The following is a 54,233-nucleotide window of genomic DNA, read 5'->3' on the forward strand; positions in this document are numbered from 1 at the left end:
AAATCATCATATAAATTAAAAGAAAATCTACTGTCACCATTCTTATCAAATACCATAACACCCGGATCAAAAAAAGAGAATTTTTCTCCATAAGACTCTCCTTCAACAAGAACATCACCATCTAAAAACTCAATAGAAAAATCAATATCCAAATAAGGAGAATAATCCACCACTATCTTATTAGGCATTTTTACTGGCACCCTTCAATAGCTTCCCTAAGCTTTGATATCAATTCATTTAACTCTCGCTCCTGCTCAGATGTAAAAGCAACCGAAAAATTATCTCTCGTAACCTCCAACTCCAACAACCTTGATTTAGCCAGCACGATGCTAACTTCATTGATATTATCAACAGCCTCTCTACCATCTTGAGCAAGTTTTCCTAGCTCGACCTCTACAAACCCTAGCTTTGCTTTCCCTGACTCCCCTTTAATCAGTCTATCGGCAATTTTCGAAATCGTTCCCCTCAAAAAAAACACTGAAAAAAGCGCGACAGCAGGCCATGAAAAAAACATTTTCAAAAAGCTTTCAGCGACTTCCAAAAAACTAGCAACAGTCATTTAAACATCCCATTCAAGAGAAACTCACTAGAAAAAATTCAACATAACGCCTAAGCTAGATACCTTAAAGGTATAAAGATAAAAATATATCTCATTCATCAGAACCACGGCATAAATTCCAGTAGAAAATTATAATCCATTCCCCAAAAAAAAATGCACCATTAATCCTTATGTATCGTATAACGTTATTTTAACGAATAATGCATAATGCCATAAGAAGCGAATGTTTTAACACGCGCAACGTAAAAAATCAGCTCGACTAACGCTACTGGCTAAAACGATCTACGAGTGTGACCGAAAAATCGCATGGATAGACACTCTACCGTCAGGGGACGGCATCTTTTCCATGCGACTCCCATCATGCTGCGCTTTCTGCTCCGCTCTATCGACCGCAGTCTCACCGACTTAAGCCTAGTTAATCTTAGCCGAACTACGTTCGGCAATAAAAAAAGCCTGCCGATAACGGCAGGCTTGTGTATGACGTGGGAGGTGCGGCAAGACTAGGTCTCATCCGCTTCCCCAGACGATCATTCCCACTCAATAGTCGCAGGCGGCTTGCTTGATACGTCGTAGGTCACCCGTGATACACCGGCCAGCTCGTTGATGATGCGGTTGGAGACCTTCTCCAGCAGCTCATAGGGCAGGTGCGCCCAACGGGCGGTCATGAAGTCGATGGTCTCGACGGCGCGCAGGGCGATGACCCACTCGTAACGACGACCATCGCCGACCACACCCACCGACTTGACCGGCAGGAAGACGGCAAAGGCCTGGCTGGTCTTCTCGTACCAGCCGGCAGCGCGCAGCTCCTCGATGAAGATGGCATCGGCTTCGCGCAGGATGTCGGCGTATTCCTTCTTCACTTCGCCAAGGATACGCACCCCCAGACCCGGCCCCGGGAAGGGATGGCGATAGACCATGTCATAGGGCAGGCCCAGCTCGAGGCCGAGTTTACGCACCTCGTCCTTGAACAGCTCGCGCAGCGGCTCAACCAGCTTGAGCTTCATGTCCTCGGGCAGGCCGCCGACATTGTGGTGGGACTTGATCACGTGCGCCTTGCCGGTCTTGGAGGCGGCAGACTCGATCACATCGGGATAGATGGTGCCCTGAGCCAGGAACTCGACGCCATCGATCTTCGAGGATTCTTCATCGAACACATCGATGAAGGTGTTGCCGATGATCTTGCGCTTCTGCTCCGGGTCGTTCTCGCCCTTGAGCTTGTCGAGGAACAGCTGCTCGGAATCGGAACGGATGACGCGCACACCCATGTGCTGGGCGAAGGTTTCCATGACCTGGTCACCTTCGTTCTTGCGCAACAGGCCGTTGTCGACGAAGACACAGGTCAACTGATCGCCGATGGCCTTGTGCAGCAGTGCCGCGACTACCGAGGAATCGACACCACCGGACAGGCCCAGCAGCACATGGCGATCACCAACCTGAGCACGCACCCGCGCGATCTGGTCCTCGATGATCTGCGCCGGCGTCCAGTTGCACTCGCTCTGGCAGATATCCACCACGAAGTGCTCGAGGATGCGTTGGCCCTGCAGGGTGTGAGTCACCTCAGGATGGAACTGCACGCCGTAGAAGCGCTTCTCCTCCCAGCTCATGGCAGCAATCGGGCAGCTCGGCGTGGAGGCGGTAACGGTGAAGGTCGCCGGTGCCTCGGCTACCTTGTCGCCATGGCTCATCCACACGTCCAGCAGACCACGACCGGTCTCGGTATCGACGTGATCCTTGATGTCCTTGAACAGTGCCGTCTCGGCATCGAGACGGATCTGGGCGTAGCCGAACTCACGCTTGTTGGAACCGGCTACCTTGCCACCAAGCTGCTCGGCCATGGTCTGCATGCCGTAGCAGATACCGAGGATCGGCAGGCCCATCTCGAACACACAGGCGGGTGCGCGCGGTGAGTCCAGTTCGGTCACCGACTCCGGACCACCGGCGAGGATGATACCGTTGGGCTGATACTCGCGGATTTCCTCTTCGCTGATATCGAAGGCGCGAACCTCGGAGTAAACGCCGATCTCGCGAACACGACGGGCAATCAGCTGGGTGTACTGGGATCCGAAGTCGAGGATCAGGATCTTGTGGGCGTGAATGTCGCTCATGAAGGCTTACCTGCGGAAAAGAGACCGAAAGAGGAAAGTGACCGAAAGCGAAAAGCTGGAAGCGGTAATACCGCTTCCAGCTCATTGATGTCGTGCCGTTGGCTCAACGCTTACCCGACACGGTAGTTGGGCGCTTCCTTGGTGATCTGGACATCGTGAACATGAGACTCGTTGAAGCCGGCACCGGTGATCTTGACGAACTCCGGCCTGGTACGCATCTCGTCGACGGTGGTGCAACCGGTGTAGCCCATGGAGGCCCGCAGACCGCCCATCAACTGGTGAACGATGGCGCTCATCATGCCCTTGTAGGGTACCCGGCCTTCGATGCCCTCCGGCACCAGCTTCTCGACACCGTCATCCTTGTCCTGGAAGTAGCGGTCGCTGGAGCCCTGGGTCTGCGCCATGGCGCCCATCGAGCCCATGCCACGGTAGGCCTTGTAGGTACGACCCTGGAACAGCTCCACTTCACCCGGAGCCTCCTCGGTACCCGCCAGCAGGCCACCGACCATGATGCAGCTGGCACCCGCGGCCACCGCCTTGGCGATGTCACCGGAGAAGCGCACGCCACCATCGGCGATCAGCGGAATATCGAACTCCTTGAGCGCCTCGGCAACGTTGGATACGGCACTGATCTGCGGTACACCCACGCCGGCCACGATACGAGTGGTACAGATCGAGCCGGGGCCGATACCGACCTTGACCGCATCCGCGCCAGCCTCAGCCAGCGCTCTGGCGGCAGCGGCCGTGGCAATGTTGCCACCGATAACCTGAATCTTCGGGAAGTGCTCCTTGACCCAGCGCACACGCTCGATCACGCCTCTGGAGTGACCATGCGCGGTATCCACGACGATCGCATCAACACCGGCTTCAGCCAGAGCCGCCACACGATCCGGGGTTTCCGGTCCAGTACCCACTGCAGCCCCTACCAGCAGGCGACCATCGGCATCCTTGGCAGCGCTGGGGAAGGTACGTGCCTTCTCGATATCCTGGAAGGTGACCAGACCACGCAGGTGGAAGTCGTCGTTGACGATCAGCATCTTCTCGACACGATGCTCCTGCATCTTGCCCTTGATGACATCCAGGGGCGTGCCTTCCGCCACCGTCACCAGACGCTCACGCGGGGTCATGATGTCAGCCACGCTATCGCCGTGGTTGGGCTGGAAGCGCATGTCACGTTCGGTCACCAGGCCGACCAGTAGCTCTCCCTCGACCACAGGAAAACCAGAGAAACCGTTTTCCTTCGCCATGGCCAGCAGGTCTGCCAGCTTGGCCTTGGGCCCAACGGTGACCGGGTCCTTGACGATGACACTCTCGTGCTTCTTGACCTTGCGGACTTCCGTGGCCTGCTGAGCGATGCTCATGCTCTTGTGGATGATACCGATGCCACCTTCCTGCGCCATGGCAATCGCCAGACGAGCTTCGGTAACAGTATCCATGGCAGCGGAAGCGAGGGGAATGTTGAGGAAGAGATCTCGGGTCAGGCGGGTCCGGAGGCTGACATCCTTGGGCAGGACTTCGGAGTAGCCGGGAACCAGCAATACGTCGTCAAACGTAAGCGCTTCTTGGGCCATACGTAGCATAATCGGCAACACCCACTGAGCTGGTGAGGGAGGGAAGAAGTTAATCGCCCATTATAACGTTTTTTGCCGTTTTCTGGCAATGTGCCGTAGCGATCACGACCTCCCCTGCCATGGCGGGGCTCCACGACGACGCTGACTCAGGGCGATGCTGAGGGGCTATCTTCCACGGAGCCGAAAGTCTCTCGCCACTGACGCATGAATGCCTCACGTCGAGCCGGATCGACAAAGGCCAACAGGCTGGCATCCAGCGGAATCGGGTAGAGATGCTCTCCCACCTGCTCACGCAGGCGCCGAGCGGTCCAGGGGCCGGCCATATCGGTCAGGGGGCTGAACAATGGCGTCTGCCCGGCCAGTACGTGCTGCCCTTCCGGTCCCAGCAGGAAATTGACGAAGGTCTCGGCGGCCTCGGGGTGCTCGGCGTCACGGTGCACGAACACCATGCGCATCATCACCAGCGAATAGTCCATGGGCACCTGAACGATGATATCCGGATGGTGCTGGGCGTAGGCCATGGCATAGGAGCCAATCAGGTTGTAGCCCAGCCAATAACGCCCCTCGTTGATGCCCTCCAGCATGGTCTGGGTATCGCGCTCCAATCCCGCATTCAGTTGCCCCATGGCATCGACCAGTTCCCAGAATCTCGTCGAATAGCGGGCATCCTGTTGCGACAGGGTATAGCCGATGGCACTGACCTGAGGAGAGTAGGTGGTCACACGGCGATCCAGCAGTTCGGCGTGGGAGGTCAGCAGTTGCTGCAGATCGGCATGGGTCTGCGGCGGCAGCATATGACGCGCCAGGTCCAGTCGGTAGACCATCACGATCGGTTCGAAGGTAAAACCGAATACCTCGTTGCGCCACTTGGCCCAGTCCGGCCATGCCCTGGCCTGGGGAGAGTCCAGACGCCTTGCCCAACCATCATTGACGCGAGCCATCTGCAATGGCATCGCTGAGCTGATGACCACATCCGGTGCTGGCGGGCCATTGCTGACGCTGTCATTGACCGCCAGGGTTGTGTCTTCCCGGAAGTCGACATCAATTCGTGGATGCGCAGCCTGAAAGGCCTCCAGCAGCGGTGATACGACACTCAGGTCCAGCGCCGCAGAGATCACCAATGGCGTCCTGGCACGGGGCTCGTCGGGAAACACGGTGCCCCAGGCCGCAGGGCTCATCAGCAACAGCCAGCATACCGGGAAGATCAGGGCTCGCATCGTCATACCTCCGTTCTCGCCGAACTGTCCCCCGGCAACCCACGCTTCTCTGGCAGCCCAGCCCCCGACAACCGTACCTCAGGCAACCAGAGCGCCACCTGCAGGCCATGGGGTTGCAGATTGGTGACGCGCACACGCCCACCCAGACGCTGTGCAATAGTCTCGACAATGGCCAGCCCCAGCCCTGAACCTTCGGTATCCTGGCGGCCGGCGCGCTCGAAGGGGCGGCAAAGTCGCTCCAGCGCCTCGGACGCGACGCCAGGGCCATCATCCAGCACGGCAAGACAGACGTCCTTTCCTTCACGATTGACCATCAGCGAGATGCGACTCCCCGCCGGCGTGTAGTGCAGAGCATTGTCGATCAGATTGCCCAGCAGCTCGCGCAATGCCCAGTCCTGCGCGGTCACCATCACCGGCGCCGGTGGTAACGGCTCGAGGCCAAGGTCGTGATGGCGAGCCTGTTCGCGACCGGCCCAATCCAGCGCCACTTCCCGCACCAGCCCGGTCAGCTCGAGTGACGTCTGGGTCACATCTCCCTGGATATGGCGCAGGCGCGCCAGTGACAGCAACTGACTCGCCAGACGACTGGTTCGTGCAGCGCTGTCGTGAACCGCTCCCAATGCCTCTCGCCAATGGTCTGGGTCGTCACTGCGCAATGCCAGCTCGGTGGTAGTCTGCAGACCCGCCAGCGGTGTCTTGAGCTGATGACTGGCATCGGCGGTGAACCGCAGCAGGTCCTCCCGCCCCTGCCGCTGGCGTGCAAAAAGATGATCAAGCGTCTCCGCCAGCTCGCGGATTTCCCGAGGGACGTGGGCTTCCAGCGGCCCCATGTCTTCCGCATCCCGCATACGCAACTGGTGACGTAGACGCCGCAGCGGCGCCAGCACATAGCGGATGGTCAACGCCATCAATAGCCCCGCCAGCACGACCATGATCAGGAAGCGCGATACCGCCTGCCGGAACAGCGCCCAGGTCAACTGCTCACGACCACTCAGGGTATGACCGACCCAGACCTGCACCGGCTGTTGATCCACCCAGCCCGCCGAGGACACCTCACGGCCGTAGAGGCGCAAGCTGCCATGGAGCGTCGGCTGATCAACCACCAGCGGCGCGGAGTCCGGCGCCTGCCCCAGAGATGTCTGCAGGGCGTCGGGCACGGGCCACAACGGCCAATTGCTCGACAGTTGCCGGCCATCGGCATCCAGCACTGCATAGAAGACCCGTTCCTCGCTGGATGTCGCCAGAATCTGCAACGCCGCCGGGGGAATGATCACCTCGGGGACACCGTCCCGCCATTGCACCGCCTCACTGACGGTCAGGGCTGCTGCCGCCAGTTGCGCATCGAAGGCCCGCTCGGCGGCCTGACGGCTGCTCTGCCAGGCCTCCAGCATCAACAGCGCCCCCAGTCCCAGCACACTGATCAACAGCCACATGGCCATGCGCCACTTGATCGACCGCGTGACCGTTATCACTGGCTATCGTCCTGGCTCACGAGTCGTCCTCCTCGAGGCGATAGCCGAGCCCACGGAAGGTGCGGATATGCAGGCCGGACTGCTTGAGCCGCTTGCGCAGTCGGCTGACATAGACTTCAAGGGCGTTGGTGCCCACCTCGCCGAAGCCGAACAGGCGGTTCTCGAGGATCTCCCGCGGCGCGATGTTACCCGCGTGAAGCAGCAGGCTTTCCAACAGCAGGCGCTCCCGGTGGGGAAGGTCCAGAGGGGCATCATCGAGCCAACTGGTGCCGGTGGCCGGGTCAAAGCGCAGCGGCCCCAGGCTCAGACAGTTGTCGGTACGTTGCTGACTGCGCCTCAACAGCGCCCGAACGCGCGCCTCCAACTCCGCCAGTTGAAAGGGCTTGGCCAGATAATCATCGGCACCGAGATCGAGCCCTCGCACCCGGTCATCCAGACCGTCCCGTGCGGTGAGTATCAGCACCGGGGTACTGTCGCCCCGTCGCCGTATTTCCTCGAGCAGCGATAGTCCATCACCATCAGGCAGCCCCAGGTCCAGCACCACCAGGTCAAAGGGCGCTCCCTGAAGGGCGGCTCGCGCGTCACGGCAACTGGCAAAGACCTCAACGCTATTGCCGAGCCGGGTCAGTGCCTGACCCAGCGAGCGCGAGATCAGTTCATCATCCTCCACCAGCAGCAATCTCATTAGACCAAAGTCTCCCCCTGTGACCTGCAGGATGACAGGTTGATGAAAGGTCCACTGTTTAGCATCAACCCTGCCACAAATGGTCCCCTACGACTCGCGATAGCGACAATCTCAAAACGACAACCTCAAAACGACAACAACAATCTCCAAGCGCGAACAACAATCTTCAAGGAGCCTGCCATGAATTCCAACACTTCACTATCACTGCTGCTGGGCAGCGTATTGCTGGGGGGCGCGCTGCTGTCATCCAGTGTCCAGGCGGCCGACAACGACGAATGTATTGCCCCGGCCAAACCTGGCGGCGGTTATGACCTGACCTGTCGTCTCGCTGCCAACGGGCTGCTGGAAGCAGGTCTGATCGAGGACCCGATGCTGGTGACCTACATGCCGGGTGGTATCGGCGCGGTGGCCTATAACCATGTCAATGGCGTGCGTACCGATGATCCCAACCTGATCGTTGCCGCCAGCACCGGCGCGGCGGTCAACCTGGCACTGGGCAAGTTCGGTCAGTATGACGCCGATGAGGTCCGCTGGCTCGGTGCCATCGGCGTCGACTACGGTGCCATCGTGGTCAGAGCCGATGCCCCCTGGCAAACCCTTGACGAACTGATGGCAGCGCTCAAGGAAGATCCATCTTCGGTCGCCTTCGGTGCCGGCGGTACCGTGGGCAGTCAGGACTGGATGAAGGCCGCGCTGACCGCTCGTGCCGCCGACATCGATCCTCGCGCACTGCGTTATGTGGCGTTCGAGGGCGGCGGTGAATCTCTGGCGGCGCTGTTGGGCAACCATATTCAGGTGTTCACCGGTGACCTGTCCGAACTGCGCTCCCAGCTTGAAAGCGGTGATATTCGTGTCCTCGCGGCACTCTCCGAGGAGCGTGTCGGTGGCCCCTACGCCGATATCCCCACTGCCGCCGAGCAGGGTTATGACGTGCAGTGGCCGATCTGGCGCGGCTACTACATGGGCCCGGAAGTCAGCGATGAAGCCTACGCCCAGTGGAGCGAGCGCCTGCAGCAGCTTGCTGAAGCCGACTCCTTCGCCACCCTGCGCGAGGCTCAGGGGCTGTTCCCGATGGCCATGTTCGGTGATGAGTTCGATGCCTACGTGAAGCAGCAGGTCGCCGGGTTCAAGGAACTTGCACAGGAAGTGGGCCTGACACAATGAGTCTGTTCAACAGCCGGACCGCGGATCGCGGTCTGGCCATTGCACTGATCGGTCTGGCGGCATTCATTGCCAGCCAGGCCCTGTCTCTCGAAGTTCCGTTCAGCTATGACCCGGTAGGCCCCAAGGCCTTCCCCATCGGGCTGGCCATCATTCTCGCCCTGCTCTCGCTGGTATTGCTGATACGCCCGGGTGAGAACGGCGAGTGGCCCAGTGCCGGTGTTGCGTTGAAGTTGCTCGCCGTACTGGGGCTCCTGCTGATCTATGCGCTGCTGTTTCAGCGTCTCGGCTACCTGATGAGTTCCGGCCTGGTCATCGCTGGCCTGGCACGGCTGTTCTCGGCCAGCTGGCTCAAGGCGGTGGCAACAGGTGTGCTGATGGCAATCGGCAGCTACTGGCTGTTCACTCTGGGGCTGGGCATCACCCTGCCTGGTGGTAGCTGGTTAGGCTGACCCACCGAATGCCAATCAGTTGAGGAATCACTGAATGACAAACCGGGCAAGGACATGACATGTTCGATTTTCTGATTGATGGTTTCGGCGTGGCCTTCACGCCGCTCAACCTTGGGCTCGCCTTCCTCGGCGCCCTGCTCGGCACCCTGTTCGGTGCCCTGCCAGGCATCGGGCCGATCAATGGTATCGCCATCCTGATGCCGCTGGCCTACACCCTGGGTCTGCCCGCCGAATCCGCCCTGATCATGCTGGCCGGTATCTATACCGGCGCCGAATATGGCGGGCGCATGTCGAGCATTCTGCTCAATGTGCCCGGCGATGCCGGCGCGGTGATGACGACACTCGACGGGCACCCGCTGGCCAAAAAAGGCCTGGCCGGGCCCGCACTGGGTCTATCTGCAGTCAGTTCCTTCGTCGGCGCCACCATTGCCATCCTGGGGCTCACCCTGTTCGCTCCGCTTCTGGCCCGTGCCGCCGTACTGTTCGGACCTGCCGAGTTCTTCGCACTGATGGTCTTCGCCTTCTCGTCGATGTCGGTGATGATGGGCAAGGACCCGATCAAGACCGCTATCGGGGCGGTGTTGGGGGTGCTGATTGCTACCGTGGGGGTCGATTCCGGCACCGGTGTCATGCGTTTCACCTTCGATATGCCCGAGCTCTACGACGGCATCGACTTCGTGGTGATGATCATCGGCCTGTTCGCGATCAGCGAAATTCTGCTGATGCTCGAGCACGCCAACCGCAAGGACAGCGAGGCCGAGCTGCCACCACTGGGTCGAGTATTCGTCAGCATGAAGGAAGTGATGTTGTGCAAGTGGACCATGCTGCGTTCCGGCCTGATGGGCTTCATCATTGGTGTGCTACCGGGGACCGGCGCTTCGGTGGCCGGTGCCGTGTCCTATACCACCGAGAAACGTCTGTGTGACAAGGAGGGCACCTTCGGCAAGGGTGACTGGCGCGGCCTCGCCGCCCCCGAGGCAGCCAACAATGCCTCCGCTGCCGGATCCTTCGTCCCCATGCTGACCCTCGGCATTCCCGGTTCCGGCACCACCGCGGTACTGCTCGGCGCTCTGATGCTCTACAACATCACCCCCGGACCGATGATGTTCAGCGAGAACCCGGAAGTTGCCGGCGGTCTGATCGCCTCACTGTACATCGGCAATATCGTGCTGTTGGCCCTGAATCTACCGTTGGCCGGCTTGTTCGCCCGCGTGCTGACGATCCCGCGCTGGGTGCTGGTGCCCGGCATTGCGATATTGTCCTTCGTCGGCGTCTACCAGTTGCACTCCGATTTGACGGCCATCTATCTGATGCTGATTATCGGTATCTTCGGTTACCTGCTGCGCAAGCTCGGCTTTTCCCTCGCACCGGTGATTCTCGGCTATGTACTGGGTGGCCTGATGGAGGAAAATCTGCGCCGCGCCCTGGCGATCAGTGGCGGCGATACCGGCATCCTCTGGCAGTCCGGTATCTCGCTGGGCCTGTGGATCGCCGCTGCCGCCCTGCTGATTCTGCCGTGGCTATTCGGACGCCTCAGCGCAGTGCGCACCAGCCGCTCGGCCTGAACCTCCGACCTGAGCGGCATTTATTAACCCGGCATGCTTTCATGTTGGGTTAATGGCGGCACAGGAAAGTGCCGCCGTCGGCCATCAGGCCGACGCGAGACCGCATCACACCAGCAGATCCGAGCATCTGCGCCAGTGTGGTGCGGACGAAAATCAAATCGATCAGGATGAGCTATTTGATTGCCATGTTAATAATAGCGCACCAGGGGAGCATGGCTCCCTGCTGTCCCGGGCGGGTTCCGCCCGGGACTTTGTCATTCATTATTCAGGAATCATGATGAACCTGCCCTCGCCAGCTGCAGCTCAAGGACTACTGCGTTACCTCCCCACCCTGGCGCTTGGCACCATCGGCGGCAGCATCGCCTGGCTTTGCCACCTGCCACTGCCCTGGCTGCTCGGCGCCATGATCGCCACCACCCTGACCAGCCTGGCAGGCATCCGGTTGGGCTCACCGGGGCGTGCGCGCCAGGCGGTACTGGTGATCATCGGGGTCATGCTCGGTTCGGCCTTTACTCCCGAGCTGTCCGGTGATCTGACAAGCTGGGTACTGAGTCTGGCAATCATGCTGGCCGCTACCGCCGCGATGATGGTGGTGGCGGTCTGGTTTTCCTGGCGGGTGGCGGGACAATCGCTGGATACCGCCCTCTATTCCGGTGCGCCAGGCGGCCTCTCGGTACTGCTGCTGATGGCTCATGAGTCCGGTGCCGACCTGCGCGCTGTGGGCATCAGCCATGCAGTACGAATCCTGGTATTGCTGCTGGCCATCCCACCGATTCTCGGCGCGATCGGCCATATCGACCTGGGCTCCGGCAGCAGCATGGCAACACAGTGGCTGGTGATGCCCGCTGCCGAGGATATTGCCTGGCTGATCGCCGCGGCAGTACTCGGCGTCTGGCTTGGACGCCTACTGCGGCTTCCCAACCGCTTGCTGTTCGGCCCGGCACTGGTCTCGTCAGTCCTGCATTTCACTGGCATCACCCACGCCGCCCTGCCCCCGTTGCTGGTGGCACTGGCTCAGGTGATCATCGGTACCTCGGTGGGTGTGCGCTTTGTCGGCGTCGCTCTGGGAGATATGGCTCGCCAGTTGGGGCTTGCCGTGGTTCAGGCGTTGATGCTGACGGCTCTGGCAGTGTTGGCGGCCTGGCTGGGCCATCTGCTGACCGGCTACTCCATGGCGGCGGCGCTACTGGCCTACATGCCCGGTGGCGCGCCGGAATTGAGCCTGGTCGCCCTGTCCCTCGACATCGAACCCGCCTTTGTCACTTCCCACCATCTCCTACGGATCACCGTACTGATACTGGCAATGCCGATACTGTTGGGGCTGATAAGGCGGTACCTGACACGCACCAGGAGCTGATACCATGCCCTGATGCCTCGCCTCACCACAACGACCGTGCCCCACACAGGGCGGATCGTGCCAGGCTGCGTGCTGAAAAGCGCGTTGGAAACCCCTCTGGAAAACGCCCTGAAAAACGCCCTGAAAAACAGCTACAGGAGTCGCCTGCATGAGCGAACAGGTCCTCTCGGTCAGTGACCTCAATCGCCAGGCTCGCAAGGCACTGGAGTCGGAACTCGCGGAATGCTGGGTCGAAGGCGAGCTGTCCGGGGTATCACGTCCATCCTCGGGGCATGTCTATTTCACCCTCAAGGACGATCGTGCTCAGGTACGTGCAGTGCTGTTTCGTCAGCAGGCTCGTTTCGTCTCTACCCCGATGCGCGATGGCGACCTGGTTCGGGTGCGAGGCCGAGTGTCATTGTTCGAGCCCCGTGGCGACTATCAGTTGATCGCCGAAGCCGTTCAGGCTGCAGGTATCGGTGCTCTGCTGGCTGCCCTCGAGGCACTCAAGGCCCGCCTTGCCGAGCAGGGCATGTTCGTCAACCAGCGGCCGCTGGCCTTTCCACCCCGCCATCTGCTGGTACTGACATCGGCGACCGGTGCGGCAATTCGTGATGTGCTGGCGGTACTCGGCAAGCGCTGGCCACTGGCACAGGTCACGCTGATCCCCGTGCCGGTACAGGGCACCGAGGCCGCCCCCTCGATCATCGCTGCACTCGGCTTGCTCAATCGCCAGGCATCGCTGGACCCGGAGCGCGACGTGGTACTGATCACCCGCGGCGGCGGTAGTCTCGAGGACCTTTGGGCCTTCAATGACGAGCATCTGGTGCGTGCCATTCATCATTCACGCCTGCCGGTGATGGCCGCCATCGGCCATGAGGTGGATACCAGTCTTGCCGATCTGGCCGCCGATGCCAGTGCTCCGACACCCTCCGCCGCTGCCGAGCGTCTGGTGCCATCCGCCCCTGAGTTGAGCCAACGTCTTGAACAACTTTTCCAGCGTCTGGCACGCATCCAGCATCACCAGCTTGGCCAGCAGGCCCAACGCCTCGACCACCTTCGCCTGCGCCTGCGTCATCCTGGGGAGGGGCTGCGCCGTCAGCGGGAAGCACTTGGCCAGTTGCGGCAACGCCTGGCACGGGCACTGCAGGCCTCGTTCGGCATCCATCAACGCCATCAGCAGGACCTCGCTCGCCGCCTGTCCCTTCGCAATCCGGCCAATCACCTGACCCAGGCGCGTCAGGATCACCGGCGCCTGAACCAGCGCCTGCTTGCTGCCCAGCGCAATAACCTGCAGTACCACCGAGACCAGTTCGGTTCACGCATGCGCGAGCTGCAGGCCGTCAGTCCGCTGTCGGTGCTGGGTCGCGGCTATGCCATTCTCAGCAATGAAAACGGCCGAGTGATCCGCAACGCGGACCAGACTCGGCCGGGAGACACCCTCACCGCACGTCTGGGTGAAGGCGAGTTGACGTTGACGGTCAGTGAGGCAAGGCACCTGCCTGAGTCCCCGGCTTGAAGGCAGAGGGCTCCAGTTCATGGCGTGACAGCAACTTGTAGAAGTCAGTGCGGTTGCGCCCGGCAATTCGTGCCGCCTGAGTGACGTTGCCCTCGGTAATCTTCAGTACCTTGACCAGATAACTGCGCTCGAAACCGGCACGGGCATCATTGAAGGTCGGCAGCGCGCTCTCCTCCGCCACCAGCGCCTGAGCGACCAGGGCTTCGGGAATCATCGGTGCGCTGGACAGCGCCACACACTGCTCGACGACGTTGACCAACTGGCGCACGTTGCCCGGCCAGGCGCTGGTCGCCAGCAGGTTCATGGCTTCGGGCGAGAAGCCCTTGACGAACGGCTTGTGACGCGAGGCCGCCTGGGCAACGAGGTGCTTGACCAGCAACGGCACGTCCTCGGCGCGATCCTTGAGTGGCGGCAGCTTGAGGTTGACCACATTGAGGCGGTAGTACAGATCCTCACGGAACTCGCCTTCATGCATGGCCAGATCAAGATCTCGATGGGTCGCCGACAATACGCGAACGTCCACCGGTACCGATGATGTCGAGCCCAGCGGTCGGACCTGACGTTCCTGCAGCACACGCAACAGCTTGACCTGCAGCGCCAACGGCATGTCGCCGATCTCGTCGAGGAACAGGGTACCGCCATCGGCCGCCTGGAACAGGCCACCATGCTCGCTGATGGCTCCCGTGAAGGCTCCGCGAGCATGACCAAACAATTCGCTTTCCAGCAGTTGCTCCGGCAGTGCACCGCAGTTGATCGCCACAAAGGGCTTGTCGGCACGCGAACTGGCCTTGTGAATGGCGTTGGCCAGCAGCTCCTTGCCGGAGCCGGAGGGGCCGGTGATCAATACGCTGACATCAGAGCCGGCCACCATGCGTGCCTGCTCGAGGATGCGCTCCATCTCGGGGCTGCGAGTAATGATCTCTTCCCGCCAGCTGTCATCACCTTCACCACTGCCGGACAGGTGTGCCAGTGCATCATCGATGGCGCTGAAAAGCTCATCACGATCCACCGGCTTGGTCAGGAAGCTGAATACCCCTTGACGGGTAGCGCTCACCGCATCGGGAATCGACCCGTGAGCCGTCAGAATGATGACCGGAAGGCCCGGCATGCGCCGCTGAATTTCCTGAAACAGCGCCATGCCGTCCATTTCATCCATACGCAGATCCGACAACACCAGGTCGGGACGGTTTTCTTCCAGACGCTTGACGGCGTCACGTCCGGTTTCCGCAGTGGTCACACGATAACCACGGCTTTCCAGACGCATGCCCAGCAACTTGAGTAGGCTGGCATCGTCATCGACCAGCAGGATGTGGGCCGAAGTTCTGGCGCTCGGGGTCGTTGCGACTTGCTTCATCTCGGATTCTCCACAGGCTCTACTCCACCTGTTGACGCAGGTTGATACTCTGTTCGATCGCGGTCATGGCTTCGAGCTTGTCGGCAAGAGCCTGATTTTCTTCCGTCAAGCGAGCCACTTCGCTCCGCTCCTGGCCAACGCGCTGCAGGGATTTTCGACGTCCTTCCAGTTCATTCAGCCAATAACGGAACAAGGGTTGCAGTTCACTGGGTGCAGCTTGCAGATCGGCCTTGTAGAGCTCCGATGCCTGATCCCATTGGGATTCGCTGCCCCAACTCATGACCACGGCGCGACTCAAGCGCTGCTCGGGAGCGTGTCCCTCCAGGCGAGGCAGCATATTGTCGCGCCACTCACGATCACCACGTTGCGAGGCCAACCCGAAGGCGACCCATTCGGTGAGCATGCATGGGGATTCAGCAAAGTTCGGTACCTCTGCATCACAGGAGGCCAGGTCGGTATCGTCAACGACCTTGACCGGGTGCGAGGCTCGCTCCATAGGGAGCAGCTCACAGCCTGCCAGTGTTCCCATGAAGGTCACCAACACCACTGACTGCAGCAGACGTGCACTCGATCGCTTGCTGAATTGCATCACCTCAACCCCTTGTCTCATATCGTCAAATCCCTTGCGTTGCTGCCTGTCTCCGCAGACATCTGCTTTTGCTCTTCCTGAACCATGGCCACGGGCAGTGTCAGTCTGAAGCACACTGCCCAATGCGGGTCTTCCACCAGATCCAGGCGGCCGTTCTGCAAACGTGCACAGTCGGCGGCGACAGACAATCCTATGCCGGAGCCCTTGAGTGCTCCCTTGCGTCGCGCCTGTCCCTGATAGAAGGCTTCAAATAGATGAGGACGATCCTGTTCGGCAATCGGCTCACCGCTATTGGCCACTTCCACTTCCAACCGGTCGTGGTGAGCGCGTGCGCGGATCAGCAGCTCACCACCATCCTCGCCGTAGGCCACGGCATTGGATATCAGATTGTCGAGTACTCTGGTCGTTGCCTGGTGATCGGCACACCAATTCAACGGCCCCGAGAATACTTCCACTCGCATGTCCTTGGACTGAAGGCCCAGGCGATGTTTCGCCAGCACCTCACGAACCACCGTTGCCATATCGAGACGCGCGATTGCCGCAGAGCGCGAATGCTGAAGCAGATTGTAATCCAGCAACTGTTCGATCAGCCGCTGCAATTCGGCGCCACTGGCGTCGATCAGCTCCAGGACTTCGCGCTGACGCGCAGTCATCTCGCCAGCGACTCCATCGGACAGCAGTGCCGACCCTTCACGCACACTGGCCAATGGTGTCTTCAACTCATGCGACATATGGCGCAGGAACTGCTGCTTCTGGGCCTCCAGCTCATCCAGTCGAGCGGTCAGCCAATCGAGGCGCTCGCCCAGAGCCACCAGTTCGGCCGGTCCCTGAACACGCCGTGCGGTGTTCGTGTCCTGGTATCCACTGCCGATGCCGAGAATCCGTCGCTCCAGCTGGCGTACCGGGCGAATGATCAGCCTCGTGAACAGCAGCATCAGCAACAGACTCGCCGACACCAGTGCTCCAGATTGCCACCATAGTCGCTTCTGCACGTCGTGAGCCCGGGCACGTATCGCATCGAGCCGCTGGTCGATGCGTACGTTGGTCTCCTGGCGCATCCCCTCGACATGGTCCGAGAAGGCAGTGAACTGAACCAGGGCCTCACTGTATTCTTCTGCTGACAGCTCCGGCAGTTGGGCCAGCTCATCCAACTGGCCTTCAAGCGCGTCGACGTCCGGGCTGTCAGCCAGCAATCGTCGCTGCTGCTCCAGCAGCTCACCGAACTCCTCCAACCGCTCGGTAAAGATTTCCAGCAGGCTATCCTGCTGTACCACTTCGTACTGCCTGGCACCACGCTCCATTTCCACCGCCAGAGCTCCCAACGTGCGAGCACGGCGAGTTTCCTCAACCGCCTGGCGGGCACTGACCTCTGCCAGCCGTGAAAGCTCGGCGAGAGCCTGACCTGCCTGGTACATCAGCACTCCCAGAGGCAGCGTGACGACCAGGAATGCGAGCAGAACCAGTTGCAGTAGTGAGCGGGGTCGCCAACGGCGCGTTGCGGCAGAAGTCATGGCCAACGATCTATGAAGGGAAGTGAATGAAACGTTCATCTTTCCATCCAGAGGATACCAGAATCCGCCTGCATCCCCTTCGATTTCCCTTTTCACGATGCGAGAAAACCGGTTCAAAAAAAGGGCCGGCAGAGCCGGCCCGAATACGCAGGGAACTGAAGGGGTTGAAAAACGGATCAATTGACCGCCTGGTCAGTCCATTGAACCATCTTCCAGTGGCCCGAAGGCCCGAAGCCGTATCGACACCTGCATTACCAGGAACTGGGTCATCGATACCTGGATGGCGAACCATCCTGCCTCGTTCATTGCGTCGCCGCTCTGCCGCAAGCGTCAACGTGCAAGCTATGTGTACCCCAGCGTTCATCGAGCTGGGGGGTGGCATCCGTGCCAGAGCATCCATGCTTCTATCGATACCTGTCCGTGCCACGACAGCCGGTACCGTCTCATCGCAACCTTGTGTCGCACATCGCGCGGAGCAGACGCTGGGTCAACTCGAGAACACGCAGGGCAGTGAGGTTCCGAGCTGGCCCGGAAGATGACATGAAACTGAACCAGTCACCTTCCCTGCTCGCTATAGACAATGCCATCTTCGTGCCATAATCCCTAGATGTTCTTTACTTTCATATAGTTAAAAACAACAACCTTGGTGACTTTCGAAAATTCCTCATGAAATGGCCAATAACTCGTCAAAAACCGTCTCCAATAAGGGACACAAAATCCATGGAAAATATCTATTCCCATAAAAACAACAACATACATAGTCTCCATATGGAGACATCAACCCAGAAATGAGTGACAGAAAATCGCGACACTCGCCTTTCGAATCAGGCATCCTGGCCACAGGAGGGATAGCTGGCCACCAGATATTAACCCGGCATACTTTTACGTTGGGTTAATGGCGGCACAGGGACCTGCCGCCGTCGGCCATCAGGCCGACGCGAGACCGAACCACACCAGCAGATCCACGCATCTGAGCCAGTGTGGTGTGGACGACAATCAAATCGATCAGGATGAGCTATTTGATTGCCATGTTAATAGCGGTAGCCAGCTCGGAAGAGAACTGTTCGGAAGAGAACAACTAGAGGGAGCTTTCTACAGCAACCTGCACACTCGATCTACAGCAACCTGCACAACTACAGCTGCACAACTACAGCGACTTGCACACTACCTTCGATTTACGAGCCTGGTTATAGGCATCGCGACGCAACGGCGGCAAGGCCTCCAGGGAGGCCTGTTCGAAACCATGCTCGAGGAACCAGTGGGCCGTATGTGTCGTCAGGGCAAACAGACTGGACAGTCCTTCACGCTTCGCCAGCCGTTCGATCTCCGCCAGCAGTCGTTCGCCACGCGCGCCACCTCGATATTCCGGGTGAACGGCAACACAGGCCAGCTCTCCCACTTTGGTATCGGCAAAGCGATGCAGGGCAGCACAGCCGATGATCATGCCATCGCGGTCAATAACCACATAATCGTCCACCTCATGTTCCAGGCGCTCCCTTGAGCGAGGCACCAGCATGCCGCGTCGCTCCAGTGGTTCAAGCAGCTCCAGCAGCCCTCCGATGTCGCCGATCTCAGCGGCGCGCAACTGCTCATAACGATGCTGGGTGATCATGGTGCCCACGCCATCGCGGGTAAACAGTTCGCCCAACAACGCATCCGGGTCCCGCCAGGACAACAGGTGGGTACGTGCCACGCCATGCAGGGCTGCCTTGCAGGCCGTATCCAGATGGCGAGCCAGCTCCGGTACGAGGGCTTCGTCGGCCAGCAGCGGCGCCGCTTCGGATGGACTCAACTGGCGCAACAACTGCCCCTGGCCGTCACGCAGACCGTCCGCGTCCCCCAGCAGGATGAGTTTATCGGCTTTCAGGGCGATGGCCGCCTGTTGAGCGACTTCTGCCGCGTCAAGATCAAAGACCTCGCCGGTACTGGAGAATCCCAGCGGTGGCAACAACACCAGCACTCGCTGCTCGAGCTGAGCACGAATACCCGCCGCCCGAACACGGCGAACCTCACCGGAACGATGAAAATCCACGCCGTCCCGGACTCCCAGCGGCTTGGCCATGACCAGGTTGCCTGAAACCGTCGTCAACTCGATGCCATGCAGAGGCGTATTGGGCAGCCCCAGCGACAGCCGTGCCTCGAGCCACAGGCGTTGCTCCGCCGCGACGCGCTCGACGCGCGCCATGATGGCTTCGTCCGCCACCCAACGCCCCTGATGGCGCACCGGCTGAATTCCCTCGGCTTCGAGCACGCGATGGACACGGGAACGAATGCCGAACACCACTACCAGATGCACACCAAGGGTATGCAGCAGGGCCAGATCCTGAATCAACGACTCCCCTCGCTCGCCCTCCATGGCCTCACCTTCGATCAGCACAACAAAGGTACGCCCACGGTGGGCGTTGATGTATGGCGACGAATGACGGAACCAGTCAACAAAGGAAAAGGGCGTGTTCAAGACAGCGCAGCTCCACAAGGCAATAACAGAGGTAATCGAATCACTATATCAGAGGGTCATGACAGCCCGCATCGCCACCATGCGCCAGAGCATGGCCAGACGCTCAACCACCCGCTACCAGGTCCATCACAACGCATAGCGGACAATCAAAACACCGATGGCGCCCATAGGCGCCATCGGTGAAGAAAATCAATGGAGAAGCTTCAGCCAAAGATTCCCTTGAACATGAAGAAGAAGGCAATCGCCAGGCCAGCCCCCGCCGGCAGAGTGATGAACCAGGACATCACAATAGTGCCGATGACGCGCAGGTTGATGGCGGCAATACCACGGGCCAGGCCTACGCCCAGTACCGCTCCGACCAGCGTGTGCGTGGTCGAGATCGGCAGTCCGGTGCCAGAAGCCAGCACCACAGTGGTCGCGGCGGCGAGAGTGGCCGCAAAACCACGGCTCGGCGTCAGTTCAGTAATTCCGGTACCTACGGTGGCAATCACCTTGTGACCATAGGTCACCAGGCCAACCACGATGCCGCCACCACCCAACACCAGTACCCACCAGGGAATCGACGAGGCCGTCTCGATGCTGCCCTGATGCTCCACTACGCTGATCACCGCAGCCAGCGGACCAACCGCATTGGCCACATCATTGGAGCCATGGGCAAAGGCCATGGCGCAGGCAGTGAAGATCATCAAGACGCCGAATACCCGTTCAACTCCTTCAAAACCAAAGGAATCAAGCTTCTTCTGGCTACGACTGATGCGCCTCTCACGCTGGATACTGATCCCCATCAGCACAAGACCCATCACCAGCGCCGCCAGCAGGCTCTCCAGGAAGGACAGATGCAGGCCGACATGCTTGAGTCCCTTGACCAGGGTCACCATGGAGACGATGAAGCCGACCAGGAACACATACATCGGAACATAACGTTTAGCGGCAGCAAACGGATCGTCCGCCTCGAACACCATACTCTGGATCGAGCGGAACAACATGAAGGCAATGGATCCTGCGAGCAGCGGTGACACCACCCAACTGGCCACGATCTGACCGACCTTCGGCCAGCCGACTGCGTCCATGCCCAGCCCCACCACGGCAAAGCCGACAATGGCCCCAACAATGGAGTGGGTGGTGGATACCGGCCAGCCCTTCATGGAGGCAATCAGCAACCAGCTTCCAGCGGCCAGCAGCGAGGCCAGCATGCCGTAAACAAGAAGTTGGGGATCATGCACCAGCAACGCAGGATCGATGATGCCCTTGCGAATGGTTTCAGTGACCTGGCCACCGGCCAACCAGGCACCGAGGAATTCGAAGATCACCGCGATAATGATCGCCTGACGGATGGTGATGGCACGTGAGCCTACCGAGGTGCCCATGGCATTGGCCACGTCGTTGGCACCGACGCCCCAGGCCATGAAAAAGCCGAATGCGCAGGCCATCAGGACGAAGATATCGCCGTACTGAGTAATGATCGACATGGGATACAACCCTTGAAACGTTCGAAACAGGATCCAGATGTACACAGACCGCCCGCAGGCGGTCTCCAGGAGTCAGAGCTCAGTTCGCTGTCATGATCTGTAGACGGCTACCGACCCGCTCGGCGCGGTCGGACACCTCACCAATCCACAGAATGATCTGATACATGAACATCACATCGACCGGCGGCAGACTGGATTCGAGCTCGAACAACTGTCGACGAATGGCAATCTGCTGTTCGTCCGTACGGTTCTCGAGATCGTGGAGGTCACGGATCAACTTCTGCATCAGCTCAGTCACATTGCGACCGAAACCAGACTCGAGCAGGTCTCCCAGCTCTTCCAGCGCCTGACGCGCCTTGGCAACACTCGCGACCGACGTCTCGATGTAGTCACGCATCGGCTCCGCCAGGGGCTCCGGAACGCGCATCTGTCGACCCAGCATGATGCCGGTGATATCACGGGTCTTGTTGGCGATCTTGTCCTGCACCGAGATCAGCTCCAGAAGATCGGAGCGCGATACCGGCAGGAACAGAGTGTTGGGTAGGTTGAGACGCAACTCGGTTTTCAGCGAGTCTGCCTCATGTTCAAGGGTCATGATGGTTTCACGATGCCGACCCGCCGCATCCCAGTCGCCCTTGAGAGACGCCTCGAAAAACGGCAGCAGCTCGGCAGAGCATGCATGAACCTTCTTGATGTGGGCCAGCAACGGCTGAAACGGCGAGCGGCCAAACATCACGGAAAACGGATTTGCTGTCACCATGGGTAGTCACGGACACTGAATAAATGGCGGCGTCAGTATAGTGATACGTCAGTGTCACGTCATGGAAAAAATAATGTCATATTGCTGCTGTTCCCTCTCGTTCGACTGATATACGGAGAAATACCTGATGAGCCAGGAAGTGGAAATGAAGCTGGCCCTTGGTCAGCAGGGCCCCGAAGCACTGCGTCGGCACCCGCTTCTGGCCGAGCACCCTTCCTCCCGTGATCAACTGACCAATACCTATTTCGATACCGAGGCAGGTGACCTCAAGCGGGCACGGATGGCCCTGCGCCTCAGACGCACTGGAAAGGGTTGGGTTCAAACACTCAAGACCAGTGGCCAGGGGAGTGGCGGCGTCTCGCAACGCGGTGAATGGGAGTGGCCGGTCACTGAACCAACGCTGGACCTGGCAGGACTGGCCAAGTTGCCCCCCATCAGTGATTTTCCGGACGGTCTGCTCGAACGCCTCGAGCCACGCTTCACTACTGACTTCCACCGCCAGACCTGGTGGTTGTCGCTGGACGGCAACCACATCGAGCTGGCCCTCGATGAAGGAGAGATCCGCGCGGCTGGGCACAGCGTGACCATTCGCGAGCTGGAACTCGAGCTCAAGGACGGCGACCTCACTTGCCTGCCGGAGCTGGCTGAGCGCTTCGTCGACCAGGTCGCACTGCGCCCTTCAGACACCAGCAAGGCGGCACGTGGTGCGGCTCTTCTGCTTGGCAACTGGCCCCGACTCCAGCCCGCCTTGCCTGCTGAGCTATTGCACAGCATCAATACCGCACTGGACGCCTTCAGCGACACTGGCGCCACGATATGGCTCAGCGACGCCATCACAGCACTCGAACGCCTCGGTCGCGAAACACCGACACTGAGCGAGAGCACCACGGCGCTGGCGGCTCAGCTATCCACACGTCGATCCGCCATGGAGCTGTGCCAGATCGACAGGGACGCCTGGCTGACACCGGAGATCGGCGGCATGCTGCTGGATCTGGCCCGTCAACTGCCGGACCATATCGACATAGGCTGAACCGTCCACCGGAGCAAGGATATGACCGTGATCAACGGTTACAAGCCGGCCGCAGAAGGGCTGCGCACACGTATTTTCCAGATCATCTTCGAGTCCGACACCTTGACGGCCAAGGTTTTCGATATCGCGCTGATTACCGCGATCATGGGCAGTGTGTTGGTGGTGATGCTGGATAGCGTGGTTTCACTGCACCAACATTACGGTGACTGGTTCCGTACCATCGAGTGGGGCTTCACGATTCTGTTCACCGTCGAACTGGCACTGAGACTCTACTGTCTCGAGCGTCCCTGGCAGTACCTGAAGAGCTTCTACGGCCTTGTCGACCTGATCTCGATCCTGCCTAGTTGGCTGGCCCTGCTTGTACCCGGTGCCCAGTCGTTGATCGTAGTGCGCATGCTGCGCGCGCTTCGCATCTTCCGCGTATTGCGACTGATGGAGTTCATCGGCGAGGGGCGCTTGTTGCTCGACGCGCTCAGACGCAGTGGACGGCAGATATTCCTGTTCCTGTTCACCGTGTTCATGCTGGTGACCATCTTCGCTTCACTGATCTATCTGATTGAACCCCCCGAAGCCGGCTTCACCAGTATTCCAGTGGCAATCTACTGGGCCGTGGTCACCTTGACCACCGTCGGCTACGGCGACATTTCTCCGGTGACACCGTTGGGCCAGGCCATCAGCGTGGTCGTCATGCTGATCGGTTATTCGATCATTGCCGTACCTACCGGGGTCTTCTCGGCAGAAGTCATTCGCTCGATTCGCTCCGATCGATACTCCGAGGAAGCCTGCCCCGGTTGCGGTCACGACCGTCATGAGCAGCGCGCACGATACTGTCTACTGTGTGGCAGCTGGCTGGACGAGACCACCCCGGACCCTCATGCCCCCGACGAGGAAATTGAAGAGCCATCAGCGGGGGGTGATGAAGAGCCATCAGCGGGTGAAGACAAACAGCCATCAGCGGGTGAAGACAAACAGCCATCAGCGGGTGAAGACAAACAGCCATCAGCGGATGGGCCAGAGAAACCCGAGTCCTCGGACAGCGATGACGACGAAGAGACTCCCCCGCCCCGCAGCGGCCCCGGCGTCTAGTGTGGCGTCCCACAAGTCAACTTGTGGGACGCCAAACCAGTATCCAGCTCAGTCCTCGAAGCCGCTCAGGTCACCACGGCCACGGCGGACAATGGTCGGCGGTAGCTCGCGAAGGTCTACCACACTGGTGGCCTCCAGATGGCAGGCGCCGCCGTCGATCACCGCATCCAGGTGGGCGCCAAAACGGTCGCGAATCTCCTCGGGATCGGTCATCGGTAGATCCTCTCCTACCGGGATCAGGGTCACGCTCATCATCGGCTCACCCAGCGTATCGATCAGAGCACGAGTGATGGCGTGATCGGGTACGCGCACGCCGATCGAGCGACGTTTGGGGTGCAGCAACAGCCGCGGAACTTCCGTGGTGGCCTGCAGGATGAACGTATAGGCCCCTGGAGTATGGGCCTTGAGCAGACGAAACACCGCGTTGTCGACCTTGGCGTAGGTGCCGATCTCCGAAAGATCCGAGCACATCAGAGTGAAGTTGTGCTTGTCGTCCAGCGAACGCAACCACTTGATCTTCTCTATGGCCTTCTTGTCCCCGAGGTGGCAGCCGAGCGCATAGCCGGAATCGGTTGGGTAGGCAATCACACCGCCCTTGCCGACAATCTCGACAGCACGATCGATCAAGCGCTTCTGGGGGTTGTCCGGGTGAATCTGGAAGTATTGCGTCATGACGCCTCCTGACCACAGGCTGGTGATTGTCTCCAGGCAGCCAGCCGGGGATGTTGCCATACCGGTGCTACCGAAGTCCGGGGAACCGGGCTCATGGCGCCCGGCGCCAGATGCCCACCGGGAAAGTGAAAATCGCTGCCCAGAGAAGCGTACAGCCCGCGCTCATCCAACTGACGGGCCAGGTCTCGAGTGACATCGCCATTCTGGAAGCCGCTGACCAGTTCCGCCGCCTGGCCACCAGCCGCCTGGAAGTCCTCCAGCAGCAGACCCCGCTTGCGGCGCGTCAGCTTGTAGCGCAATGGGTGGGCCAGCACTGCCACACCATCGGAATCCAGTACCCACTGCACTACTTCCGACAGCCAGGGCCAGTGAGACTTGACGTCTCCGGGCTTGCCACTGCCGAGATACTTGCGAAAGGCCGCGCCAAGGTCCGGTACCAGACCATCCTCGACCATGAGGTGGGCAAAGTCTGGCCGCCCCAGGGGGCGCTCACCTGCCCGCGCCCTGGCTCGAGCCAGGGCATCGCTGAGGCCCACTCGTTCCAGACGTCGGGCAATCGTCTGCGCACGCAGCTCGCGCGCCTCGGCCTGGGAAACCAGCCCCGCTTCGAGGCGAGCTCCAATGCCATTGGGCAGCAGCGCCACTACATGAATATTGATGCCATGCCACTGGGACGACAGCTCCGTTGCCGGCAGCACCGTAATGCCGTAACGTTGCGCCGCTTCCTGCGCCTCGGCAACGCCGGCCAGGGTATCGTGATCGGTCAGTGCCATGTGGCTGAGACCGCGTTCGGCGCACAGCGCCAGCAGTGCCTCGGGGGAAAGGGCACCGTCGGACGCCGTCGAGTGCATGTGAAGGTCCACAGCGAGCGTTTCGCCATCGAATTGATCAGGCAATGGGGGCATGAGAATGGTTTCGGGATGTCCTTTGCATGACGCCAGGCGACGTCTTTGTCAGAATAATGAGTACATGGTGCGCGCGGTGCTGCACGCCGGTCAATGGCGATGTCCCGACAGTGCCTACTGCGGAGATGCCGACCGCGGCAGTATTTCCCGTGCCGCGATAGACCCGACAGCAAGACATTGTCGGGTTGGCAACCTGTCACATGTTCCGTCCCACCGTCTTCCGGCCATGAAGGGCTGGAGGTAACCGAGGAAAATTCGATGCTCTACGCGATCATCAGCGAAGATGTACAAGATAGCCTGGAACGGCGTATGGCCGCCCGCCCGGATCACCTGGCCAGGCTCGAGAACCTGCGCGATGAAGGCCGACTGGTGCTGGCCGGCCCGCATCCGGCCGTGGACAGCGAGAACCCCGGTGATGCCGGTTTCAGCGGCAGCCTGATCGTCGCCGAATTCGATGATCTGGCCAGCGCCCAGGCCTGGGCCGATGCCGACCCCTATATCATTGCCGGCGTCTATGCATCCGTGACCGTCAAGCCGTTCAAGAAGGCACTGCCCTGACGCGCCAGCGTCCCCAAGTAACCGCCGTGGAAGATAACCACAGGATATTTCATCCACAGGCGGTTACTCACAGGAGCTGTGGAAAAGTCTGTTGAAACGCCGCGGACGTCTTTCTGCAAGCCGCTTGTCACGGCGCTGAAAGGCAACTGATCAAATCCTGACCAATCACCGGTGAAGCCGTAGTGCCCATAGCTCCCGATGGTCTGCCTGCCCTGGCAGCTGCCGAAACCGCCCTGCTCGACTGGCGCAGCGATGATAGCGGTGCCACCAGCCCGCACTCCACCGCCTTTGATGATGTCTACTTCTCGCGCCACGACGGCCGCGCCGAAACGCAGCATGTGTTCATCGACGCCAATCGACTGCCGCAGCGTTTCGCCGCCTGGCACGAGTCGCGCCCCTTCGTGATTGGCGAGACCGGTTTCGGTACCGGTCTCAATATGCTTTGCGCGTGGCAGAGCTTCGAGCAACATGCGCCAGCAGACGCTCGCCTGCATCTGATTTCGACCGAGTGTTTTCCGATGCAGCACGATGACCTGCAACGAGCGCTATCGGTCTGGCCCGACCTCGCTGACAAGGCAGCGACGCTGGTGGCCCAATGGCCGGCAGCAGTCACTGGCATTCACCGGCTGGTGTTGTCCTCCAGAGTGATTCTCGACCTGCACATCGGCGACAGCTGCGAGCGACTGGCGCTGCTCGATGGTCGGGTCGACGCCTGGTTTCTCGACGGGTTCGCCCCGTCGAAGAATCCACGGATGTGGCAGCCGGAATTGTTCACACTGATGGCCGCACGCTCGCGACCAGGTGCCACCTTTGCCACCTTTACCTGCGCCGGCATCGTCAAGCGCGGTCTCAAGGCTGCAGGCTTCCGCTGGCGAAAGGTTCCGGGGTTCGGTCGCAAGCGGGAGATGCTGGCCGGCGAGATCGATGCACCACCAGAGGACATCCGTCGCCAGGCCTCTCCCTGGTTTACATCGCCCGGGCCACAGCCGTGCACTCGCGTAGCCATCATCGGTGCCGGAATCGCCGGTACCAGCATGGCCGAGGCCCTGGCACGACGGGGCATGGAAGTTCTTCTGTTCGATCGCGAAGGCCCCGGCAGCGGAGCCTCCGGCAACGAGCAGGGAGCGCTTTACGTCAAGCTGGCAGCCGACACCAATCTGCAGAGTCGCTGTTACCTGGCCGGGTTACTCTACAGCCAACGCTGGCTCGGACGCCTCGATCCAGAGCAACAGTTATGGCGCCAGACAGGCGTACTGCAACTGGCCACCACGGACCGTGAAAGACGGCGCCAGCAGCGCTTCATGGCCCACCACCCCTTGCCTCGGGAAGTGGTGCGTCAGGTCGATGCCGAACAGGCGTCACAACTGGCGGGTCTGCCGCTGCCCCACGGTGGTCTCGACTACGGTCTGGCCGGCTGGGCTCGCCCTCGCCAGCTCTGTGAGCGGCTGGCCGAGAGCAGCGGAGTCCGTGTTGTTCGACAGAACGTTGATGCCCTGACCCTCGTACCGGAGGGAGGTTGGTTGCTGAACCTCGACAATGGCGAGCAGGTCAGCGTCGATCAGGTGGTCATTGCCTCAGCCATGGGAGCGCGTGATCTTGTGCAGAGCGCTAGCCTGCCGCTGCAGCCGGTTCGAGGCCAGGTCAGCCGCCTGGCGCTGACCAACGATATGCCTGCTCCGGCGAGAGTGGTCTGCGCAGGCGGCTATGTTGCGCCTCCGCTGGATGGCTGGCTGACCTTCGGTGCCACCTTTGTACCGAACAACAGCAGTAACGAGACGCTCAGCGAGGACCACAGTGCCAATCTCGCCGAACTCGACCAGACACTTCCCGGCTACACGGCACTGCTCGCTGCCTCTGGTCAGTCACTGGCCATTGATCAGTTGACTCAGCACCATCAACTCGACGGCCGTGCCGGCGTGCGTGCCGCCAGCCCGGACAAGTCACCCTATGCAGGACCGGTGCCCGATTCAGCCGCCTGGCATCAGGACTATGCCGTTCTGGTCAAGGATGCCACCCGAGTCCCGAAAATACCGGGCAAGCACTACCCCGGGCTGTGGATCAGTGCCGCCCATGGCTCGCGAGGCCTGGCCAGCGCCCCGCTCTGCGCAGAGCTACTGGCATCGCGCATCTGCGATGAACCCCTGCCACTGGAAGCCCCGCTGGTGGATCACCTGCACCCGGGCCGGCGCACCATTCGCGACCTGATCCAGGGGAAGCAGCTTCAGAGGAAAACAGTACCGGAACATCAATAAGCCCTGAGGCCCCGATCCGTGAGACCAGAGCAGTGGCAGGGCTGGATATGAGCTAGATACGCTTGACGCTGCTGGTCATCACCTTTGACATCAGCGTCATACCGGCCTTGACCGGCCCGGGGAAGCGCGCACCACCGGCCTCCAGCGCCTGCTGGGCGTGGTGGGCCTCGTCGATGGCCATCTGCCGCAACACCGCACGCGAGCGCTGATCCCCAGGCGGCAGGGTTTCCAGATGTTCGTCCAGATGATTCCCCACCTGTTCCTCAGTGGCAGCAACAAAGCCGAGGCTGATTCGATCCCCGATAGCACCGGCCAGTGCTCCCATGCCGAAGGATGCTGTATAGAACAGTGGATTGAGCAGACTGGTGCGGGCATCGAGCTCGGTAAGGCGTGTTTCACACCAGGCCAGATGGTCGATCTCTTCCTGGGCAGCCTCTTCCATCTGGCCACGCACTTCCGGCAGCCTGGCGGTAAGCCCCTGGCCCTGATACAGCGCCTGGGCGCAGACCTCACCGGTGTGATTGATACGCATGAGGCCCGCCGCGTGTTCTCGCTCCTCGGTGCTCATTTCACCATCCTCGATATCCGATGTCGCCGGACTCGGGCGTGAGGCAGCCGCAGCCCCGGGCACCAGAGTGCGCAGAACATTATCGAATTGATGAATTACCTGGTCGACTCGGCTGAGAGTGCGGGACATGCTGAGCTCCTTTTCGCTGACGGCTTCATTCTAGCCCGAGTGCCTACAGGCCAGGAAGCGCCAACCGCCCGAGGAGCAGGCATCATATAACGCAAAAGCGCCGCCTGAGGGCTACAGGCGGCGCCGATATGCACGCATGCGTCGAGCGCTTGAGAGTCGCGGAGTCATTTGTCCGCAGTGCGCCAGCTAGCCAGCCGGCCAAGTGAAGCGACGACCGCCCATCACGTGCATATGGATATGATAGACCGTCTGACCGCCATCTTCATTGCAATTCATCACCACTCGAAAGCCATCTTCGGCAAAGCCCTGTTCGCTGGCCAGCCTGGCGGCCGTCAGCGGCAGTCGACCCACCAGCGCCTGATCCTCCTCGGTGATGTCATTCAGCGTGGGGATATGCTTCTTCGGGATGACCAGCATGTGGGTTGGCGCCTTCGGATCGATGTCATTGAAGGCCAGTACCTGGTCGTCTTCATAGACGATATCGGCGGGGATCTCACGATTGATGATCTTGCAGAACAGACAATCCATGGCAAACTCCTGGTTTCGAGTAGAGTGCTCCCGAACAGCATGGTCCCGGGCAGAGATGGTCCTGGCGGACAGGAAAAACGGGTATGCACGAGATTACCTGCCATCCGCCCGGCTGTCAGTCATTGAGGGGCAGGCCCCGGCAATATTGCCTTTCCTGAGGCCCGTTCTGATACCTTTCCGGAAACGTCCCTATCACTCCACTCAGCAGAGAGACGCCATGTACCACAGCGACTACATCATCATCCTCTGTGTGATCATCGTGTTCGCGTTGCTGTCACGTCGCATCTCCGCCTCTCTGCTGAGCCTGCCGATGGTGTTCATGGGAGCAGGCATGGCACTGGATGCGCTCTCCCACGACCTGGTGCCGATGGATATCGAGCATGAACTGACACGGACCATTGCTGAAATCACGCTGATCATCGTGTTGTTTGCCGATGCCTCCGTGATCAAGCTGTCCAGCCTCAAGCGCAACTTTGCCATCCCGGCACGAATGCTGCTGATCGGTATGCCACTGACGATTCTGACCGGCACCCTACTGGCCCGATGGGCATCGCCGGAGCTGGCGTGGAGCACGGCGCTACTGGTCGCGGCGATCCTCACTCCAACCGATGCCGCCCTGGGGCAGGCGGTGGTCTCGAGCCCCAGCGTACCTCAGCGGATACGTGAAGGGATCAATGTGGAAAGTGGCCTCAACGACGGTCTTGCCGTACCGATCATCCTCGCCGCCGCCCTGATGTCCGTGGCCGCTACGGGTACCAGCGTGGCGCACGCACCCGACAATCTGTGGCTGTTTGCTGCCCTGCAACTGACGCTGGGGCCCCTGGTGGGTATCGCCATGGGCTGGGGTTTCGCACGCCTGCTGGACCTGGCTATCGAACGCGCCACTATCACCGTGGTCCATCAGGGTATCCTGTTTCTGGCCGTGGCCTTTCTGATCTACCTTGCTGCCGAGGCTGCCGGCGGTAACGGCTTCATTGCCGTGTTTCTCGGCGGCTTGACCTTCGGCAACCAGCTACGCCACGACGCGACCTTCATCGAAGAGTTCATGGAGAGCGAAGGCCAGTTGCTGACCATGGCCACGTTCCTGATCTTCGGTGCCGTGATGGTGCCATTGGCACTGGAGTTTGCCTCCTGGAAGACGCTGGTGCTGGCGCTGCTTTACCTTACCGTGATTCGCATGCTGCCGATCTGGCTATCGCTCAGCGGACTGGGGCTTTCGGCCTGGGAGAAGATATTCCTTGGCTGGTTCGGGCCCCGGGGTCTGGCCAGCATCCTGTTCGCACTGCTGATCTATTCCGACTACCCGATTCCCGGCAGCGACGACATCCTCGCCAGCGTCGTGCTCACCGTGATGATCTCGGTGGTACTGCACGGTATCAGCGCCCAGCCAATGGCAAGGTGGTTTGGGAGAAGGAAGAAGCCGTAAGCCGTAAGCCGTAAGCCGTAAGCCGTAAGCCGTAAGCCGTAAGCCGTAAGCCGTAAGCCACGAGTGTCGAGCTGCGAGTCACGAGCTGTCCAGTGCCGCTCCATGGTACACAGACAAACCCAGCTTCGAGACGCGAGCTTCGAGCCACTTGCAGCTTAAAACTTATAGCTTATAGCTTACAGCTCGAGCTGCTCGTAGCTCGCGACCCACATGGATGTGGGAAGTGTGCATGTTCGTCGGGAACGAACATGTGCCAGCTCGTAGCCAAGGGAAGCTAACGAAACCTGCGCTGCGCCAGCAGGTGCCTGACCAGCGGGCCCAGGATCAACTCCATGGCCAGAGATAGCCGGGCTCCCGGCACCACCAGAGTGTGCGGGCGGCTCATGAAGGCGTCGTGGATCATTGCCAGCAGGTAGGGAAAGTCCACGGTCGCCGGATCACGGAAGCGAATCACCACGAACGATTCAGCATCCGTCGGGATGTCCTGGACTTCGAAGGGGTTGGAGGTATCGACGGTGGGCACGCGCTGGAAGTTGATATGGGTGCGAGAGAACTGCGGCTGGATATAGCGCACATAGTCATCCATGCGCCCGAGGATGGTATCGATCACCGCTTCCTGGGTATAGCCACGCGCATGCATGTCACGATCGATCTTCTGGATCCACTCGAGGTTCATTGTCGGTGCCACACCAACCAGCAGGTCCACATGCCTGGCGATGTCGACTTCGCTGGTGACCAGGCCGCCATGCAATCCCTCGTAGAAGAGTAGATCCGTCCCGGTGGGCAATGGCTGCCACTCGGTGAAGGTGCCGACCTGATAGCCAGCCTCGATCATCTTCTTGTCTTCAGCATGGATATAGTGGCGGAAGGTGCCCGTGCCGCTTTCGCCATACTCCTGAAAGAGATCACTGAGCCGGTCGAGCAGGTTCGCCTCGACGGCGAAGTGGGACAGCTCATCCTTGCGCTCGGGCTCTTCACGGAAGATCCGCGCCAACTCCTCGCGGGTATAGCGATGGAAAGCATCACCGTCGACAAAGGCTGCATGCACGTCCTCCCGCGCGAACATGCGCTCGAAGGTGCGCTTGACCGTGGTGGTGCCCGCGCCGGACGAGCCGGTCACGGAGATGATCGGATATTCACGCGACATCGACGTCCCCCTGTAGTGCAGCACGCACGACTTCCGGTACTGCTACCGACCGGCCTGCCTCAGGGTCGACCAGCATCAGATTGACCCTTGCAGTCGCTACCGGCTGGCCATCCTGTGCACGACGAATGCGGTGAAAGACAGCGATGACCCGCCGTCCGGGAACAGGAATTGCAGTTTCCACCACCAACTGATCGGGCCAGCGCGCTTCCGCCTGGTATTGCACGGCAAGATCCGCAGCGACACAGGGATAACCTCCCATATCACCTTCGCTCATGCCACAGTGGGCCAGAGCTGTGGCACGCGCTTCGTGCATCAGTGAAATGACCGCATCATGCCCGAGGTGGCGGCCGTAGTTCATATCGGTGATACGCACCGAAAGTGGCTGCCGGTGGACAATGGCGTCTTCAGGAAACTCGAGTCTTACGCGCTCCATGCTCGCTCCTTGTTCGTTATTGTCAGGCGAGTTGTCTTGAGCCGCAGCACAGTGACAACTGCCAGCCAACCTGCATGCCCTGCCTCAGGTTGGTGTTGTCTGTGTCGATGGGGCGCCGAAAGGAAAGTGGCAAGGCGGAGCCTGCAAGATGGCAAGCCCCGCTGCCGAAATCGGGTATCAGGATTGGCGCGCCATGGCGCGATGGGCGATATCATTGCGCCAGAAGGCGCCATCGAAGGTAACCGCCTCCACACCCTTGTAGGCGCGCTGGCGAGCCTGTGACAGATCATCGCCCAGCGCCGTGACACACAGCACACGTCCACCGGCAGTCACCAGTTCATCCCCCTGCTGCTGGGTGCCGGCATGGAATACCTTGCAACCCAACGCATCGGCTGCCTCGATGCCGTTGATGGCATCGCCCTTCGGGTAACTGCCGGGATAGCCCTGAGCCGCCATGACCACACCGATGGCCGGGTTCGGGTTCCACTCACAATCATGCCCGGCCAGGCTTCCCTGAGCAGCGGCCAGACACAGCTCGGCCAGATCGCTTTCAAGGCGCATCATGATCGGCTGAGTCTCCGGATCTCCGAAGCGACAGTTGTATTCGATAACCCGTGGTTGCCCATCGGCGGTGATCATCAGGCCCGCATACAGGAAGCCGGTATAGGCATTGCCTTCGGACGCCATGCCCCGCACGGTGGGCATGATGACCTGATCCATGATGCGCTGGTGGACAGCATCAGTCACCACCGGTGCCGGCGAGTACGCGCCCATGCCGCCGGTATTGGGTCCGCTATCGCCTTCTCCCACACGCTTGTGGTCCTGACTGGTCGCCATCGGCAGCACTGTCTCGCCGTCCACCATGACGATGAAACTGGCCTCCTCTCCCTCAAGAAACTCCTCGATGACCACACGGGCACCGGCATCGCCGAAGGCGTTGGCCTCGAGCATATCGCGGATTGCCACCTCGGCCTCGGCCTCGGTCATGGCCACGATAACGCCCTTGCCGGCAGCGAGGCCATCGGCCTTGATCACGATCGGCGCGCCCTTCTCGGCCAGCCAGGCTAGAGCAGGCTCGACAGCAGTAAAGGTGCAGTATTCCGCTGTGGGAATGGCGTGGCGGGCCAGGAAATCCTTGGTAAAGGCCTTGGAGCCTTCCAGTTGAGCCGCGGCCTGGCTGGGACCGAAGATATTCAGTCCGGCATCACGGAAACGATCAACGACACCTTCGACCAGCGGCGCTTCCGGCCCGACGATGGTCAGCTCGATGCTGTTGCTGCGGGCGAACTCAACCAGCGCATCCAACTCGGACACCGCAATGTCGACATTGGTCAAGGCAGGTTCGAGTGCCGTACCGGCATTGCCGGGAGCAACAAATACCTCGGTGACACGGGGCGACTGGGCAACCTTCCAGGCCAGGGCGTGTTCGCGGCCACCGCCGCCGATGATCAGGACCTTCATCCGCTCAACTACCTTTCGAGTGACAATTGAGGCGGCATTATGGCAGAAAATGCCACCCTACGCCGCTGCTGCACAGGCTTCACGACGACTTGTCATCGTCTTCCTTCCCCGGCCCACCATGCATGATGGTGTTCTGCCAGAAGCGCATGTTCTCCTCAGCCAGTTCACGCATCAGTTCCATGGGTGAATGACGCATGGCCTGTTGCCATTGATCCTGCATCTGCTTCTGTTGCTCGAGCATCAATCGCGTGCCCTGCTCGAGATAGCGAGCCAATGGCAGGGGCTGCGACATGGCATAGACGCGGATCAACTGTTCCAGCAGGTCATTGGAGAAGACTTCGGCTTCTCCATCAGCCTGTTCCTGCTCGATGATGATCGACAGCAGAATGGTGCGCGTCAGATCCTCACCACTCTTGGCATCCTCGACGCGAAACGGCTCTTCCTCGAGAATCAGGCTACGCAGATCCTCGAGCGTCACATACCGGCTCTGTTCGGTATCATAGAGCCGACGATTGGCATACTTGCGAATTACGCGCACGGTGCTGCTCCTTGAAGTATGAGGAGAGTCGGAAACTTCCATTGATATCCATTTTGCACCGCAAAAGGCGCCTTGCAAGACAATCCCGCATACGAGGCCACATGAATCTGATAATGCTCGCCCCCGAAGACGTCGCAGAGGCCGGTATGGCACGGGTGACGGATCCACGTCGCCTGCTCCACCTTCGCCAGGTTCACCGCGCCTGCGTCGGTGATGCCATGACACTGGGCATCGAGAACGGCTCTCTGGGCCGAGGCAAACTACTATCGCTGAGCGAGCATGAGGCCTGCTTCGATATCTCGTCCCTCGATCAGCCCCCTCCGGCCCCGTTGCCAGTCCATCTGGTGCTGGCACTTCCGCGTCCACGAATGCTGGCCAGAAGCATAGAGCATGCCACGTCTCTTGGGGTCAAGCGGCTGACGTTGCTGCACAGCAAGCGCGTGGAAAAGAGCTATTGGCAGTCACCGGAACTCGATCCGGCGAAGATTCATCAGCATCTGGTGCTTGGCCTGGAACAGGCCCGGGATACCGTCATGCCGGTCGTCGATACCGCCCGTGGTTTCCGTCCATTCGTCGAAGACCAGCTCCCGGAGCTGCTCCGCGAGCGTCGTGGCTTGTTGGCCCACCCAGGGATGCCCAGTGAATGTCCGCGGGGCATTGCCGACGAGAGTGTGCTGCTCATCGGCCCGGAAGGCGGCTTCATCGACTGGGAGGTCGAGCGTATGCTCGAGGCAGGATGTGAAGGTATTCATCTCGGGCCACGCATCCTGCGCGTGGAGACCGCGGTTACCGCGCTACTGTCGCGGCTTTTCTATTAACATGGCAATCAAATAGCTCATCCTGATCGATTTGATTGTCGTCCGCACCACACTGGCGCAGATGCACGGATCTGCTGGTGTGGTGCGGCCTCGCGTCGGCCTGATGGCCGACGGCGGCACGTCCCTGTGCCGCCATTAACCCAACATGAAAGCATGCCGGGTTATGAACATGGCAATCAAATAGCTCATCCTGATCGATTTGATTGTCGTCCGCACCACACTGGCGCAGATGCACGGGTCTGCTGGTGTGGTGCGGCCTCGCGTCGGCCTGATGGCCGACGGCGGCACGTCCCTGTGCCGCCATTAACCCAACATGAAAGCATGCCGGGTTAATAATAGGGGACACCACACCAGGGTATTAGAGGGGAAGTTGGCCCGACAACAGATTATCGGGCCACGGGACCATCTTCAGCTATCGGAATCGCTGTCCGAATCGTCGTCATTCTCGTCATCGGTACGGTTGGTATCATATTCACCTTCACTTTCATGCTCGATGACCGGGGAATCCTCGGTACAGTTCGGCTCGGTCATGAAGGTCTCATTGACATCCAGCAGTCCCAGTTCGCCGATGGTACGACGCCCCAGCAACAGCGGATAGATCATGTCTTCGCGATTGCGCAGCCCGAACTGCTCCTCGTGGATGGTATCGCCCAGACAGACCTTGAGCAGAACCACCAGCCGCTCGTCCCGACCACCGGCACCGCGCACCGACATATCACGGTACAGGGGGCGCTCCAGTTCCTTGCGAAAGTCCTCCCCTGTAGCCTCGTCGGTCAGCTCCAGGGAAAAACGCACCCAGGGTTCGCCATCCTTGTCGAAGCGCTCGATATCGCGCGCATCCAACGACGATGTCAGCGCTCCACTGTCCAGCTTGGCCTTGACCTCGACGTCCCAGGGCGCGAGTGTCGCTTTCTCTACCCAGCCGAATACCTCGGGACTGTCATGGTCATCATCGGCCATGGCAATGCCGCTCAACGGCAACAGGGCAAGTGCCAGCGTCCAGGCACGGACAAGGGATTTTCTGCTCGAGATCATTGGAGGTCCTCATCTGCAAGATGCCGCCCGACAGCGGTGGGCGGCATCTGGTTCCTGCGTTTACCGTTCGGTTTCGAGAGGCATCAGCGCTGGAGCTGGCTGAGCACGTTCAGTGTGGCGTAGCCATCAGGCACCAGCCCCTGATCGCGCTGCCAGGCCCTGAGGCCTGCGCGGGTATTGGGACCGGTAATGCCGTCCGGGGTTCCCACGTCATAGCCCAGCGCATTCAACTGTGCCTGCATCTCACGCACCTGGCTGCGTGATAGTGGCCTGTCATCACGCGGCCAACTGGATTGAATACCTGCACGCCCGGCGATGCGGTCGCTCAGCTTGGCCACAGCCAGGGCATAGCTGGTGGCATTATTGTAGCGCAGGATGGCACGGAAGTTCGGTCCAACCAGGAAGGCCGGTCCGCGCGCGCCAGCCGGAGTGATCACCGAGGCCTCGTCGAAGTTCGGCAGGTCCGCGCCGCCCAGTCCCACTACCCCCTGATCAGCCCATTGTGCCGAACTGTGGCGAGTGGTGATCTCCGTCTGGCTATAGTCGAACCCGTTCGCTAGCTGGACTTCCACGCCCCAGGGCTCGCCGCTGCGCCACCCTGCTCGGGCGAGATAGTTGGCGGTGGACGCCATGACATCGGGAATACTGGCCCAGATATCGCGCCGACCGTCGCCGTCACCGTCGCGGGCATACTCCACGAAGCTGGACGGCATGAACTGGGTATGGCCCATGGCTCCCGCCCAGGAGCCCTTCATCCGCTCAGGAGCAATGTCGCCGGCTTCGATAATGGTCATCGCGGCCATCAGCTCCGAGCGTGCAAATTCATGTCGACGGCCCTCGTAACCCAGGGTGGCCAGTGACTCGAGGGTCGAGAAGTCGCCGAAGTTCTGGCCATAGTTGCTCTCGATCCCCCAGATGGCCACCAGTACTTCGCTCGGCACTCCGTACTCCCGGGATGCGGCATCCACGGCACCACGATTGTCGGACAGCTGACTGCGTCCCTGACTGACTCGGGTATCCGACACTGCGGTATCCAGATACTCCCAGATGGGACGCACGAACTCCGGCTGAGAGCCATCCAGCTCGATGACCCGAGGACGGAAGCGCAAGCCATTCAGTGTCTTGTCCAGCGTGGACTCGCTGATGCCCTCGGCAAGCGCCTGGCGACGGAAGCCATCAAGCCACTCCTCGAAGCTGGCGGCCTGGGGTTCGGCGGATGCAGCGCCCCCGCTGGAAGTGTCCCCGTTGGTCTCTTCGGCACTGACACTGGAGGTCTGGCCGTTGGCTTCGGAGGACGCGGCGGTCGTAGTCTGACAGCCGAGCAGCGGCAGCAGCAGGACGGTGGGGAGCAGAAAACGCATCAACATGACGAAAGCATTCCTTGGCTGTCGGGATGCCGGCAATGATGACTCAGCTGGCAGCTCCATACCAGAGGTGCACGCAGAGCCGGTATATTTATGCCCGATAAAGCAATCCATAAGGAGGACGTCAGCCGTCGATTTCGGGTAAAGTGAGGCCGCGATCACGAGAGAGATGCCGATGGTAGAAGGCACCGACCAGCGAGGATGGAGGCACGGACGTCCCGGCCCTCGCAACACTCACCATGTTCACGGACCGCGCAGGATGACCAACTGATGACCTTGTTCTGGATCCCATTGCTGCCCCTGTTGGGTGTGCTTGTTCCAGCATTGGTGGCCAAACGTTCACGGCCACTGTGCACGCTAGCCACCGCTGTATTACCCGCCATTGCATTGACCATGTCGCTTGCCGCGCTGCCGGAAATCACCGCCGGTAATTTCCCGCGAGTCGCCATCGACTGGATACCCCAGCTCGGCCTGGACCTGGCCTTCCGGCTCGACGGCCTGTCGCTGATGTTCAATGTGCTGATTCTCGGCATTGGCCTGCTGATCATCCTCTACGCACACTACTACCTCGAAGCGCACGAGAAACATGCGCGCTTCTATGCCTATCTGATCCTGTTCATGGCCTCGATGGTCGGCATCGTGATGGCCGACAACCTGCTGGTATTGTGGATCTTCTGGGAATTGACCAGCCTGTCTTCGTTCCTGCTGATCGGCTTCTGGTCGCACCGCTCGGAAGCGCGCAAGGGCGCACGCATGGCGATGACCGTGACCGGTGCCGGTGGCCTCGCGCTACTCGCCGGCCTGCTGCTGCTGGGCGATATGGCCGGCAGCTTCGACATGCAGGTGGTGCTCGACAGCGGGGATGTGATTGCCGCCGACCCACGCTTCCCCTTGATGTTGGTATTGGTTCTACTGGGCGCCTTCACCAAATCGGCGCAGTTCCCGTTCCACTTCTGGCTGCCCCATGCCATGGCGGCACCTACGCCGGTATCGGCCTATCTACACTCCGCCACCATGGTCAAGGCAGGAATCTTCCTGATGGCGCGCCTGCATCCAGCACTGGCCGGCAATGATCTGTGGTCGGTACTCGTCGCCGTCACGGGCATCATCACCATGGTCTATGCGGCCTGGTTTGCACTGGTCAAGGCCGATCTCAAGGGCATCCTGGCTTTCTCGACGGTCAGCCATCTGGGACTGATCACGGTACTGCTGGGCATCGGCACCCCCATGGCTGTGCTCGCCGCCATGCTGCATATTCTCAACCACGCCACCTTCAAGGCCGCACTGTTCATGTGCTCCGGCATCATCGACCATGAAGCCGGTACCCGTGATCTATCGCGCCTCGGCAAACTGGCAAGGGCCATGCCGATCACCTGCGTGGTGATGAGTGTCGCTGGTGCAGCCATGGCCGGTATTCCGCTGTTCAACGGCTTCATCTCCAAGGAGCTGTTCTTCACCGCCACCGTCGAGAATCAGGCACTGGGCGGAGTCAGTCTGGTCCTACCGATTCTGGCCACCATCGGCGGCATACTGTCGGTTGCCTACTCGGTTCGTCTCGTGCATGCCGTATTCTTCGCCGAAGCTCGCCATGCGACGCCGAAAACACCCCATGAGCCACCGTACCTGATGCGGGCTCCCTCCGAGCTGCTGGCTGTGCTCTGCATCCTTGTCGGCCTGCTGCCCGGGGTCACCAACTGGTTGCTGGCCCCGGCCGTCACCGCGGTACTACAGCAACCGCTAGACTTCCATCTGGCCATCTGGCACGGCTTCAACCTGCCCCTGCTGATGAGCGTTGTGGCGACCGTTGCCGGTGTGCTGGTCTATGTGATGTACCGCTTCGTCAACCGCTTCATGCGCCAGTTCCCTGCACGGGATGCCAGCCTGATATTCGAGGCCAGCATTCAATGCATCGCCGATCGCGCCGAAGCAATCACCGATTATCTCGACAATGCCTCGCTCCAGCGCTTCATGGCCCTGTTGCTGACGGCGGCACTGTTGATGGCCGGTATTGGTCTGGCACACCTGGGGGATCTCACCGGCAGCAAGGGCAACCAACCACTGGATGGCGTGCTGGTGCTCGGCGCGGTCCTGCTGATCTTCACCGCCATCGGCACTGCGGTGACTCACCGCTATCGTCTGATCTCACTGCTGATGCTGTCGGTAGTTGGTCTGGTGGTGTCGCTGACCTTTGCGCGCTTTTCGGCACCGGACCTCGCCCTGACCCAGCTGTCGGTCGAGGTGGTGACCATGATTCTGCTGATGCTGGCACTGTTCTTCCTGCCTCAGCGCACCCCGCGGGAATCCAGCCCATTGCGCAGTCTGCGGGACCTGCTGTTGTGCAGTGCGCTGGGCGTGGTCGTGGCGGCGTTGAACTATGCCGTGCTGACACGCGAGACCAGCAGCATCTCCCAGTTCTTCCTCGACAACAGCGTACCCGGCGGCGGCGGGCACAATGTGGTCAACGTGATTCTGGTCGACTTCCGTGGCTTCGATACCCTTGGGGAGATCACCGTACTGGCCATTGCCGGTCTGGCGATCTACAAGCTGCTCAATCGTCTACGTCTGTTCATGCCGCATAGCGACAGCGAGGGACGAGTCTGGTGTCCGGATCGTTATCCCATGCTGCTGATGACGGTTTCGCAGACCATCCTGCCACTGGCGTTGCTGGTCTCGGTATTCATCTTCCTGCGTGGCCACAACCAACCCGGGGGTGGCTTCATCGCTGGCCTGATCACCGCCGTGGCGCTGATCCTGATCTACATGGCACGCGGCGTGGAGTGGACACAACAGCGTCTGGCCTTCCCCTATCAACCGGTGGCAATTCTCGGCGTAGGCATTGCGACCCTGACCGGGATCGGCAGCTGGTTGTTCGGGGCGCCTTTCCTGACTTCATCCTATGGCCACTTCCATATCCCGCTGGTTGGTGACATTGAATTGGCCACGGCCTTGCTGTTCGACCTTGGCGTTTATCTGGCCGTGGTCGGCGCCACACTGATGATTCTGGCCAATCTGGGCAAGGTCACTACCCCACATCGTCCCGTCAAGGTCGACCCGGAGATCCTGGCCAGAGGCCTGCACCGCGTTGATGAAAAGTCGGAAGACAAGAACGAAGGCAAGGAGACCATCTGACATGGAAATGCTCTACGCCATCACCACTGGTGTGCTGAGCGCCAGCGGACTGTATCTGATGCTGCGCGGTCGCACCTTCCCCGTGGTTGTCGGGCTGACGTTGCTCTCCTACGCCGTCAACCTGTTTCTGTTCTCGATGGGTGGCCTGACGTCCAATGCCGCAGCCATCATCGATGGTCCCGGCTCCTACGGTGACCCACTGCCCCAGGCACTGGTGTTGACCGCCATCGTCATCGGTTTTGCCATGACGGCGTTCGCCGTCATCCTGGCCATGCGGGCACGCGGTGACATGGGCAATGACCATGTCGATGGCCGCAAGGCAGAAGAGCGGGAGGATCGTCGCTGATGCTGATGTCGCATTTGATTGTTCTGCCGATCGTCCTGCCTCTGGCGACGGCGGTGGTGTTGTTGCTGTCGCGACTCGGTGGCGCTCGTTTCAAGCGTGCACTGAGCCTGGTTGCCACTCTGGCATTGCTGCTGATCAGCTTCCTGCTGTTGCGCGAGGCTGACTCCGGTACTGTCCAGTACTATGCCCTCGGCGATTGGCAGCCACCCTTCGGTATTGTCATGGTGCTGGATCGTCTGTCGGCACTGATGGTGCTGGTGACGGCGCTGCTGGCCGTCGGCTGCGTGGTCTTCGCCTGTGGCGGCGACGACGAGAAGGGCAGCAACTTCCATGGTCTGTTCCATCTTCAGCTGATGGGGATCAACGGCGCCTTCCTGACCGGCGATCTCTTCAACCTGTTCGTGTTCTTCGAGGTGCTGCTGCTGGCATCCTACGCCCTGCTGCTGCATGGCGGCGGAAAGTCGCGCATCCAGTCTGCAGTGCACTATGCGGTGCTCAACCTCGCTGGCTCAGCACTGTTCCTGTTTGCAGTCGGCATGCTTTACGGAGCTACCGGCACCCTCAACATGGCGGATATGGCGGCCGCGGTCAGCCAGCTTGATCCGGAACGCAGCGGCCTGGTGGTGGCCGGTGCACTACTGCTGTTGGTGGTGTTCGGGCTCAAGGCCGCCATTCTGCCCCTGTACTTCTGGCTGCCCCGTGCCTATGCCGCAGCACCTCCGCCGGTGGCCGCTCTCTTTGCGGTGATGACCAAGATCGGCGTGTACGCCATTCTACGGGTGTACCTGCTGATCTTCGGCGAAGACGCCGGCCCTCTGGAAGCCCTGGAACAACCCTGGGTCTGGTGGCTGGGCCTGGCCACCCTCGCCATTGCCGGTATCGGAGTACTGGCTTCACGTGACCTGCGCATGCTGGTCGCCTATCTGGTACTGGTCTCGGTAGGCACCCTGCTGGCGGGTGTCGGGATGCGCTCCCCCGCCGCTGTCTCGGCATTGCTGTTCTACCTGGTGCATACCACCCTGGTCACCGGTGGTCTGTTCCTGCTGGCCGAGATGATCGGGCTCCAGCGGGGCAAGGCCGGAACGCGCCTGGTCAAGGGACGAGCTCCCGGCATGGGCACGGCCCTGCTGTTCCTGATTGGCGCCATCACCGTGGCGGGGCTACCGCCACTGTCCGGCGCCATCGGCAAGGTACTGCTGCTGGCAGCGGCCGAAGGGGCTCAGCGCCTGTGGCTGTGGCCACTGTTGCTCGCGACAGGTCTGTGCGCACTGATCGCCCTCGCCCGGGCAGGTTCGACGCTGTTCTGGCGTGGACAGGAGAGCGATGACAACGACAGCCGCCAGTCCTGCTGGCAGTGGGCGGGAGTCTGCTGGCTGCTGGCCGCATCCCCGTTGATGGTCGTACTGGCCGGCCCCCTGACCCAATATACTGATGCCGCTGCCGTTCAGTTGAGCGAACCTTCCGTAATGATCGAGGCCCTGCTGACACCGAAAGAGGACGCATCATGACGCCACAATTCCTCGAGGGAGATGTCCGATGATTCCTGCACAACGCTGGCTACCGACGCCGGTTCTCTCGATATTGCTGCTGGTGGTGTGGTTGCTGCTGGTCAATGAGGTGTCTGTCGGGCACCTGTTGCTTGGCACCGGTCTGGCAATCGTCATCCCCCTGCTTACCCGACGTTTCTGGGACGTACAACCGGATATCGGCAATGCCTTCAAGCTGCTGCGGTTCTTTCTGCGGGTCGTCGGCGACATCATCGTCGCCAACCTGCAGGTGGCCTGGATCATCATCAATCCCTGGCGCCGCACACGGCCTCATTTTGTCGAGTATCCGCTGACTCTAGAGAAGCGCTTTACCATCACCATGCTGGCCAGCACCATCACCCTGACACCGGGCACGGTCTCGGCCAATGTGCGTATGGATGGCAAGACCCTGCTGATCCATGCACTGGATGTGGAAGACGACGAGACGCTGATTCGTACCATTCGTGAGCGCTATGAGATGCCGCTGAAGGAGATCTTCGAATGCTAGACACCGCGATCACCATCAGCGCAACGCTGGTTGGCCTGGCGCTGCTGCTGAATCTCTTTCGTCTGACCGTCGGCCCGAGCATGCCGGATCGCATTCTGGCCCTCGACACCATGTACGTGAACTCCATCGCCCTGATCATCCTGATGGGCATCTGGATGGGGACCAAGACCTACTTCGAGGCTGCCCTGCTGATCGCCATGCTCGGCTTCATCAGTACCGTTGCGGTATGCAAGTACTTGCTTCGCGGCGATATCATCGAATAAACGGAGCACAATCAAGCCATGTTCTACGTCATTCTCGAAGGGTTGATTTCCGCGTTACTGATCGCCGGCGGCCTGTTTGCCTTCATCGGCTCGCTGGGGATGGCCCACCTGCGCGACTTCTTCATGCGCCTGCATGGGCCGACCAAGGCTACCACTCTGGGGATCGGCAGCATCCTTATCGCCTCGATAATCTATTTCAGTATCATCGGTGGCGGCACCCATCTGCAGGAATTACTGATCACCATCTTCCTGTTCATTACCGCCCCGGTGAGTGCCCACCTACTGGCCAAGACAGGCCTGCACCAGCGTTTGAAATATCTCGACAAGACACGCGGCAAGCCCGTCGAGCTGCTCGAGGAAGAACAGGCCGAAACGCCTGTGATGCACTCTCCCAACCGGGAATGACCTGCCTCAGGCATCAACCATCAGGCCGCCCTTTGGGCGGCCTGTGTCATTCAACGTACGGGTTACGCTGCGCCTATAGCCAGCCCGCCAACTCTCCGACAGCAATATCAGCCAGCGCCTCGATATGATCATCGCGGTCGTTGAGACAGGGAATGTAGGTAAAGCGCTCTCCTCCTGCCGCCAGGAAACTATCGCGAATTTCCTGCTGGATCTCCTCAAGAGTTTCCACACAGTCCGTTGCAAAGGCTGGAGACAACACAGCGATATGGCGGTGACCGGCCCGCGCCAGTTCAGCCACCTTGTCCACGGTCGCCGGGCCGAGCCACTCCTCGGGACCGAACTTCGACTGGAAGGTAGTAATGAGACGCCCCTCCTCAAGCCCCAACTGCTCACCCAGCAACCTGGTCGTCTTGCAGCACTGGCAGTAGTAAGGGTCTCCATCACGCAGGAATCGCTGTGGTACACCATGGTAGGACGCCACCAACGCTGAAGGCCAACCATCCTCTCCCGTCTCGTCCTCTCCCAGCACATCACGCACCGACGATGCCAGGGCCTGCATGTAGCCGCTGTGCTCGAAGTACGCCGGCACCGTTCGCGCCGCCGGTTGCCACTTGAGCTTCATCAGTGAACGGAAGAAATGATCACAGGCCGTTGCCGTGGTCGGTGAGGCATATTGCGGGTAGAGCGGGAAGAACAGGATGCGCTGACAACCCCGGGCCTGCAGCTCGCGCACGGCACTGTCCGTGGAGGGGTTGCCGTAGCGCATGCCATAGGCAACTTCGATGCGGTCACCAAAGCGTTCACCAAGCACTTCCGACAACTTTTCTGCCTGACGTCGAGTGGTGGTCAGCAGCGGGCTTTCATCCTGCTCATGATTCCAGATGCTGCGATAGGCGTGCCCCGAGGCAAAGGGCCGTCGACTGAGGATCACCAGCTGCAGCAACGGTTGCCACAACCAACGTGGGTAATCCACCACGCGCTGATCGGACAGGAACTCGCTGAGATATCGACGCATCGACCAGTAGTCGGTGCCATCCGGTGTCCCGAGATTGACAATCAGCACTCCAAGTCGTTGATGCTCCACTGCCACGTGGTCGGCGGGAGCATGTTCAGGTCGCGCTGCGCCTGTGCTCTCAACGGAAGGCATCGAGTACATCTCAGCAGTGTCCGGATTGGCCATCGAGTCGCTTACCTCACTGGATGAAAAGAAAGACCTGAGCAGAAAACGCCGTCAAGGTTACCACCAGCCACGGATCGACTCGAATGAACTTCGGCTATCATCGCCATTGCTCCCCCCTGTTCCACGGCCAGTACCCTGTCATTCTGCCGACAACAAGTGGAAACCCCATGCGACCGACGAAAGCAGCCCCGGGAGGACATTCAGTGAGAAGATCAGAGCAGTGGGAAGATCAGGGGATAGCGCGATGATCCGCGCCCGGTGCCCTGGCGATCATTGCCAGGGGCTTGTGGAGGGAGAGCGTGCGCTCTCGGACTGCACTATCAAGGAAGGAGGTAGTTCGACTACCGGTTGTCACGAAACACTTGTTGCAGACGCTAACGTCAGTCTGATGAGGCTTTTCAGAAAACCAGCGGGGTACGCGATGCCAACGGCTGATGGTAGTGAGCTTCACGCCCGACCACTTCATCGTTGGCCACGTGGTGGACCAGATAGGCCCGATGAATATCGGCCCGCTTCAGCTCCAGATAGACATCATCCAGCGACCGGAACAGTACCGGCTTGCCACGGCGACCGATAACACTACGCTGCCCTTCGACATCTTCCAGTTCCACCTGGTAGAAACGATTGCCGGCATGGCTAATGACACGAATCTCGAAGTTATCGTGTTGTTCTACAAAGGACTTTAGCTCCTGTAATTCCATCATATCTCTCACCTCTACTATCCATATCCAATTGTTCGTCCATGGTGTCAGGTGCAGTGCCTCGCAAGTTCCTTGTGTTTCAGATCCATCAAGGGCCTTCTGGCCACTGATTCAGCATGAAACGCTGAAATCATGCCAGCTTGTGAAACACCACACCCACCAATTCATCCTACAGCCTGACCATCGTCAGTGACAGTACGATGACGTATGGACTGATTCATCTGACGACACGCAGGGCAGTAGGTTCCTGCCACACTATTAACATGGCAATCAAATAGCTCATCCTGATCGATTTGATTGTCGTCCGCACCACACTGGCGCAGATACGCGGATCTGCTGGTGTGGTGCGGTCTCGCGTCGGCCTGATGGCCGACGGCGGCACGTCCATGTGCCGCAATTAACCCAACATAAAAGCATGCCGGGTTAATAAGATCCATGAATAACACAGTAACTTCAAAAAGTTACCGGAAGGAAAGACGGACAACACGAGGAGGCAGGAAAACGCCCGGTCACTTGACCGGGCGCAGGAATTCAGAGGATTACTGATATTCGGAAGGGTCGATGGCCTTGCCCAGAGAGTTGCGATCAACCCACTTTCCGGCCTTGGTCTCCTTGTAGCGAAACACAACTCGATCACCCACCACCACCGGCAGCTCCGCATCCTCAGTCTGGTAACTGTAGGACTCCCCCTCGACCACCAGTTGATAACGATAGAGGTCCGGCATGCCCAGCCATTCCTTGAACGGGCCTTCCCGCTCTACCGATGTCAGAACGCCGCGTGCTTCCAGCTTCGGGGCACGCTGCCGGTTACCGCGTCGAAATCCGCCTGCCATGGTTATACAGTCTCCAGAATAGGGGTAACAAAAGAGCTCACATTGGGAAAAGAGCTCGAGAAATCCTGATGCCCAACGCTTCGATCTCTACTCGCCGAAGCCATCGACGTAGGCATCAGGCGCAAGATCCTCGAAACGGGTGTACTTGCCGATGAACGCCATATGTACCGTACCGATCGGGCCGTTACGCTGCTTGCCGATGATGAACTCGGCCAGCCCCTTGTTATCGGGGTTATCGGAATTGTAGACCTCATCGCGATAGACAAAGCCAATCAAGTCAGCATCCTGCTCGATGGCGCCGGATTCACGCAGATCCGACATTACCGGACGCTTGTTGGGCCGCTGCTCCAGCGAGCGGTTGAGCTGTGACAGTGCCACCACCGGACAACCAAACTCCTTGGCCAGACCCTTGAGTGAGCGCGAGATCTCGGAAATCTCACCGGTACGGTTCTCGGAGAATCCCGGTATCTGCATCAACTGCAGATAGTCGATCATGACCAGAGAGATGCTACCGTGCTCACGAACAATGCGTCGGATACGGGAGCGCATCTCATTGGGCGACAAGGCTGCGGTGTCATCGATGAACAGTTGCTTGTCCTTGAGCAGGTTGACCGCCGAGGTCAGGCGCGGCCAATCCTCATCCTCGAGCTGACCACTCCGCACTCGAGTCTGGTCAATGCGACCGAGGGACGACAGCATACGCAACATGATCGACTCGGCGGGCATCTCCATCGAGAAGACCACCACCGGCTTGTCACTGGATACGACCGCATGCTCGACCAGGTTCATGGCAAAGGTCGTCTTGCCCATGGAAGGACGGCCGGCCACGATGACCAGGTCGGAGGGCTGCAAGCCCGAGGTCATGTCATCAAGATCACGGAAGCCGGTGGACAGCCCCGTCATCTGACCCTGCATGTTGAACAGCTCATCGATGCGATCGACGGCCTTGGTCAACAGCTCACTCATGCCGATCGGGCCACCGGCCTTGGGCCGGTCCTCACTGATCTGGAAAACCAGCCGTTCGGCTTCGTTGACCAGCTCATCGGAAGGGCGACCACTGGGACTGAAGGCGCTGTCGGCAATCTGGTTGGCCGCCTCGATCAGCTTGCGCAGTGTCGCGCGCTCGCGAACGATATCGGCATAAGCCCGGATATTGCTCGCAGACGGCGTGTTACGCGCCAGCTCAGCCAGATAGGCCAGCCCTCCGACACTGTCCAACTGATCCCGAGCCTCGAGAGCCTCGGAAAGTGTGATGACATCCAGCGGCTGGCTGCCTTCCGCCAGCCCGATCATGGCATTGAAGATCAAGCGGTGCTCATAACGATAGAAATCGCCTGCCGACAACCGCTCCGAGACACCGTCCCAGGCCTGGTTGTCGAGCATCAGACCACCCAGCACCGACTGTTCCGCTTCCACGGAATGGGGAGGGACCTTCAACGCGGCGGCTTCCCGGTCGAGCTCCTGAACTTCACTCATGCACGCACACCCTGGCTGATTCGAGCCTCGTCATTCTACCTTATCTGTCTCAAGCTGCGAGCCAGGCATTTCGGAAGCACAAAAAAGCGCGGGAAGGAGAAACTCCTCCCCGCGCCCCGGTAGCTCGTGGCGCCTGTTACTCGGCCACGACCACCACGCGAACGGTCGCGTCGACTTCGGCATGCAGGTGCAGGACGATGTCGTATTCGCCAGTGTTGCGAATCGGACCTTCCGGCATACGCACTTCGCTCTTGGCGACTTCGATCCCGGCGCTGGAAATGGCTTCAGCCAGATCGCGCGGACCGATGGAACCGAACAGCTTGCCTTCGTCACCGGCCTTGGCTACCAGAGACAGCTCGATGTCGTTGAGCTGCTCTGCACGAGCTTCGGCAGCGGCCTTGCGCTCGGCGGCCTGAGCTTCGAGCTCGGCACGCTGGGCTTCAAAAGCAGCGACGTTGTCCTTGGTGGCCGGTACGGCGAGGCCGTAGGGCACCAGGTAGTTACGACCGTAACCAGGCTTGACGGTGACCTTGTCACCCAGACCGCCCAGCTTACCAATGTTGTCGAGCAGAATGACTTCCATCTCGTAAACCTCTTGTCAGTTGTCGTGGCCCAGACGCCTGCGGATATCCAGCAGGGTATCGAGCATGGCCACAACCAGAACGATGAGAATCATGGGCTGGAGGATGATCAGCATCACGTAGAACGCGACCAACCACACCCCGTTCATTCCCTTACGTCCAACCACACCGTGAATCAGTCCTATGCCGGCCATCAGGATCGGCAGTCCCGCCAGGTAGGCCACTTCGCCATGGGCGGTGATATAGCCCACTGCCAGCAACGCTACCAGCACCAGCAGTTCGCGCGAGTTCAAACGCAGAGCGTGGAACTCCTCACGAAAGCCGCCGGGGTTATACAACCCGGCCTGCCAGGCTCGCGCCAGAATCAGCGCCAGCACTGCCAGAGACGGCGCTGCACAGGCCCGAACCAGGACAATCAACTCCGTCAGCATCTGCTGGGAACTGATCCCGTATTCGGCGGCCATCTGGTCGATCATCGACACATAGTCCGGCCAGGCCTGACGCATCTGCTCCAGCAACAGGCCGGTGTCGAGCCCGGAGGCATAGACGCCCAGCTGGGTCAGTACCATCCCGCCGACAGCCCCTGCGATCAGCGCTTCGCTCCAGCGGACGCGTGAGCGCAGTACCGCAGCCATCAGCAGTGCCAACAGCGTTGTCGCCAACGGCACCGGCTCTCCCTGAGTCCACCACCAACCGGCGGGGACCAGCGAAGCGGCAGCGACCGGCAGAGAGTTGGTCACCCCCCGCCGCAACGCCACCAGTGCAACGATGGCTGAACCGAACCAGAACACCATCAGGAACGGTGCAATGGACGTCAGCAGTACAATCGCAGCGGCCTGTGGCGTCCCTTTCATCGACCAGCGGGCGATGGGCAGCATAAGCTGAATCTTACTGGTGGCTGTCGGTGTAGGGCAGCAGGGCCAGGTAGCGCGCGCGCTTGATCGCGGTAGACAGCTGGCGCTGATAACGGGCCTTGGTTCCGGTGATACGGCTGGGAACGATCTTGCCGGTCTCGGTGATGTAAGCCTTGAGCGTGTCCAGATCCTTGTAGTCGATCTGCTTCACGCCTTCAGCGGTGAAACGGCAGAACTTACGGCGACGGAAAAAACGTGCCATGGGTAGACTCCTTAAAACGTGCGATGAGTGACTTAGGCAGATTCAGCGGTGCGCGGCTTTTCTTCGCGACGGGCACGCTTCTCTTCGGTCGGCTTCATCATCGGAGACGCTTCGGTGATGGCTTCCTTGCAGCGCACCACCAGGCTGCGGATGATGGCGTCGTTGAAGCGGAAGATGTTCTCGATTTCCTCGAGAGTCTCGCCTTCGGCTTCGACATTCATCAGCACGTAGTGAGCCTTGTGGATCTTGTTGATCGGGTAGGCCAGGTGACGGCGACCCCAATCCTCGAGACGATGAACAGTACCGCCATTCTCGGTCACGATGCTGGTGTAGCGCTCGACCATGGCCGGAACCTGCTCACTCTGGTCCGGGTGGACCATGAAAACGATCTCGTAGTGACGCATGGTTTCTCCTTTCGGTTTGGCAGCTTCCTCGAGGACCGCAAATACGGCACCGGGGGAAGCAAGGAGTGATAGTTGAAAACCTTGAGCCCGCACTGGACGCACGGGCGCCAAGATTCTATAGGAAGGGGCGCCAGGACACAAGCCAAGGACGCATCAACAACTCACGACAAGGGTATCGCTCAAGCAAGGCTCATAGCACGCGACCCACATGGACGTGGGAAGTGCGTGTTCGTGTCGGGAACACGAATAGCCGACCCACATGGACGTGGGAAGTGCGTGTTCGTGTCGGGAACACGAATAGCCGACCCACAGTGCACATGCTCGTAGCTCGTAGCTCGTAGCTCGTAGCTCGTAGCTCGTAGCCTCAGTATTACCCCTTACCGCCTACCAACCGCTGCCGAACAATCTCGAACAGGCAGACACCTGCTGCCACCGAGACATTGAGGCTCGACACCTGGCCGGCCATGGGCAACTTGACCAGCCGATCACAGGCTTCACGGGTCAAGCGGCGCATACCCTTGCCCTCCGCCCCCATGACCAGCGCTGTAGGGCCGGCAAGATCCACCTCGAACAGACTATGCTCGGCTTCACCGGCAGTTCCAGTGATCCAGACGCCATGCTCCTTGAGACGCTCCATGGCGCGAGCCAGATTGGTGACCTGATAGACCGGGACATTTTCGGCAGCGCCACAGGCGACCTTGCGCACCGTGGCATTGAGCGGCGCCGAACGGTCCTTCGGCACGATAACGCCATGCACACCGGCCGCGTCGGCACTACGCAGACAGGCTCCCATATTATGGACATCGGTCACGCCATCCAGCACCAGCAACAGCGGAGGGCTGTCATGGGTCCAGGCCTTGAGCCGCAACCACAAAGACTCCTCTCCCTCTGGGGCCAACGGCGCACAGAAGGCAATGATCCCCTGATGCGACGCCCCCTGAGCCAGCCAGTCAAGCTCATCACGTGACAACGTTTTCATGCGCGCGCCGCGGCTGCGCGCCTGCTCGATCAGCTCAGCGAGCCGACGCCCAGCGTCGCCGTCCTGAACCCAGATCTCTCGCGGAGCCTCACCACGCTCCAGCATCGCCTTGACGGCATGTACGCCAAAGACACTATCCAGCCCATTTGGCGCAGTCGCGCCCGGACCACGACGACGTTGTGGTTTTCCCTTGCTGGCCACCCTTATCTCCTGTTGCGACGGCGTCTGCCGCCCTTGCTCTTGCCGTCGTCCTTGCTCTCGGCAACATCTGGCGTTTTCTTCGACTTGCGACTCGCTTCGCTGTCACCAGCCTTGCTGGACGCCGGCGCCTTGCTGCGCTTCTGTCGGCTACTCTTGCCTGCCGCCGGCTTGCCTGTTGTCTGCCCGGATGAGTCGGCGGAACCGGAGCGACGCTTGCGAGGTGCACGGCGCGGGCGCGGCTTGGCATCCGCCATCTCGAAGTCAATCTTGCGGTCATCGAGGTCGACACGTGCAACCTGCACCGTCACGCCATCGCCGAGACGATAGCTGGTCCCCGTGCGCTCCCCCTTGAGACGATGCTTCTCCGGCTCATAGTGGTAGTAGTCGGAAGGCAGAGAAGTGACATGCACCAGGCCTTCGACATAGACCTCTTCCAGGCGCACGAAGATACCGAACTGGGTTACCGAGGCGATGGTGCCCTCGTAGGTCTCGCCCAGCTTGTCGGACATGAACTCGCACTTGAGCCAGCCCTCGACATCGCGGGTGGCGTCATCAGCACGCCGCTCGGTCATCGAGCAATGCTCACCCAGCTCAAGCATCTGCTCGAAGGTATAGGGGCACCACTTGCTCGGCGGCTCGACCGGAGCACCCTCCGCCCGCAGCACAGTATTGGTCTGACGGGGACCGCGGATCACCGAGCGAATGGCCCGGTGTACCAGCAGATCCGGATAGCGACGAATCGGCGATGTGAAGTGGGCATAGGCCGGATAGGCCAGACCAAAGTGGCCTTCGTTGTGAGGCGAATACACTGCCTGGCTCATCGAGCGCAGCATCACCGTCTGGATGATGTCGGCATCGTCGCGATCACGGATCGCTTCGGCCAGTTCCTGGTAATCCTGAGGCGTCGGCGCATCACCGCCGCCTACCGACATCCCGAGCTCGTTGAGGAACAGCCGCAGCTTGTCGAGACGCTCCGGAGAGGGACGCTCATGGATCCGGTACAGTGCCGGCAGGTCATGCTTGTCAAGGAAGCGCGCAGTCGCCACGTTGGCGGCCAGCATGCACTCCTCGATGATCTTGTGGGCATCATTGCGCGACCGCGGGACAATCTTCTCGATCTTGCGCTCATCATTGAAGATGATGGCGGTTTCTGTGGTCTCGAAGTCAATCGCGCCACGCTCGGTGCGGGCCTCGCGCAACAGCTTGTAGAGGCCGTGGAGGTTCTTCAATGACGGCACCAGCGACTTGTATTCACGACGCAGCGCCTCGCCCTCCTCGCCTTCATCCTGAAGGATCGCCGTCACCTTGTTGTAGGTCAAACGGGCATGGGAACGGAACACCGCCTCGTAGAAACGATAGCGACTGATGGTCCCGCTCCTGGAGATATTCATCTCGCAGACCAGCGCCAGACGGTCGACACCGGGATTCAGTGAGCACAGTCCATTGGACAGCAGCTCCGGCAGCATCGGGACGACCTGACCGGGGAAATAGACCGAGTTGCCACGCGACAGGGCCTCGGTATCCAGTGGCGTGCCGGGCCTGACGTAGTGCGATACATCCGCAATCGCCACCAGCAGCTTCCAACTGCCCGAGCGCGTCTTGTAGGCACAGACGGCATCGTCAAAGTCCCTGGCGCTCTCGTCATCGATAGTGACCAGCGGCTTGTCTCGCAGGTCGACACGATGCAGCTTGTCGTCCTCGTCCACCTCCGCCGACATGCTGGCGATCTGGTCGGTGACGTCCATCGGAAACTCTGCGGGAATCTCGTAGCTGCGCAGGGCGATATCGATTTCCATGCCCGGGTCCATACGCTCCCCCAGCACCTCGATGATCTCGCCGACTGGCTGGGAGCGCGTCTCCGGCTGCTTGACGATGCGCGCCGACACAACCTGGCCGTCCTCGGCACCTGCTCGAGCACTATGCGGAATCATCACTTCCAGCGCGATACGGCTGTTCTCCGGGATCAACACCCCGAACTCCGGCGTATTGGCACGGTAGACACCCACGATGGTCTCAGTGTTGCGTGACAACACTTCCACCACCGTGGCCTCATCGCGCCCACGTCGATCACGTCCACTGACCCGTACCAGCACATGGTCGCCATGGAAGACACGACGCATCTGACGAGGCGGCATCACCAGGTCCGGCTTCTTGCCATCATCACGCAGCAGGAAACCAAATCCATCACGGTGCCCCAGCACCTTGCCCTTGATCAGATCCAGCTTGTTGATCAGCGCGAAAGCGCCTCGCCGGTTGCGCAATACCTGTCCGTCGCGCTCCATGGCTCCCAGCCGCCGACGCACCGCTTCACGCAGGTCCTCGTCGGCCAGGCCGAGCTGATCGCTCATCTCCTCATGGGAGATCGGCGTACCGATTTCCTCGAGGCGCTGAAGCAGGTATTCGCGAGAAGGAGCGGGCTTGTCGTACTTGTGAGCCTCGCGGCTGGCGTGGGGGTCGCTGTCGAGCGTCCAGTGAGTCATGCGGCATGCATCCTTGACGGGGTCGGAGACGGTAACTGGGCGCCGGCAGCCGGGCGCGAGCAGAAGTTCTCTACGTTGATTTCACTTGTCATGCGCGAAGTATAGCGCCGCAGCGGACCACACCCCAAGCTCAGCGACCAGTTACGGACCGAGAGCGGCGAGTCATACAGGGCGGGAAGAGGGATCCCGAGGCTGCCTCGGAAGTCGCGAGAAGGGCTCAGACCGACACACCAGAAACGCAAAAAACCGCGTCAATACGCGGCCTCTTCATGACTCTCCGGCATATCCAGGCTGCCCAATGAGTCGGTTATCTCTACATGACAGATTGTGTCATGACATGGTGCCCAGGAGAGGACTTGAACCTCCACGTCC

The 54,233-nt window shown here is 60.3% G+C and carries 52 protein-coding genes (1 of these 52 only partly in view); 17 read left to right on the forward strand and 35 right to left on the reverse strand.

Annotated elements, in window-relative coordinates; genetic code table 11:
* From BUE38_RS12690 to BUE38_RS12725, 7 genes are all read right to left on the reverse strand, one after another.
* Window positions 1-188, reverse strand: the 5' end (the start) of a protein-coding gene (locus BUE38_RS12690; RefSeq protein WP_084541915.1) for a PcfJ domain-containing protein. It extends 934 nt beyond the left edge of the window; only the first 188 of its 1,122 coding nucleotides appear in the window; it begins with the start codon at window positions 186-188; its stop codon lies beyond the left edge, outside the window.
* A 2-nt stretch (window positions 189-190) separates the two neighbouring features.
* Window positions 191-559 (reverse strand): hypothetical protein, encoded by a 369-nt coding sequence (locus BUE38_RS12700; protein ID WP_073435589.1) that lies wholly within the window; start codon window positions 557-559, stop codon window positions 191-193.
* A gap of 527 nt (window positions 560-1,086) precedes the next feature.
* A complete protein-coding gene (gene guaA, locus BUE38_RS12705; protein WP_073435590.1) occupies window positions 1,087-2,664 on the reverse strand; it encodes a glutamine-hydrolyzing GMP synthase in 1,578 nt (525 codons plus the stop codon).
* 110 nt (window positions 2,665-2,774) lie between these two features.
* A complete protein-coding gene (gene guaB / locus BUE38_RS12710; protein ID WP_073435591.1) occupies window positions 2,775-4,244 on the reverse strand; it encodes an IMP dehydrogenase in 1,470 nt (489 codons plus the stop codon).
* Window positions 4,245-4,381: 137 nt separating this feature from the next.
* On the reverse strand, window positions 4,382-5,458 hold the full coding sequence (locus tag BUE38_RS12715) for an ABC transporter substrate-binding protein (RefSeq protein ID WP_073435592.1): 1,077 nt from the start codon (window positions 5,456-5,458) through the stop codon (window positions 4,382-4,384).
* Window positions 5,455-6,924, reverse strand: a complete 1,470-nt coding sequence (locus tag BUE38_RS12720; RefSeq protein WP_073435593.1) for a sensor histidine kinase — start codon at window positions 6,922-6,924, stop codon at window positions 5,455-5,457. The genes BUE38_RS12715 and BUE38_RS12720 overlap by 4 nt, the downstream gene beginning before the upstream one ends.
* Before the next feature lie 16 nt (window positions 6,925-6,940).
* On the reverse strand, window positions 6,941-7,609 hold the full coding sequence (locus tag BUE38_RS12725) for a response regulator (protein WP_073435594.1): 669 nt from the start codon (window positions 7,607-7,609) through the stop codon (window positions 6,941-6,943).
* A gap of 180 nt (window positions 7,610-7,789) precedes the next feature.
* On the opposite strand from BUE38_RS12725, the gene BUE38_RS12730 reads away from it, so the two are divergent.
* From BUE38_RS12730 to xseA, 5 genes are all read left to right on the forward strand, one after another.
* Window positions 7,790-8,773, forward strand: coding sequence for a Bug family tripartite tricarboxylate transporter substrate binding protein (locus BUE38_RS12730; RefSeq protein ID WP_073435595.1), 984 nt, complete (start codon window positions 7,790-7,792; stop codon window positions 8,771-8,773).
* Window positions 8,770-9,222, forward strand: a complete 453-nt coding sequence (locus BUE38_RS12735) for a tripartite tricarboxylate transporter TctB family protein (RefSeq protein ID WP_073435596.1) — start codon at window positions 8,770-8,772, stop codon at window positions 9,220-9,222. Before BUE38_RS12730 ends, BUE38_RS12735 begins: the two co-directional genes overlap by 4 nt.
* A gap of 59 nt (window positions 9,223-9,281) precedes the next feature.
* Entirely contained in the window at window positions 9,282-10,787 is a 1,506-nt protein-coding gene (locus tag BUE38_RS12740; RefSeq protein WP_073435597.1) for a tripartite tricarboxylate transporter permease, read from the forward strand.
* A gap of 52 nt (window positions 10,788-10,839) precedes the next feature.
* Window positions 10,840-12,144, forward strand: a complete 1,305-nt coding sequence (locus tag BUE38_RS12745) for an AbrB family transcriptional regulator (RefSeq protein ID WP_234986958.1) — start codon at window positions 10,840-10,842, stop codon at window positions 12,142-12,144.
* A gap of 148 nt (window positions 12,145-12,292) precedes the next feature.
* Entirely contained in the window at window positions 12,293-13,642 is a 1,350-nt protein-coding gene (xseA, locus tag BUE38_RS12750) for an exodeoxyribonuclease VII large subunit (RefSeq protein ID WP_073435598.1), read from the forward strand.
* On the opposite strand, the gene glrR is transcribed toward xseA, so the two are convergent.
* The 6 genes from glrR to BUE38_RS12780 form a co-directional block, all read right to left on the reverse strand.
* Complete coding sequence (gene glrR / locus BUE38_RS12755) at window positions 13,605-14,996, reverse strand: two-component system response regulator GlrR (protein ID WP_073435599.1); 1,392 nt, start codon at window positions 14,994-14,996, stop codon at window positions 13,605-13,607. The two genes, xseA and glrR, sit on opposite strands and share 38 nt — an antisense overlap.
* Window positions 14,997-15,015: 19 nt before the next feature.
* The gene (locus tag BUE38_RS12760) at window positions 15,016-15,606 is read right to left on the reverse strand and encodes a hypothetical protein (RefSeq protein WP_234986960.1); all 591 of its coding nucleotides are present in this window, start codon (window positions 15,604-15,606) and stop codon (window positions 15,016-15,018) included.
* Entirely contained in the window at window positions 15,603-17,096 is a 1,494-nt protein-coding gene (locus BUE38_RS12765) for a sensor histidine kinase (protein WP_073435600.1), read from the reverse strand. The genes BUE38_RS12760 and BUE38_RS12765 overlap by 4 nt, the downstream gene beginning before the upstream one ends.
* 1,147 nt (window positions 17,097-18,243) lie before the next feature.
* Window positions 18,244-19,554, reverse strand: coding sequence for an amino-acid N-acetyltransferase (gene argA, locus BUE38_RS12770; RefSeq protein ID WP_073435601.1), 1,311 nt, complete (start codon window positions 19,552-19,554; stop codon window positions 18,244-18,246).
* Window positions 19,555-19,757: 203 nt separating this feature from the next.
* A complete protein-coding gene (locus BUE38_RS12775) occupies window positions 19,758-21,023 on the reverse strand; it encodes an inorganic phosphate transporter (protein WP_073435602.1) in 1,266 nt (421 codons plus the stop codon).
* A 79-nt stretch (window positions 21,024-21,102) separates the two neighbouring features.
* A complete protein-coding gene (locus tag BUE38_RS12780; protein ID WP_073435603.1) occupies window positions 21,103-21,783 on the reverse strand; it encodes a TIGR00153 family protein in 681 nt (226 codons plus the stop codon).
* A gap of 127 nt (window positions 21,784-21,910) precedes the next feature.
* On the opposite strand from BUE38_RS12780, the gene BUE38_RS12785 reads away from it, so the two are divergent.
* Window positions 21,911-22,813 carry a CYTH domain-containing protein gene (locus BUE38_RS12785; RefSeq protein WP_073435604.1) on the forward strand — a complete coding sequence of 301 codons (903 nt, stop codon included), beginning with the start codon at window positions 21,911-21,913 and terminating at the stop codon, window positions 22,811-22,813.
* A 21-nt stretch (window positions 22,814-22,834) separates the two neighbouring features.
* The gene (locus BUE38_RS12790; RefSeq protein ID WP_084541916.1) at window positions 22,835-23,899 is read left to right on the forward strand and encodes an ion transporter; all 1,065 of its coding nucleotides are present in this window, start codon (window positions 22,835-22,837) and stop codon (window positions 23,897-23,899) included.
* A gap of 48 nt (window positions 23,900-23,947) precedes the next feature.
* Here BUE38_RS12790 and BUE38_RS12795 read toward each other — a convergent pair whose 3' ends face one another.
* Together BUE38_RS12795 and BUE38_RS12800 are read right to left on the reverse strand one after the other, a co-directional pair.
* On the reverse strand, window positions 23,948-24,571 hold the full coding sequence (locus BUE38_RS12795) for an L-threonylcarbamoyladenylate synthase (RefSeq protein ID WP_073435605.1): 624 nt from the start codon (window positions 24,569-24,571) through the stop codon (window positions 23,948-23,950).
* Window positions 24,568-25,422, reverse strand: coding sequence for a PHP domain-containing protein (locus BUE38_RS12800; protein ID WP_307725410.1), 855 nt, complete (start codon window positions 25,420-25,422; stop codon window positions 24,568-24,570). The genes BUE38_RS12795 and BUE38_RS12800 overlap by 4 nt, the downstream gene beginning before the upstream one ends.
* A 312-nt stretch (window positions 25,423-25,734) precedes the next feature.
* Here BUE38_RS12800 and BUE38_RS12805 point away from each other — a divergent pair, with 312 nt between their 5' ends.
* On the forward strand, window positions 25,735-26,034 hold the full coding sequence (locus BUE38_RS12805) for a YciI family protein (RefSeq protein WP_073435607.1): 300 nt from the start codon (window positions 25,735-25,737) through the stop codon (window positions 26,032-26,034).
* Window positions 26,035-26,216: 182 nt separating this feature from the next.
* Window positions 26,217-28,286 (forward strand): bifunctional tRNA (5-methylaminomethyl-2-thiouridine)(34)-methyltransferase MnmC2/FAD-dependent 5-carboxymethylaminomethyl-2-thiouridine(34) oxidoreductase MnmC1, encoded by a 2,070-nt coding sequence (mnmC, locus tag BUE38_RS12810; protein ID WP_073435608.1) that lies wholly within the window; start codon window positions 26,217-26,219, stop codon window positions 28,284-28,286.
* 52 nt (window positions 28,287-28,338) lie between these two features.
* Here the strand turns inward: mnmC and coq7 are convergent, their stop codons facing one another.
* Together coq7 and BUE38_RS12820 are read right to left on the reverse strand one after the other, a co-directional pair.
* Window positions 28,339-28,983 carry a 2-polyprenyl-3-methyl-6-methoxy-1,4-benzoquinone monooxygenase gene (coq7, locus tag BUE38_RS12815; protein ID WP_073435609.1) on the reverse strand — a complete coding sequence of 215 codons (645 nt, stop codon included), beginning with the start codon at window positions 28,981-28,983 and terminating at the stop codon, window positions 28,339-28,341.
* Between the two features lie 186 nt (window positions 28,984-29,169).
* Complete coding sequence (locus tag BUE38_RS12820; protein ID WP_073435610.1) at window positions 29,170-29,511, reverse strand: histidine triad nucleotide-binding protein; 342 nt, start codon at window positions 29,509-29,511, stop codon at window positions 29,170-29,172.
* A 217-nt stretch (window positions 29,512-29,728) separates the two neighbouring features.
* Between BUE38_RS12820 and BUE38_RS12825 the strand changes: the two genes are divergently transcribed.
* Window positions 29,729-30,937, forward strand: a complete 1,209-nt coding sequence (locus tag BUE38_RS12825) for a cation:proton antiporter (RefSeq protein WP_073435611.1) — start codon at window positions 29,729-29,731, stop codon at window positions 30,935-30,937.
* A gap of 274 nt (window positions 30,938-31,211) precedes the next feature.
* Here BUE38_RS12825 and BUE38_RS12830 read toward each other — a convergent pair whose 3' ends face one another.
* The 4 genes from BUE38_RS12830 to phaR form a co-directional block, all read right to left on the reverse strand.
* Complete coding sequence (locus tag BUE38_RS12830) at window positions 31,212-32,084, reverse strand: phosphoribulokinase (protein ID WP_073435612.1); 873 nt, start codon at window positions 32,082-32,084, stop codon at window positions 31,212-31,214.
* Window positions 32,074-32,517, reverse strand: coding sequence for an acyl-CoA thioesterase (locus BUE38_RS12835; RefSeq protein WP_073435613.1), 444 nt, complete (start codon window positions 32,515-32,517; stop codon window positions 32,074-32,076). Before BUE38_RS12835 ends, BUE38_RS12830 begins: the two co-directional genes overlap by 11 nt.
* A gap of 177 nt (window positions 32,518-32,694) precedes the next feature.
* On the reverse strand, window positions 32,695-33,978 hold the full coding sequence (gene purD / locus BUE38_RS12840) for a phosphoribosylamine--glycine ligase (RefSeq protein WP_073435614.1): 1,284 nt from the start codon (window positions 33,976-33,978) through the stop codon (window positions 32,695-32,697).
* Window positions 33,979-34,057: 79 nt separating this feature from the next.
* A complete protein-coding gene (phaR, locus tag BUE38_RS12845; RefSeq protein WP_073435615.1) occupies window positions 34,058-34,516 on the reverse strand; it encodes a polyhydroxyalkanoate synthesis repressor PhaR in 459 nt (152 codons plus the stop codon).
* A gap of 101 nt (window positions 34,517-34,617) precedes the next feature.
* Here phaR and BUE38_RS12850 point away from each other — a divergent pair, with 101 nt between their 5' ends.
* The gene (locus tag BUE38_RS12850) at window positions 34,618-35,334 is read left to right on the forward strand and encodes a 16S rRNA (uracil(1498)-N(3))-methyltransferase (protein WP_073435616.1); all 717 of its coding nucleotides are present in this window, start codon (window positions 34,618-34,620) and stop codon (window positions 35,332-35,334) included.
* Here the strand turns inward: BUE38_RS12850 and BUE38_RS22555 are convergent.
* The 3 genes from BUE38_RS22555 to BUE38_RS12860 form a co-directional block, all read right to left on the reverse strand.
* Complete coding sequence (locus BUE38_RS22555; protein ID WP_143166307.1) at window positions 35,303-35,638, reverse strand: hypothetical protein; 336 nt, start codon at window positions 35,636-35,638, stop codon at window positions 35,303-35,305. The two genes, BUE38_RS12850 and BUE38_RS22555, sit on opposite strands and share 32 nt — an antisense overlap.
* A gap of 104 nt (window positions 35,639-35,742) precedes the next feature.
* A complete protein-coding gene (gene rloA3 / locus BUE38_RS12855; protein WP_073435617.1) occupies window positions 35,743-36,369 on the reverse strand; it encodes a retropepsin-like aspartic peptidase RloA3 in 627 nt (208 codons plus the stop codon).
* 83 nt (window positions 36,370-36,452) lie between these two features.
* Window positions 36,453-37,736: a lytic murein transglycosylase gene (locus BUE38_RS12860; protein WP_084541917.1), complete on the reverse strand. Its 1,284-nt coding sequence runs from the start codon at window positions 37,734-37,736 to the stop codon at window positions 36,453-36,455.
* A 267-nt stretch (window positions 37,737-38,003) separates the two neighbouring features.
* On the opposite strand from BUE38_RS12860, the gene BUE38_RS12865 reads away from it, so the two are divergent.
* Genes BUE38_RS12865 through BUE38_RS12890 form a run of 6 tightly spaced genes read left to right on the forward strand, consistent with a single transcriptional unit; the run spans window position 38,004 to window position 43,910 of the window.
* Window positions 38,004-40,862, forward strand: a complete 2,859-nt coding sequence (locus BUE38_RS12865; protein WP_084541918.1) for a monovalent cation/H+ antiporter subunit A — start codon at window positions 38,004-38,006, stop codon at window positions 40,860-40,862.
* Window position 40,863: 1 nt separating this feature from the next.
* Window positions 40,864-41,208 (forward strand): Na+/H+ antiporter subunit C, encoded by a 345-nt coding sequence (locus BUE38_RS12870; protein WP_073435618.1) that lies wholly within the window; start codon window positions 40,864-40,866, stop codon window positions 41,206-41,208.
* Between the two features lie 2 nt (window positions 41,209-41,210).
* Window positions 41,211-42,716 carry a monovalent cation/H+ antiporter subunit D gene (locus BUE38_RS12875; RefSeq protein WP_073435678.1) on the forward strand — a complete coding sequence of 502 codons (1,506 nt, stop codon included), beginning with the start codon at window positions 41,211-41,213 and terminating at the stop codon, window positions 42,714-42,716.
* Between the two features lie 28 nt (window positions 42,717-42,744).
* Window positions 42,745-43,242 (forward strand): Na+/H+ antiporter subunit E, encoded by a 498-nt coding sequence (locus BUE38_RS12880; protein WP_073435619.1) that lies wholly within the window; start codon window positions 42,745-42,747, stop codon window positions 43,240-43,242.
* Window positions 43,236-43,505 (forward strand): K+/H+ antiporter subunit F, encoded by a 270-nt coding sequence (locus BUE38_RS12885; protein ID WP_073435620.1) that lies wholly within the window; start codon window positions 43,236-43,238, stop codon window positions 43,503-43,505. Before BUE38_RS12880 ends, BUE38_RS12885 begins: the two co-directional genes overlap by 7 nt.
* 18 nt (window positions 43,506-43,523) lie before the next feature.
* Window positions 43,524-43,910, forward strand: a complete 387-nt coding sequence (locus BUE38_RS12890; RefSeq protein ID WP_073435621.1) for a Na+/H+ antiporter subunit G — start codon at window positions 43,524-43,526, stop codon at window positions 43,908-43,910.
* 73 nt (window positions 43,911-43,983) lie between these two features.
* Here the strand turns inward: BUE38_RS12890 and hemH are convergent, their stop codons facing one another.
* From hemH to rnr, 11 genes are all read right to left on the reverse strand, one after another.
* On the reverse strand, window positions 43,984-45,057 hold the full coding sequence (gene hemH / locus BUE38_RS12895) for a ferrochelatase (RefSeq protein ID WP_234986962.1): 1,074 nt from the start codon (window positions 45,055-45,057) through the stop codon (window positions 43,984-43,986).
* A gap of 431 nt (window positions 45,058-45,488) precedes the next feature.
* Window positions 45,489-45,791 carry a DUF6482 family protein gene (locus BUE38_RS12900; RefSeq protein ID WP_073435680.1) on the reverse strand — a complete coding sequence of 101 codons (303 nt, stop codon included), beginning with the start codon at window positions 45,789-45,791 and terminating at the stop codon, window positions 45,489-45,491.
* A gap of 164 nt (window positions 45,792-45,955) precedes the next feature.
* Entirely contained in the window at window positions 45,956-46,228 is a 273-nt protein-coding gene (locus BUE38_RS22560; protein ID WP_143166308.1) for a hypothetical protein, read from the reverse strand.
* 102 nt (window positions 46,229-46,330) lie between these two features.
* Window positions 46,331-46,624: a hypothetical protein gene (locus BUE38_RS12905; RefSeq protein WP_073435622.1), complete on the reverse strand. Its 294-nt coding sequence runs from the start codon at window positions 46,622-46,624 to the stop codon at window positions 46,331-46,333.
* Window positions 46,625-46,711: 87 nt separating this feature from the next.
* Window positions 46,712-48,100 (reverse strand): replicative DNA helicase, encoded by a 1,389-nt coding sequence (gene dnaB, locus BUE38_RS12910; protein WP_073435623.1) that lies wholly within the window; start codon window positions 48,098-48,100, stop codon window positions 46,712-46,714.
* A gap of 136 nt (window positions 48,101-48,236) precedes the next feature.
* Window positions 48,237-48,683 (reverse strand): 50S ribosomal protein L9, encoded by a 447-nt coding sequence (rplI, locus tag BUE38_RS12915; protein WP_073435624.1) that lies wholly within the window; start codon window positions 48,681-48,683, stop codon window positions 48,237-48,239.
* A 15-nt stretch (window positions 48,684-48,698) separates the two neighbouring features.
* Window positions 48,699-49,559: a DUF2232 domain-containing protein gene (locus tag BUE38_RS12920; protein WP_073435625.1), complete on the reverse strand. Its 861-nt coding sequence runs from the start codon at window positions 49,557-49,559 to the stop codon at window positions 48,699-48,701.
* Between the two features lie 10 nt (window positions 49,560-49,569).
* Window positions 49,570-49,797, reverse strand: a complete 228-nt coding sequence (gene rpsR, locus BUE38_RS12925; protein WP_016853668.1) for a 30S ribosomal protein S18 — start codon at window positions 49,795-49,797, stop codon at window positions 49,570-49,572.
* 32 nt (window positions 49,798-49,829) lie between these two features.
* Window positions 49,830-50,201 carry a 30S ribosomal protein S6 gene (gene rpsF, locus BUE38_RS12930; RefSeq protein WP_073435626.1) on the reverse strand — a complete coding sequence of 124 codons (372 nt, stop codon included), beginning with the start codon at window positions 50,199-50,201 and terminating at the stop codon, window positions 49,830-49,832.
* Window positions 50,202-50,571: 370 nt separating this feature from the next.
* Entirely contained in the window at window positions 50,572-51,381 is an 810-nt protein-coding gene (rlmB, locus tag BUE38_RS12935) for a 23S rRNA (guanosine(2251)-2'-O)-methyltransferase RlmB (RefSeq protein ID WP_073435627.1), read from the reverse strand.
* A gap of 2 nt (window positions 51,382-51,383) precedes the next feature.
* Window positions 51,384-53,861: a ribonuclease R gene (gene rnr, locus BUE38_RS12940; protein WP_073435628.1), complete on the reverse strand. Its 2,478-nt coding sequence runs from the start codon at window positions 53,859-53,861 to the stop codon at window positions 51,384-51,386.
* Window positions 53,862-54,233 lie beyond the last annotated feature (372 nt).

This window comes from Halomonas cupida, from assembly GCF_900142755.1.
In the GTDB taxonomy this organism is placed as follows: Bacteria; Pseudomonadota; Gammaproteobacteria; order Pseudomonadales; family Halomonadaceae; genus Halomonas; species Halomonas cupida.

Excerpts from the sequence above, each read along its gene's own strand:
- BUE38_RS12700 (WP_073435589.1), bottom strand. The coding sequence starts at position 559 with ATGACTGTTGCTAGTTTTTTGGAAGTCGCTGAAAGCTTTTTGAAAATG.
- guaA (WP_073435590.1), bottom strand. The coding sequence starts at position 2,664 with ATGAGCGACATTCACGCCCACAAGATCCTGATCCTCGACTTCGGATCC.
- guaB (WP_073435591.1), bottom strand. The coding sequence starts at position 4,244 with ATGCTACGTATGGCCCAAGAAGCGCTTACGTTTGACGACGTATTGCTG.
- BUE38_RS12715 (WP_073435592.1), bottom strand. The coding sequence starts at position 5,458 with ATGACGATGCGAGCCCTGATCTTCCCGGTATGCTGGCTGTTGCTGATG.
- BUE38_RS12725 (WP_073435594.1), bottom strand. The coding sequence starts at position 7,609 with ATGAGATTGCTGCTGGTGGAGGATGATGAACTGATCTCGCGCTCGCTG.
- BUE38_RS12730 (WP_073435595.1), top strand. The coding sequence starts at position 7,790 with ATGAATTCCAACACTTCACTATCACTGCTGCTGGGCAGCGTATTGCTG.
- BUE38_RS12735 (WP_073435596.1), top strand. The coding sequence starts at position 8,770 with ATGAGTCTGTTCAACAGCCGGACCGCGGATCGCGGTCTGGCCATTGCA.
- BUE38_RS12740 (WP_073435597.1), top strand. The coding sequence starts at position 9,282 with ATGTTCGATTTTCTGATTGATGGTTTCGGCGTGGCCTTCACGCCGCTC.
- BUE38_RS12745 (WP_234986958.1), top strand. The coding sequence starts at position 10,840 with ATGGCGGCACAGGAAAGTGCCGCCGTCGGCCATCAGGCCGACGCGAGA.
- xseA (WP_073435598.1), top strand. The coding sequence starts at position 12,293 with ATGAGCGAACAGGTCCTCTCGGTCAGTGACCTCAATCGCCAGGCTCGC.
- glrR (WP_073435599.1), bottom strand. The coding sequence starts at position 14,996 with ATGAAGCAAGTCGCAACGACCCCGAGCGCCAGAACTTCGGCCCACATC.
- BUE38_RS12760 (WP_234986960.1), bottom strand. The coding sequence starts at position 15,606 with ATGAGACAAGGGGTTGAGGTGATGCAATTCAGCAAGCGATCGAGTGCA.
- BUE38_RS12765 (WP_073435600.1), bottom strand. The coding sequence starts at position 17,096 with ATGACTTCTGCCGCAACGCGCCGTTGGCGACCCCGCTCACTACTGCAA.
- BUE38_RS12775 (WP_073435602.1), bottom strand. The coding sequence starts at position 21,023 with ATGTCGATCATTACTCAGTACGGCGATATCTTCGTCCTGATGGCCTGC.
- BUE38_RS12780 (WP_073435603.1), bottom strand. The coding sequence starts at position 21,783 with ATGGTGACAGCAAATCCGTTTTCCGTGATGTTTGGCCGCTCGCCGTTT.
- BUE38_RS12785 (WP_073435604.1), top strand. The coding sequence starts at position 21,911 with ATGAGCCAGGAAGTGGAAATGAAGCTGGCCCTTGGTCAGCAGGGCCCC.
- BUE38_RS12790 (WP_084541916.1), top strand. The coding sequence starts at position 22,835 with ATGACCGTGATCAACGGTTACAAGCCGGCCGCAGAAGGGCTGCGCACA.
- BUE38_RS12795 (WP_073435605.1), bottom strand. The coding sequence starts at position 24,571 with ATGACGCAATACTTCCAGATTCACCCGGACAACCCCCAGAAGCGCTTG.
- BUE38_RS12800 (WP_307725410.1), bottom strand. The coding sequence starts at position 25,422 with ATGCACTCGACGGCGTCCGACGGTGCCCTTTCCCCCGAGGCACTGCTG.
- BUE38_RS12805 (WP_073435607.1), top strand. The coding sequence starts at position 25,735 with ATGCTCTACGCGATCATCAGCGAAGATGTACAAGATAGCCTGGAACGG.
- coq7 (WP_073435609.1), bottom strand. The coding sequence starts at position 28,983 with ATGTCCCGCACTCTCAGCCGAGTCGACCAGGTAATTCATCAATTCGAT.
- BUE38_RS12820 (WP_073435610.1), bottom strand. The coding sequence starts at position 29,511 with ATGGATTGTCTGTTCTGCAAGATCATCAATCGTGAGATCCCCGCCGAT.
- BUE38_RS12825 (WP_073435611.1), top strand. The coding sequence starts at position 29,729 with ATGTACCACAGCGACTACATCATCATCCTCTGTGTGATCATCGTGTTC.
- BUE38_RS12830 (WP_073435612.1), bottom strand. The coding sequence starts at position 32,084 with ATGTCGCGTGAATATCCGATCATCTCCGTGACCGGCTCGTCCGGCGCG.
- BUE38_RS12835 (WP_073435613.1), bottom strand. The coding sequence starts at position 32,517 with ATGGAGCGCGTAAGACTCGAGTTTCCTGAAGACGCCATTGTCCACCGG.
- purD (WP_073435614.1), bottom strand. The coding sequence starts at position 33,978 with ATGAAGGTCCTGATCATCGGCGGCGGTGGCCGCGAACACGCCCTGGCC.
- BUE38_RS12850 (WP_073435616.1), top strand. The coding sequence starts at position 34,618 with ATGAATCTGATAATGCTCGCCCCCGAAGACGTCGCAGAGGCCGGTATG.
- BUE38_RS22555 (WP_143166307.1), bottom strand. The coding sequence starts at position 35,638 with ATGGCGGCACAGGGACGTGCCGCCGTCGGCCATCAGGCCGACGCGAGG.
- rloA3 (WP_073435617.1), bottom strand. The coding sequence starts at position 36,369 with ATGATCTCGAGCAGAAAATCCCTTGTCCGTGCCTGGACGCTGGCACTT.
- BUE38_RS12860 (WP_084541917.1), bottom strand. The coding sequence starts at position 37,736 with ATGTTGATGCGTTTTCTGCTCCCCACCGTCCTGCTGCTGCCGCTGCTC.
- BUE38_RS12865 (WP_084541918.1), top strand. The coding sequence starts at position 38,004 with ATGACCTTGTTCTGGATCCCATTGCTGCCCCTGTTGGGTGTGCTTGTT.
- BUE38_RS12870 (WP_073435618.1), top strand. The coding sequence starts at position 40,864 with ATGGAAATGCTCTACGCCATCACCACTGGTGTGCTGAGCGCCAGCGGA.
- BUE38_RS12880 (WP_073435619.1), top strand. The coding sequence starts at position 42,745 with ATGATTCCTGCACAACGCTGGCTACCGACGCCGGTTCTCTCGATATTG.
- BUE38_RS12885 (WP_073435620.1), top strand. The coding sequence starts at position 43,236 with ATGCTAGACACCGCGATCACCATCAGCGCAACGCTGGTTGGCCTGGCG.
- BUE38_RS12890 (WP_073435621.1), top strand. The coding sequence starts at position 43,524 with ATGTTCTACGTCATTCTCGAAGGGTTGATTTCCGCGTTACTGATCGCC.
- hemH (WP_234986962.1), bottom strand. The coding sequence starts at position 45,057 with ATGCCTTCCGTTGAGAGCACAGGCGCAGCGCGACCTGAACATGCTCCC.
- BUE38_RS12900 (WP_073435680.1), bottom strand. The coding sequence starts at position 45,791 with ATGGAATTACAGGAGCTAAAGTCCTTTGTAGAACAACACGATAACTTC.
- BUE38_RS22560 (WP_143166308.1), bottom strand. The coding sequence starts at position 46,228 with ATGGATCTTATTAACCCGGCATGCTTTTATGTTGGGTTAATTGCGGCA.
- BUE38_RS12905 (WP_073435622.1), bottom strand. The coding sequence starts at position 46,624 with ATGGCAGGCGGATTTCGACGCGGTAACCGGCAGCGTGCCCCGAAGCTG.
- dnaB (WP_073435623.1), bottom strand. The coding sequence starts at position 48,100 with ATGAGTGAAGTTCAGGAGCTCGACCGGGAAGCCGCCGCGTTGAAGGTC.
- rplI (WP_073435624.1), bottom strand. The coding sequence starts at position 48,683 with ATGGAAGTCATTCTGCTCGACAACATTGGTAAGCTGGGCGGTCTGGGT.
- BUE38_RS12920 (WP_073435625.1), bottom strand. The coding sequence starts at position 49,559 with ATGCTGCCCATCGCCCGCTGGTCGATGAAAGGGACGCCACAGGCCGCT.
- rpsR (WP_016853668.1), bottom strand. The coding sequence starts at position 49,797 with ATGGCACGTTTTTTCCGTCGCCGTAAGTTCTGCCGTTTCACCGCTGAA.
- rpsF (WP_073435626.1), bottom strand. The coding sequence starts at position 50,201 with ATGCGTCACTACGAGATCGTTTTCATGGTCCACCCGGACCAGAGTGAG.
- rnr (WP_073435628.1), bottom strand. The coding sequence starts at position 53,861 with ATGACTCACTGGACGCTCGACAGCGACCCCCACGCCAGCCGCGAGGCT.